At 32.5% G+C, this 57671-nt stretch carries 51 protein-coding genes (2 of these 51 cut by a window edge); 1 reads left to right on the plus strand and 50 read right to left on the minus strand.

Features of this window, described 5'->3' with window-relative positions; all coding sequences use genetic code 11:
• The 50 genes from ACNQGG_RS13850 to ACNQGG_RS14095 all read right to left on the minus strand — a co-directional run.
• On the minus strand, nt 1–248 hold the 5' portion of the coding sequence (locus ACNQGG_RS13850; protein ID WP_417964913.1) for an ERF4 family protein. It extends 91 nt beyond the left edge of the window; 248 of the gene's 339 nt are visible here — the first part of the coding sequence; its start codon is at nt 246–248; its stop codon lies off the left edge, out of view.
• A complete protein-coding gene (locus ACNQGG_RS13855; RefSeq protein WP_417964915.1) occupies nt 217–594 on the minus strand; it encodes a hypothetical protein in 378 nt (125 codons plus the stop codon). The genes ACNQGG_RS13850 and ACNQGG_RS13855 overlap by 32 nt, the downstream gene beginning before the upstream one ends.
• 48 nt (nt 595–642) lie before the next feature.
• Nucleotides 643–975 (minus strand): YtxH domain-containing protein, encoded by a 333-nt coding sequence (locus tag ACNQGG_RS13860; RefSeq protein WP_417964917.1) that lies wholly within the window; start codon nt 973–975, stop codon nt 643–645.
• 34 nt (nt 976–1009) lie between these two features.
• A complete protein-coding gene (locus ACNQGG_RS13865; RefSeq protein WP_417964919.1) occupies nt 1010–1162 on the minus strand; it encodes a lmo0937 family membrane protein in 153 nt (50 codons plus the stop codon).
• A 153-nt stretch (nt 1163–1315) separates the two neighbouring features.
• Nucleotides 1316–1954 carry a porin family protein gene (locus ACNQGG_RS13870; protein WP_417964921.1) on the minus strand — a complete coding sequence of 213 codons (639 nt, stop codon included), beginning with the start codon at nt 1952–1954 and terminating at the stop codon, nt 1316–1318.
• 219 nt (nt 1955–2173) lie between these two features.
• On the minus strand, nt 2174–2638 hold the full coding sequence (locus ACNQGG_RS13875) for a sll1863 family stress response protein (protein WP_417964923.1): 465 nt from the start codon (nt 2636–2638) through the stop codon (nt 2174–2176).
• A gap of 136 nt (nt 2639–2774) precedes the next feature.
• Nucleotides 2775–2957: a CsbD family protein gene (locus ACNQGG_RS13880; RefSeq protein ID WP_417964925.1), complete on the minus strand. Its 183-nt coding sequence runs from the start codon at nt 2955–2957 to the stop codon at nt 2775–2777.
• A 152-nt stretch (nt 2958–3109) separates the two neighbouring features.
• On the minus strand, nt 3110–3502 hold the full coding sequence (locus tag ACNQGG_RS13885; protein ID WP_417964927.1) for a low affinity iron permease family protein: 393 nt from the start codon (nt 3500–3502) through the stop codon (nt 3110–3112).
• 83 nt (nt 3503–3585) lie between these two features.
• Complete coding sequence (locus ACNQGG_RS13890) at nt 3586–3798, minus strand: hypothetical protein (protein WP_417964930.1); 213 nt, start codon at nt 3796–3798, stop codon at nt 3586–3588.
• Nucleotides 3799–3962: 164 nt separating this feature from the next.
• Nucleotides 3963–4733 (minus strand): DUF4382 domain-containing protein, encoded by a 771-nt coding sequence (locus ACNQGG_RS13895; protein WP_417964932.1) that lies wholly within the window; start codon nt 4731–4733, stop codon nt 3963–3965.
• A 190-nt stretch (nt 4734–4923) separates the two neighbouring features.
• Nucleotides 4924–5814: an MlaD family protein gene (locus ACNQGG_RS13900; RefSeq protein WP_417964933.1), complete on the minus strand. Its 891-nt coding sequence runs from the start codon at nt 5812–5814 to the stop codon at nt 4924–4926.
• A gap of 30 nt (nt 5815–5844) precedes the next feature.
• Nucleotides 5845–6621 carry an ABC transporter ATP-binding protein gene (locus tag ACNQGG_RS13905; protein WP_417964935.1) on the minus strand — a complete coding sequence of 259 codons (777 nt, stop codon included), beginning with the start codon at nt 6619–6621 and terminating at the stop codon, nt 5845–5847.
• A gap of 2 nt (nt 6622–6623) precedes the next feature.
• On the minus strand, nt 6624–7382 hold the full coding sequence (locus ACNQGG_RS13910; RefSeq protein WP_417964937.1) for an MlaE family ABC transporter permease: 759 nt from the start codon (nt 7380–7382) through the stop codon (nt 6624–6626).
• 495 nt (nt 7383–7877) lie between these two features.
• Nucleotides 7878–10565, minus strand: a complete 2688-nt coding sequence (locus ACNQGG_RS13915) for a cation-translocating P-type ATPase (protein WP_417964940.1) — start codon at nt 10563–10565, stop codon at nt 7878–7880.
• 232 nt (nt 10566–10797) lie between these two features.
• Nucleotides 10798–11016 (minus strand): hypothetical protein, encoded by a 219-nt coding sequence (locus ACNQGG_RS13920; protein ID WP_417964941.1) that lies wholly within the window; start codon nt 11014–11016, stop codon nt 10798–10800.
• Nucleotides 11017–11052: 36 nt separating this feature from the next.
• Nucleotides 11053–11436 (minus strand): hypothetical protein, encoded by a 384-nt coding sequence (locus tag ACNQGG_RS13925; protein ID WP_417964943.1) that lies wholly within the window; start codon nt 11434–11436, stop codon nt 11053–11055.
• 700 nt (nt 11437–12136) lie between these two features.
• On the minus strand, nt 12137–14518 hold the full coding sequence (locus ACNQGG_RS13930; RefSeq protein WP_417964945.1) for a glycosyltransferase: 2382 nt from the start codon (nt 14516–14518) through the stop codon (nt 12137–12139).
• Nucleotides 14519–14921: 403 nt separating this feature from the next.
• Nucleotides 14922–16295, minus strand: a complete 1374-nt coding sequence (locus ACNQGG_RS13935; protein WP_417964947.1) for an OmpA family protein — start codon at nt 16293–16295, stop codon at nt 14922–14924.
• 241 nt (nt 16296–16536) lie between these two features.
• Nucleotides 16537–16689 (minus strand): hypothetical protein, encoded by a 153-nt coding sequence (locus ACNQGG_RS13940; RefSeq protein ID WP_417964949.1) that lies wholly within the window; start codon nt 16687–16689, stop codon nt 16537–16539.
• A gap of 29 nt (nt 16690–16718) precedes the next feature.
• The gene (locus ACNQGG_RS13945) at nt 16719–17192 is read right to left on the minus strand and encodes a Dps family protein (RefSeq protein ID WP_417964951.1); all 474 of its coding nucleotides are present in this window, start codon (nt 17190–17192) and stop codon (nt 16719–16721) included.
• Nucleotides 17193–17548: 356 nt separating this feature from the next.
• A complete protein-coding gene (locus tag ACNQGG_RS13950) occupies nt 17549–18610 on the minus strand; it encodes a class I fructose-bisphosphate aldolase (RefSeq protein ID WP_417964953.1) in 1062 nt (353 codons plus the stop codon).
• A 59-nt stretch (nt 18611–18669) separates the two neighbouring features.
• Entirely contained in the window at nt 18670–19758 is a 1089-nt protein-coding gene (locus ACNQGG_RS13955; protein ID WP_417964955.1) for an alkene reductase, read from the minus strand.
• Between the two features lie 450 nt (nt 19759–20208).
• Complete coding sequence (locus ACNQGG_RS13960; RefSeq protein ID WP_417964957.1) at nt 20209–20544, minus strand: DUF892 family protein; 336 nt, start codon at nt 20542–20544, stop codon at nt 20209–20211.
• 334 nt (nt 20545–20878) lie between these two features.
• Nucleotides 20879–21871: a 2-hydroxyacid dehydrogenase gene (locus ACNQGG_RS13965; RefSeq protein WP_417964959.1), complete on the minus strand. Its 993-nt coding sequence runs from the start codon at nt 21869–21871 to the stop codon at nt 20879–20881.
• Between the two features lie 30 nt (nt 21872–21901).
• Complete coding sequence (locus tag ACNQGG_RS13970; RefSeq protein WP_417964961.1) at nt 21902–22075, minus strand: hypothetical protein; 174 nt, start codon at nt 22073–22075, stop codon at nt 21902–21904.
• Between the two features lie 363 nt (nt 22076–22438).
• Complete coding sequence (locus tag ACNQGG_RS13975; protein ID WP_416845900.1) at nt 22439–22633, minus strand: hypothetical protein; 195 nt, start codon at nt 22631–22633, stop codon at nt 22439–22441.
• Nucleotides 22634–22994: 361 nt separating this feature from the next.
• Nucleotides 22995–23828, minus strand: a complete 834-nt coding sequence (locus ACNQGG_RS13980) for an ice-binding protein (protein WP_417964964.1) — start codon at nt 23826–23828, stop codon at nt 22995–22997.
• A gap of 228 nt (nt 23829–24056) precedes the next feature.
• A complete protein-coding gene (locus tag ACNQGG_RS13985) occupies nt 24057–28238 on the minus strand; it encodes a CheR family methyltransferase (RefSeq protein ID WP_417964965.1) in 4182 nt (1393 codons plus the stop codon).
• A gap of 131 nt (nt 28239–28369) precedes the next feature.
• Nucleotides 28370–30793 (minus strand): response regulator, encoded by a 2424-nt coding sequence (locus ACNQGG_RS13990; RefSeq protein ID WP_417964967.1) that lies wholly within the window; start codon nt 30791–30793, stop codon nt 28370–28372.
• A 118-nt stretch (nt 30794–30911) separates the two neighbouring features.
• The gene (locus ACNQGG_RS13995; protein ID WP_417964969.1) at nt 30912–34832 is read right to left on the minus strand and encodes a response regulator; all 3921 of its coding nucleotides are present in this window, start codon (nt 34830–34832) and stop codon (nt 30912–30914) included.
• A gap of 5 nt (nt 34833–34837) precedes the next feature.
• Nucleotides 34838–35410, minus strand: coding sequence for a chemotaxis protein CheB (locus ACNQGG_RS14000; protein ID WP_417964971.1), 573 nt, complete (start codon nt 35408–35410; stop codon nt 34838–34840).
• A 1-nt stretch (nt 35411) separates the two neighbouring features.
• Nucleotides 35412–36236 (minus strand): CheR family methyltransferase, encoded by an 825-nt coding sequence (locus ACNQGG_RS14005; protein ID WP_417964973.1) that lies wholly within the window; start codon nt 36234–36236, stop codon nt 35412–35414.
• A gap of 91 nt (nt 36237–36327) precedes the next feature.
• Nucleotides 36328–36765: a response regulator gene (locus ACNQGG_RS14010; RefSeq protein ID WP_417964975.1), complete on the minus strand. Its 438-nt coding sequence runs from the start codon at nt 36763–36765 to the stop codon at nt 36328–36330.
• The gene (locus tag ACNQGG_RS14015) at nt 36765–36920 is read right to left on the minus strand and encodes a hypothetical protein (protein WP_417964977.1); all 156 of its coding nucleotides are present in this window, start codon (nt 36918–36920) and stop codon (nt 36765–36767) included. Before ACNQGG_RS14015 ends, ACNQGG_RS14010 begins: the two co-directional genes overlap by 1 nt.
• An 85-nt stretch (nt 36921–37005) precedes the next feature.
• Nucleotides 37006–37224 carry a hypothetical protein gene (locus ACNQGG_RS14020; protein WP_417964979.1) on the minus strand — a complete coding sequence of 73 codons (219 nt, stop codon included), beginning with the start codon at nt 37222–37224 and terminating at the stop codon, nt 37006–37008.
• A 165-nt stretch (nt 37225–37389) separates the two neighbouring features.
• Nucleotides 37390–37944, minus strand: a complete 555-nt coding sequence (locus ACNQGG_RS14025) for a helix-turn-helix domain-containing protein (RefSeq protein WP_417965009.1) — start codon at nt 37942–37944, stop codon at nt 37390–37392.
• Between the two features lie 397 nt (nt 37945–38341).
• The gene (locus tag ACNQGG_RS14030) at nt 38342–38872 is read right to left on the minus strand and encodes a hypothetical protein (RefSeq protein WP_417964981.1); all 531 of its coding nucleotides are present in this window, start codon (nt 38870–38872) and stop codon (nt 38342–38344) included.
• Nucleotides 38873–38895: 23 nt separating this feature from the next.
• The gene (locus ACNQGG_RS14035) at nt 38896–39369 is read right to left on the minus strand and encodes a hypothetical protein (protein WP_417964983.1); all 474 of its coding nucleotides are present in this window, start codon (nt 39367–39369) and stop codon (nt 38896–38898) included.
• A gap of 3 nt (nt 39370–39372) precedes the next feature.
• Nucleotides 39373–40050 carry a peptidoglycan DD-metalloendopeptidase family protein gene (locus ACNQGG_RS14040; protein ID WP_417964985.1) on the minus strand — a complete coding sequence of 226 codons (678 nt, stop codon included), beginning with the start codon at nt 40048–40050 and terminating at the stop codon, nt 39373–39375.
• Between the two features lie 100 nt (nt 40051–40150).
• Nucleotides 40151–40414 (minus strand): hypothetical protein, encoded by a 264-nt coding sequence (locus ACNQGG_RS14045; RefSeq protein ID WP_417964987.1) that lies wholly within the window; start codon nt 40412–40414, stop codon nt 40151–40153.
• Nucleotides 40415–40551: 137 nt separating this feature from the next.
• Nucleotides 40552–42960: an alpha-ketoacid dehydrogenase subunit alpha/beta gene (locus tag ACNQGG_RS14050; protein WP_417964989.1), complete on the minus strand. Its 2409-nt coding sequence runs from the start codon at nt 42958–42960 to the stop codon at nt 40552–40554.
• 185 nt (nt 42961–43145) lie between these two features.
• Nucleotides 43146–45893 (minus strand): gluzincin family metallopeptidase, encoded by a 2748-nt coding sequence (locus ACNQGG_RS14055; RefSeq protein ID WP_417965011.1) that lies wholly within the window; start codon nt 45891–45893, stop codon nt 43146–43148.
• A gap of 189 nt (nt 45894–46082) precedes the next feature.
• Nucleotides 46083–46811 (minus strand): LOG family protein, encoded by a 729-nt coding sequence (locus tag ACNQGG_RS14060; RefSeq protein ID WP_039107370.1) that lies wholly within the window; start codon nt 46809–46811, stop codon nt 46083–46085.
• Nucleotides 46812–47104: 293 nt separating this feature from the next.
• A complete protein-coding gene (locus ACNQGG_RS14065; RefSeq protein WP_417964991.1) occupies nt 47105–47545 on the minus strand; it encodes a DUF559 domain-containing protein in 441 nt (146 codons plus the stop codon).
• Nucleotides 47546–47696: 151 nt separating this feature from the next.
• Complete coding sequence (uvrA, locus tag ACNQGG_RS14070; protein WP_417964993.1) at nt 47697–50528, minus strand: excinuclease ABC subunit UvrA; 2832 nt, start codon at nt 50526–50528, stop codon at nt 47697–47699.
• A gap of 87 nt (nt 50529–50615) precedes the next feature.
• The gene (locus tag ACNQGG_RS14075; RefSeq protein WP_417964995.1) at nt 50616–52400 is read right to left on the minus strand and encodes a chloride channel protein; all 1785 of its coding nucleotides are present in this window, start codon (nt 52398–52400) and stop codon (nt 50616–50618) included.
• 42 nt (nt 52401–52442) lie between these two features.
• Nucleotides 52443–53111: a DNA alkylation repair protein gene (locus tag ACNQGG_RS14080; protein ID WP_417964997.1), complete on the minus strand. Its 669-nt coding sequence runs from the start codon at nt 53109–53111 to the stop codon at nt 52443–52445.
• Nucleotides 53112–53125: 14 nt separating this feature from the next.
• Nucleotides 53126–54811 (minus strand): gamma-glutamyltransferase, encoded by a 1686-nt coding sequence (gene ggt / locus ACNQGG_RS14085; protein WP_417964999.1) that lies wholly within the window; start codon nt 54809–54811, stop codon nt 53126–53128.
• A 14-nt stretch (nt 54812–54825) separates the two neighbouring features.
• On the minus strand, nt 54826–56511 hold the full coding sequence (gene ggt / locus ACNQGG_RS14090; protein ID WP_417965001.1) for a gamma-glutamyltransferase: 1686 nt from the start codon (nt 56509–56511) through the stop codon (nt 54826–54828).
• Nucleotides 56508–57092: an acyl carrier protein phosphodiesterase gene (locus ACNQGG_RS14095; RefSeq protein WP_417965003.1), complete on the minus strand. Its 585-nt coding sequence runs from the start codon at nt 57090–57092 to the stop codon at nt 56508–56510. The genes ggt (ACNQGG_RS14090) and ACNQGG_RS14095 overlap by 4 nt, the downstream gene beginning before the upstream one ends.
• Before the next feature lie 119 nt (nt 57093–57211).
• Here ACNQGG_RS14095 and glmM point away from each other — a divergent pair, with 119 nt between their 5' ends.
• Nucleotides 57212–57671: the beginning of a phosphoglucosamine mutase gene (gene glmM, locus ACNQGG_RS14100; RefSeq protein ID WP_417965005.1), read on the plus strand. Its footprint extends 929 nt past the window's final position; 460 of the gene's 1389 nt are visible here — the first part of the coding sequence; its start codon is at nt 57212–57214; its stop codon lies beyond the right edge, outside the window.

The raw sequence follows: 57671 nt of genomic DNA on the forward strand, positions 1-57671 counted from the left end.
GTTGATCCTACTAAAACTTTTTTCGTTAAATAACCCGTTGCCATTCCTAAAATATTATTGATTATGTTCCCTTTTAAAGTAGGAGAGGTAGTCATTTCGATAAAAGCGCTTTTGATAAGATTTAAAGGCTTTATACTTTCATAAGTTAACTCAAATTGTTCCTTCAAAGCATATAATTCTAAAGTCTGTCTGTTCTCTAAACGGATTATAGTTTCATTAAGTAAATCTGTTTGGTTTATCTTTTTCATACTTTTTTTTAAGCAGTTTAGTTATAATGAAGTTACTGATAGGAGTTTTAATCCATTGATCTTTAAAAATATATAGTATAATTGACACTACTAAATAAACACTGGCTACTATAAAAAATCCCCAATAGGGTTTTCCTATTATTTCTCCTAACCATAAGGAGAGTCCAATGTTTATTAATAGAACAAACATAACAGCAACAATAGCTACGGTTAATCTGGAAAGTAAGGAAGATAATACATCCGCTGATTTGTCTATTGCATTTAGCTTAACCAATTCGGCGCTTGTTCTTGTATAGTCTTCAGCTCTTTCAAAAAGCGTTTCTATTGATGCTGTAAAGTTGTCCATAATTTAATTTTTTAAGCGTAATTAAAATTTTAATATTCAAGTGTCTTTTTAGATGCTTGAATTTTTAATTTCATTTTTAGCATCATAAAATTTTGATTTTCCTTCAGCGATTAAATTTTCGCCTTCCTTTTTAGTATCATAAAATTTTGATTTCCCTTCCGCAATTATGTTTTCACCTTCACTCCAAATTTTTTCGTATTTTTTATTTATGGTGCCTAATAATGTATCCAATTTGTCTTTCAACTCATCAGCATAGTCATTACTTTTATCCATAATTTTTTTTCTTGTTTTATCGCCTTTATCTGGAGCTAACATAATTCCTAATATTGCACCAGCTGCAAGACCACCTAAAACTCCTAATATTACTTTATCTGTTTTCATAATTATTCTTTTAATGTTTAAATGCTTATTGTTTTTATAATCTTCTTCCTTGAATAAGTCTCAATAATATAGCTATAACTGCTATAACAAGAAGTATATGTATTATTGATCCTACACTGAATGCGAAGAATCCGATTGCCCAAAAAATGATTAAAATTACTGCGATGGTGTAAAGTAGATTGCTCATGATTTTTATTTTTAATGATTAGTTATTTAAAATTGTTTCAGTAAAGTTAAAAATAAAATAAATCATAAAATACTGTTTTATAGTTAATTATGATGTGTTAAGCGTTTTTTTTTAACTTTATATAAAAACTGTTCTGTTGTTTTTTACAATTGATTATAATGAAAAAGCAGCATAAAAACTCAAGACACTATTTTTTGCATCTGGAGAAGTAAAGTTATTTGCTGAATTATTATCTTTTCCAATTTTAGTTAATCCATAATTATAACGTACTCCAAAACTAATAGGATCAAAATCCAGACCAACACCTCCGGCAAGACCAGCATCAAATCTGTTGAAATCATCAGTGTTAATATTGTCTTCGAAGTTATAACTTCCACTATCTGATTTGTTGGTAGTTTTACCGCTAATTAAATATGCGGCATAAGGACCAGCATGAATATTGAAATTCTTTGTAACATTTACCACAAATAAAAGTGGCACTTCAATATAATCTAATTTAAATTGTGCAGTTCCACTTACTAGTGCGTTATTATAAACTAGTTCCGCTCCTTTTCCAGTATATGAAATTTCAGGTTGAAAAGAGATATTATCTGCAAGAGGTACTTTAGCATAAAGACCCACGTTAAATCCAGTTAGCACATTATTGTCATCCACATTGTCAGTGTATAAGTTAGAGAAGTTTACACCACCTTTTATACCAAATTTTGTTCCGTCTTCCTGTGCTTTAGAGCTATTAAAAGCTATAAAAGTCAAAACTAAAGAAGCGTAAATTAGTGTTTTTGATTTTTTCATTATTTATTTATTAGATTTAATTTATTGTAGATTTTATACTTTACAAAGGTGAGAATGATACAGAAGAAAAGTGTTACAATACTTTTTCTAAAACTTATATTATTCACACCTTTCTGTCATAATGTGTTTTTTATCAAGAGGTTTGTACATAAGAAAAAAAATTTTAACAAAAAAAGACGAGTTAAAAAACTCGTCTTTTTAAAATATTATACTTTAGTATTACTTTTTATTGTCAATCGTAACGTCTCTTAAAGCGTCTCCCAATTCGTTAATGTCATGGGTGTATTCGCGTTTAAAAGACTCCCAATCACTATTTCTGTCATTTTTATAGGTTTCAACTTTAACTTTGAGATCCTTATTTTTTTGTTCCAGCTCCTCCACTTTTTTTACATACATCGCATCAATTGAGTTTCCGGTTTTTTTTATTTTAGCTTTCAAATCAACGATACGCATTTCGTTTTCGTTGACTGTTGTATTTGTTTGGTCTTTGAATGCTTTCCACTCTTCCGCAGTTGCTTCTTTTCTGGCGTCTGTCAATTCCTCTTTTGCATCTTTAACATCTTCTCGAGCTGCAGCTACTTTATCTTGAGCGATTTCTTCTTTTTTAGTAGAAGTCTGACATCCTACCAATACTGTTCCTGCCACAAACGTTGTTAGAGCAAGTGTATAAATTGTTTTTTTCATTTTGTGTTATTCTGATTTGATTTTGAAGGGATAAAAAGGCTTTTCTGTAATTCAAGCTAAAACAATTTAGTTGCGTTAGCGCGTTTTAGTTGCGATAGTAAGCTAGTAATCAATTTTGTAAATAAAATGGATTACATTATAGTGCAATAATTTTAAGTAATTCCTCTTTGGTTTTACCTAATTTTATTTGAAGCTTTTCAATAATTTCTTCTTTTTTGCCTTTTGTGAAAAACAAATCATTTTCAGTCAAAGCAGCAAATTTTTCTTTTAATTTCCTTTTTTGCTCTTCCCAATTTCCTTCTGGTCCATTACCATTCATTGCTATAGTATTTAAGTAATGAAAAAATATTCATTACTTTACAAAGTTGAGAGAATTAGCGTCAAAATGACTTACAGAATTTTAGTGAAGATTTACATTATTCACTGATTGGTTTAGGGCAATAATTTTAAAATAAGCAAAAAGCTAACGGATTACGCTTCATCGTCTAATTCTTTTATTTTTTCAGCCAATTCATTGTATTCTTTTGAAAGTTCAGTAATTTCTCTTTCCGTTTTTATATCGGCGTTTAGTACTGCGTTGCTGGCTGTCTCATGGGATGAAACTAACTCATTCACCTTTAAATGCAGTGAAGCCGAGAATCGGTTAAATGATTTTTGAATAATAAATAAACTTAAAAAAGTAATACCAAAAATGATATCTCCAATGATTTGATGTACGTCCCGGGTTGTAAATAGATTGTTGATCCACCACCAAAGCACCAAACACAAAGCAACAATAAACGTAATGGGATTACCGAGTATGGCTGTTGCAGTTGAGGCAAGTTTTTCAAAAAGTTGCTCTAAATTGCTATATATCTTTGTCATGAAGAAATTATTTTAAGTTCATTTATTAAAAATAAGAATTTAAAGGGATTAAAAGTACTTTTGATAAATCAATATTATTTATTTTATGTTGTGGTGTGATTAGGAGCGTATTCCTTTAATATTGAATTTAATGATTCGTAATAATCATTTAATATTTTAATATTAATTTCAGGATTATTTGTGTCCGGAATTGTTGCTGGCATTTCTGCTAAATATTTTGATAGTTCCGGATATTCATTTCGTATTTTCAAAGTCATTTTTAGGATTGTATCGTTAAGCTCTTCTTCGGTTTCCATGATGTTTTTAGTTGATTTAATTATTTGTTTGAATACAAAAAAAATTAAACTAGAAGAAGTGTCACTCAAATAAAGGATGCTTCTAATAGTTTAATTTTTATGATTTTCTAATAAACTACTTAATTTTCATTAGAAAACCGAGAGTTCCACAAAACTGAAATCTTTTATAGAAGGATTACAGTTCCTAAATCAGTTGTGTTGCCCGTTGTCACTACAATAGTGCTTTTGGTAACTGGGGCTAGAGGCAACACAGGAGTAATAGTTACGTTATATGTCCCTGAAGGAAGCCCCATAACTAAAAATTCTCCACTTGTATTTACGTTTGTGGAATAAGATAAATTTGTAAGAGCATCAACTGCCGTAACTACAGCTAAACTACCAGCGGGAGTAATTTTACCTTTTATATTACCACTTATGGCGGCTTCTATTGTTCTAACTACAGGTTTCAATTTGTATGTTCCATTTCCTGTATTCACAATAGATTTGTTTGCATCAAAATCAAGTAAAACACTATACAATATGCCTTGTTCAAGCGTTTGATGTACTTGGAGTTTTAATCCTGATTGTTCAGCACTTGGAGTACTCAAAGGATAGGTTACATTATCTACAACGACTGTATTGTTCGTTCCTAGTATAAGTCTAATTTGTGCTACTTTAGAAATTTGTAATGTATCAGTCGCAATAAGTGTACTTACACCGTTAGAAAAATCAAGTAGGTTATAAATTCCTTTCTTTACATTCAACGTTACCGTTTGTCCAGCATCTCCAGTTACTTCTACACCAATTAAGTCAATATTTACTTTTTGATATGGGCCTGGAGCATCAGTCATTCTCACAGCATAAGGATAACTTGAGGCTGTTTCATCATTATTATTACATGAAGTCATAATAATTCCAAGTACGATAAAAGATAAAATAGTTTTCATTTTTTTCATTTTCATTTTTTTTAATGGTTAATAAATACTCTTATAGTATTAAGTAAAGATACTTTGTGTTTATAATTAATCTATTACATAACTTTAGGATTAAGTTATAGGATTCACACTTTAATAATAATCTGTATAAGTCATTTCTTATGAATCAGTTTTAATGCTAAATTCAGTAAAACTCTTTTGCCGAATAAATTTATTTTTTGACTGCAGCAGCACTATCTTCAGCCATCTTCATAGCTTTTTTTATTTCTGCTTCATCTTGATTGTCTAATTCTTCCTGTTTTTTATCTTCGGCTTTTTCCTTTTTCTTAAAATAACCTCTCAATAAAAAATTATGTTTTGCAGCTTCCGTAATTTCGGTAAATCCTTTGGTAGTTTCTTGAATGTTTTTCATTGTAGAGTCTACCATTTTACCCATTTTTTTATCTGTAACTAATTTTGATAAAGCTCCATTTCCATTATTCATTTTAGCGGTGAATGAAGAAAATTCATTGGAACTGGTTTCAAGGTTTAAGAGTGATTTTTTTATACTGTTGGCCATTTCTTTATCAGTCATTAATTTTGATAAAGTTCCATTTCCATTGTTCATGTTGTATGTAAATTGAGCAAGTTGTGCAGTAATAATACTGGCGTTATCTACACTTTTTTTAACGCTACTCATCACATCTTCCATGTCTATCGGTATTTTGGAAGCAATTACATCATTGTCTTCAACAATTTTATTAGAGGCAATTCCGGGAGAGATGGTTAATACTTTATCTCCCATTAATCCATCTGAACCAATACTTGCAGTTGCGTCTGTTTTAAGAAACTTTCGTACTTCATCTTTTATCAAAAAAACTACTACCACAGATGAATCAGTTTTTAATTGAATGTCACTTACTGTACCAATATTAATTCCTGCGAAGCGTACATTATTTCCTATTTCAAGGCCACTTACGCTTTTGAAATTAGATTTTAAATTAAATGTTGACCCAAATAAATTTTTCTGTTTTCCTACGAAGTATATTGTAGCGACAAAAAGCACTAATCCGATCATAACAAACATTCCCAATTTCCATTGGAACCCAGATTCTTTATTCATAATTTTTGATTTATTTTTTTGATTTTCTTTTTAAATAAAAAAAGAACGCACCCATTCGTCGTCACTTTTTTCTAATGTTTCATAACTGCCTTCAGCATGAATTACACCCTCTTTTAAAATTACTACTCGGTCTCCGGTATGTTTTGCGCAAGCCATATCATGAGTAATAATAATAGAACTTGTTTTGTTCTTTTTTTGGAGGTCCACTATCAATTCGCTTATTTCTCTGGAAGTAATAGTGTCTAAACCAGTAGTAGGTTCATCATATAATATTATTTCAGGTTTTAAAATAAGCGTTCTTGCAAGTCCAACTCTTTTTCGCATACCACCAGACAATTCTGAAGGCATTTTATCAATGGCTTCAGCTAAACCAACGCTTTCCAATACTTCAACAATTTGGGCTTCTAATTCTTCTTTTGATAAATCTTTTTCATGTCGTCTTAGAGTAAAGCCTAGATTTTCACGAACACTCATCGAATCATATAAAGCTGCATTTTGAAAAAGAAATCCAATTCTTATCCTGATTTCATTGAGCTCAATAGTATCTATTTGGGTTATATCAGTATCAAAGACGTTTATTTCACCCTTATCAGCACGTATTAATCCCACGATGCATTTTATGGTTATTGATTTGCCTGATCCGGACTTGCCTAACACTACTAAATTCTCCCCTCTATTCACAGACAGATTAACTCCTTTTAATACTTCGTTATTCCCAAAGGCTTTATGTAAATCCTTTATTTCAATAATTGGAGCATTTTTAGTACTGGCTTTTTCAGCATCTCTATTTATTATTTCTTGTATCATTTCTAGAAGAATAAATCAGTTATTTGTACCGCAAGCATGTCTATAATAAATATAGTAAGTGATGCAGTTACTACTGCAGAGTTTGCTGCTAAACCAACACTTTCAGTACCATTAGCAGCAGTAAATCCTTTATAGCAGCCTATCATTCCAATAAAAAAACCAAAGAAAAATGTTTTAATTGTTGCTGGTACAATATCTAAAAACGCTAACGATTCAAAAACTTGAGAAGTATAGCGGGTTAGGTTAATCTCACTATGCATATTCACGCCAATATATCCTCCTAACATCCCAATAGCATCTGCAAATATCACTAGAACAGGAACCATAAGTGTAGTGGCTAAAATTCTTGTGACTACTAGGTATTTAAAAGGATTGATAGCCGCTACTTCCATAGCATCAATTTGTTCAGTAACTTTCATTGAACCTAATTCTGCTCCAATGCCTGAGGAAACTTTTCCTGCGCAAATTAAAGCTGTAATTACTGGAGCAATCTCTCGTATTAGAGAAAGTGCAACCATACCAGGCAACCAAGATTCAGCACCAAATTTTGCTAATGTTGGCCTCGATTGAAGTGTCAATACTAATCCCATTATAAAGCCTGTAATTGCAACTAATGGTAACGATTTATATCCAATAATATAACATTGCTTAATAAACTCTCTCATTTCATACGGAGGTTTGAAAACTTCCCGGAAAAACTGTAAGGCAAACAGCGTTGCTTTGCCAATATCGTTAAATATATTTTTTAAATAAATAATCAAAATAGTGTGTTTTAAAGAAATTAATGAATTTTATGTGTTGTGAGAGTAGCTAATTTAATAGCTAAAAGGATTAAAAGGTTATTGCTTCCTTAACATTTTATTTTGTTTAAAATTTATGTTTTCAAGTTAATTCACTGCTTAGTTTTATACTCATTAGACTAAAAGAATTAAATATATTCTTAACACTTTGCAAATAAATACATCCTTTAGATTAATCCAAAACTTAAGAAAAGCATTAATTTTAGTTGCTTCTTTTGAAATTTCCCTGTTTTTTTATTAATTGAATTTTCAATTGATTTTTTTTTAATTTTAAATTGGTGATTATCAATTTTATTCATTCTAATTAAGACATAGTAAAGGTAAAAAGATAGAAAATAAAAAATGTTACATAACTTTTATAATAACTTTCAATTTTCACACATATTTAATTGGATATGAGTGGAATGATTAATAAAAAAGTTAAGATATGGGTTTATTTACAAAGCAATTGGCTGTCTAATTTTGAATTGTTAATTTACGGATGCTTTTATAAATATGAACTGTCAGGACTGGTAATATACTGGCTAATATTGCTACCATCCAAATTTCTCCGGTAATCAATGTCAAGTTCAAAACCAAACGCAGTTGAGGTACAACATAAACAAATAGTAGGAGCCCAGTACAAATAAATAGTGCCATCCACACGAATTTGTTTGTAGTGATTTCATTTATAAATAATTTTGAGTGAACTGAAGACATGTTGAAGACATGAAATAGTTGTGCAAATGCGAGCGTAATAAATGCGATATTATTTACTATTTTTTCATCAGTGGTAATCGCATATCTACAGTACCAAACGGCCACAAAAACGGCTAGCGTTATAGCAGAAGAATATAAAGCGATAATTAACCAGTTTTTATTTGAAATAATACTCTCCTTTGGGTCTCGGGGTGGGTTTTTCATTACCATGTTGTCTCCTTTGCCTAGACCAAGTGCCAATGCAGGAAATACATCGGTTATCATATTTAAGAACAATATTTGTAGTGGGAGTAAAGTGGATGCCGGAGCAAAAATACCTAAAACGGTCACAATAAATATTTCACTCAGATTACAAGAAACGAGGTAAATTACAAATCGCTGTATATTCTGGAAAATAGCCCTGCCTTGAGATACAGCTGCAGTTATAGATTTAAATGAATCATCTTTAAGTATAATACTTGCCGCCTCTTTAGCTACCTGTGTTCCTCTTATTCCCATTGCGATGCCAATATCTGCTTGTTTTAATGCAGGAGCATCGTTTACACCATCTCCTGTCATGGCCACGATATTGCCCTCTTTTTGAAAAATAGCTGCAATTTCTAATTTTTGTTTAGGTGTAGTTCTTGCAAAGATAGCGGTAGATAGAATTTTCTTTTTCCAAACTTTAGTCAGGGAATGCATATTAGATAATTCTTTACCTGTTATTACGGTTTGTTCTTCATCATCTATTAATCCTGTCTTCTTGGCTATATTTAATGCAGTCAGCGGATGATCACCGGTAATCATCACAACTTTAATTCCTGCTTCTCTGCACGATTCAATAGCAGGTTTAATGTCTAATCTTGGAGGATCCAGAAACCCAATTGTTCCTAAAAACACCAAATCATTGAGGTAGTCTTCTTTATTAATTTTAGCTTCTTCCCGATAGGCAAAAGCCAATACGCGAAGTCCTTCTGCGGCCATTTTTTCGGATGTTGCCAATACGGCATTTCTTTCCTTTTGAGTTAATTTTTTTTGGGTTGCTCCAAATTGGATTTCATTACATTTTTTTAATAAATGTTCTACAGAACCCTTTGCTGCAACAAAATAGCCTTTTTTGTTTTTATGCAAAGTTCCCATTATTTTAGTTTCAGAATTAAAGGCTGCTTCTGCTATCCTTGCATATTGCTTTTTTAATTTTTCAACATTTTCTCCAGATGCAGTTGTTAAATTAACTAACGCAATTTCAATAGGATCTCCTATGAATTTCTTTTTTCCTTTGGTAATTTTTTCGATGGCATTATTGCATAAAGAACCTACTAATTTTAATTTTTCAAAATTCTCTATACTTTTTTCAATTTGGCCATTAGTGAAATGCAATTCATTCTTTTCAATATTGACCTTGATTATTTCTTCAGGAAAACTAAAAGTATCTACATAAATTTTATTTTCAGTTAAGGTTCCTGTTTTATCAGTCAAAATTACATTAGTGCTTCCTAATGTTTCTACCGAAGAAAGTTTCTTTACAATAGCATTGCGCTTTGCCATAAGCAACATTCCATATGCCAATGCAACCGTTGATACAATAGGTAAACCTTCCGGGAATGCAGCAACGGCCAGAGCGATTGCGGTTTTAATAATCAACATCCATTCTTTACCTTGCAGTATTCCGGTGATGGCAAATACAAATGTTAAACTTAAAGTTAACCAAATAAGTTTAGTGCCCAAGCTATTCAGCTTCTTGTCTAAAGGAGTTACGGTTTCGCTTGTACTATCCACTAATGATGTAATAATTCCCAACTGGGTGTTTTCTGAAATACCTATAATTATAGCTTTCCCATTTCCATTAATCACAGAAGCCCCTTTAAAGACCATATTAAATTGGTCCCCAATAACAGTATTTTTTGGAAGTTTTTCTGTGTTTTTATCAGTTGGAAGCGACTCACCCGTCAGTGAAGATTCATCACATTGTAACTGATTTAGTTCCACAATACGGCCGTCTCCGGGAATCACATCCCCAGCTTCTAGAATCACAAGATCCCCAGGAACTAAATTTTCAGAAGGAATTTCCTCTGTTTTTCCATCTCGAATGACTTTAGAAAGTATAATATCCATTTCTAGCAATGCTTTCATAGAATTACGAGCTTGTAATTCCATTAAAAAACCTATTAAAGCATTGATAAGAATAACTATTGTAATAGCAATAGCCTCTAAATAATCTTGAAAATATAATGAAACTGTTGCTCCAAAGATTAATAAATAAACAATTGGGCTTTTGAATTGTTGTAATAATATAATCCAAATACTTTTTTGTTTTTTGACTTGATACACATTAAGTCCAAATTCATTAGAACGTTTTTCTGCTTCGGATTTACTGATTCCTTTTATCATGTCAGTTTGAAATAAATCTACTATTTCGTCAATAGTAAAAGTATAGGGATCTTTCAGTGGATATTTAATACTCATTATGATTATTGTTTAAAGGAATTGATACAACCAAGGAAGAACCTAAAATATTTCAGTCTACTATAGAAAAACTACAACTATTATTTTTTAATGAGAAAAACGTCATCCTATAGGATAATTTTAAAAACTATTATTTGCTAAAAAACTGTTGCCTTCAGTGAGAATTAACATCTAAATTTAATTTTAGTTTTTTATTTAAAAGTAATTGTACGAGAAGTAATCCTGTAAGGTATTAAGCATTTTTTTTACTCATAACAATCAAAACAACACCTCCTACAGCGATTACTATACCTATGATTGGAGACCATTGTACAGGATGGTTTACTTCCTTGTTTATTTGGATTGGACCTATGTCAACTACTTTCTCAGTTGTTACGTAATTAAAGCTGTTATAGAGCAACAAAATTATCCCTATTATAATCAATCCGATTCCTATGGTTTTTGTTTTCATTTTTTCATTATTTAAAGTGATTTTGTAAAGATGAAATTAAGCTTTAGAAAAATATTCATTTACAAAAGTATGTTGTTGCTTTTCGGTCATTTTATCGGTGTTTTTAATTTCGATTTTAACTTTTAAAAAGCGCTCATCTTCGCTCAAAAGGTCAAACAGTTCTATTTTTGCATCAGTAGGACCAAACAGAATTATTCGTTTATAATCTTTAATAACTTCACTTATTTTTTTGTAATACTCTAACAGTAGCCCTTTCTCTTTATTTTGGGTTAGATTTTCATTTTTGATTAAACTTTGATTTTTCACTTCATTTGTAAAATTTGATTCAATAGTTTTTATTTCAAAATGCATGGTTGTAAATTCTATAATATACGCAATAGAATGATCCATCCAAATACCTAATTTTTTTGATGCTTTCATAGTTGCTTTTTATGGATCTATATAATTTGGTTATCAACTAGTTATAGTTGGTGTGGTAATCTAAAGTTCGTCTATCTAAATGCTAAAAGAGTTATATAAATTTAGGTAAAAATTATATAATTTACATGTTTCTAAATTAGAAATATATTGTCTAATTCATAAAGAGTAGACAAAATTGTTAACTAAAAAATAAAATTTATGATATAAAAAAGCAATGTTATAAAGTTTGACGTATAAGCAATAATCCACTCACTAAAGGCAGTAATCGCCGTTGAAACCACTAAGGAAACCATCAGTGAAAATGCGATTACCAAAATTAATCCAAAGAAAAACAGTCTTACTTTGAGAATAGAAAAAATTCCTTCTTGTGGTTTTACTTTTACATGCCAAATTAAGTTTAATGTCTTTTGTAATTCTACAAATACACCTGCTGCACGAACAAGCTAAATTATAATGCTAACGATTGATCCCCAAATCGTAGATTTAGACGTTCCGGATTTTTGTAATATTTTATTGATTTGACTGTTGGTTCAGTACCCATAGTCAATTAAATTTGTGCAATAATCTCTTGGTTTACGTTTTTTTTTCAAAAAAATATCTAGTAATAGCGATAATGAGAACTAACAATCCCGGTATACTGAAGATTGCATAATAGGCAATAACAGCGCTTAACCTGAAAGGGTCTTTGTCAATCGATGCATTAAAAGAATGTTTGAATATTTGACTCAAATCTTTTATTTTGAATTGCATATTTTGTTGTTTTTTTCTCTTCTGTTTTTAAAGATTTTTCTAATGTTAATCGTGCCATCAAATAACTCACTGTTGACTCAGCACCTTGATTTAGATTTATATAATCTTCTTCTAATCCATCATAACATCCACCGGTACAAGGATTGTAAATAATCTGATGTAACCGGTTGTTTCCTAAAAACCAATTAAATGCAGTTTCCATTTTTTCGAAGTATTGCTCATTTTCAAAAACAGTACTAAATTTGCTTAAAGCAAGAATAGTATACGCCACATCAATAGGTTGTTCGCCGCCTATAGGACACGGATCCAATTTATTTTCTTTGTCAAGCCATCCTTTATTGGAAATTACCTGAATCCTGTTTTCTATGAAAATTTTAGAAAGAAGAAAGTCAAAAGATATTTTTGCAATTTCTTTATAAATTAATTTCCCCGTCGCTAACCAGGCGCAAAGCATCGCTTCAGGTAAAATACTGTTACCATAAGTAAGATAACTTTCAAACCAGGTCCATTCTTTTTCTGCTTCATGCTTATACATTTGTACTAACCTGTTGGCTAGTTTCTCAATTATAGAAATATTTTGTTCTGAGACTCTTTTTGTATTGTAGTAATATGTCCCTTTGATTATGAATGCCATAGCTCGCGTGGAATGAATTTCAAGCACAGTCAATAAGGCATTTTGCATTATAGCATCAGCATCTTTTGCTAACTCATCAGGTAGAATGGCGCCAATTGAATTTAAATAACCTAAAGCCCAAATTGCTCTTCCATTTGAATCTTCGAGATTTGTAGTATTATTTTGTGTCGTAAAATGGTGCTCCTCATCTACATAATTCAGAAAGTAGCCGTCCGGTTGCAAACAATATTTTATAAAATCGAAATAGATGCGGATGTATTTTAAATCTTCTTTGTCCTTTGTTAATTCATACTGTTGGCATAGGGCTACCATGGCTCTGGCATTGTCATCTAAAGTATATCCCGAATCAATATCCGGTTGATTAATCTTTGAAAATTGAATCATTCCAAAAGAAGTGGTTAGTTTTTTTATATGATCAAGATTGACTTTTGGAAGTTTATAATGCAAGCGGAAGTTTTCTTCAGCAATTGATTCGAATAACAGGGCATGCCCAATTGCTGCATTTTCCCAAGCGGTAGGAGCAATTCTATGCAATCCGTTTAAACCCATATTTTTTCTCAAGTGCGCATCAAGCAATAGCTTATTTGTTTTTTCAGCCAATTGTTTCGGATTGTCAAAATCAATAATAATTCCGACATCATTCTTCAATACTTCACAGGCATGGGGAATAGGAGTTGAAATAATTGGGCAACCACAACTAATAGCATACGAAAAGGTTCCGCTTACTGCTTGATTTGGATCTTTGGAAGTAAAAAGATAAATATCAGTGAGTTGTAAATATTCTAAAAGATCGGGTAAAGGCGAAAATTGATTTATAAAAAGAACATGTTCCTGAAGTTGTAAGTCTTCAATCTTAGCTTGAAGCATCAAACGATATTTTTCGCCTTCTTCTTTTACCACAGACGGATGAGTTTTTCCAATAATTAAAAACAGCACGTCTTTATTCTTTTTTACTATTTCAGGCAATGCTTCTAAAGTAGTTTCTATGCTTTTTCCAGAGCTTAATAATCCAAAAGTCGAAAGTATTTTTTTTCCGCTTAATTTGTATTTAATTTTTAATTCCTCTTTGTCAGAATGAGGAACTAAATGGGTTCCGTGTTGAATTATTGTGATTTTATCTATTGCAATACCATAGTCTTTAACCAATAGCTCTGCGGCAGAATTTGTCATTACTATAATGGAATGTGCTTCTCTTGCTATTTCTTGAACATTTGCTTCCAAAGACGGATTTGGTCCGGGCAATACAGTATGAAAAACTATGATAACAGGTTTTTGAAGTATTTTCAGAAACTGTCTAAAGTCGGCTTCATTATTTCTAAATAGTCCAAATTCATGTTGAATCAACACCAACTGTAAATTAACATCAGTATTAATTTTATTGGCCAAATTGATAAAACCATCCGAATGATCTGTATTGAGAATGTATTTTATAGCATTAGTATAAGCATGTTGCTCATTATTGGATTCCAAAGAACAAATTTTTATTTTAAAAGAATTCTTGAATTTATTATCCAGTGCTTTAATCAAATCTTGGGAATACGTTGCAATACCACATTCTTTCGGTGGATAAGTAGTAATAAATAAGATTTCAGGCAACACATTTTTTTTGTCTGGAAGTAATAGCTCATTCACATAAGTTTTTTTTGGAATACTTACAGATTGGATATTTTGGCGTTTAACGATGATTTTATTAATCATTATTTATAATGTTTAGCATTAGTTCTTTATTTCTGATTGATAGCCTACATGCTCATTTTCGGCGCATTCAAGAATAATACGTCATTTTATCTTGCTTTTTTGTAAAAAAAAATCTACCAAAAAATCTACCTCGAACTGGTTTTGAATAATTGCACCCAACGGATTAATACTTATTTAATAAAAAAATATTTTGATTAAAACATATTGTTCAAAATGAATATAAAGGTCGGTTTTTTATAGGATAAATTTGTTATATAAATTTTTAAATTTGTTATACTATTCACATTTTTAAGCACTTATTTTTTATCCAAACCAGATTTTTAATTATTGGCCATGAAAAAAGGGCTGTTGGTGACAACAGCCCTTAACTAACCAAAAAAAACCCAACCTAATCTTATTGTCTTTAGTAGTTCATTTTCAACTCTACTCTTCTATTTTTTGCACGACCTAAAGCAGTTTTGTTGCTTGCAATTGGTTTGCTTTCGCCATAACCTATGGCTGTCAATCTAGAGGCAGTAATACCTTTTTCCATTAAATAATTTTTAACGGTTTCCGTACGTTTTTGAGATAATTCTAAATTGAACGCATCACTACCATTACTGTCTGCATGTCCTTCGATAACCAAGTTAGAAGCTTGATATTTATTAATTAAGGTTACTAATTCGTCCAATTGAACTAGAGAAGCAACTTTTAATTTTTCACTATTATTTTCGAAGAAAATTTTACTTCCTAAATAGGTGATTCTTTGAACATCTTGTTTTGTAATTTCAGGACACCCTTTATTTTCCATAGTTCCTTTTACAGTAGGACAACGGTCATCCATATCAGCTACACCATCACCATCAGAATCAGGACAGCCATTTAAACTCAATGGACCTGCAACCTCAGGACAACGGTCTAAATCATTTGTTACTCCATCTCTATCATTATCCATTGGACAACCCGTTGCATCAACTTTGGTTCCCATTTTAGTATCTGGACATTTGTCATTAATATCAGCTACACCATCATTATCACCATCAGGACAACCGTTTAATGCAACCGTTCCTGCAACATCTGGACAGCTATCTAAATAATCAGCAACACCATCTTTGTCTTTGTCTAAAGGGCATCCATTTGCATCAACTGAAACACCTGCTGGAGTTCCAGGACAAGTATCATTACGATCCGAAACACCATCATTATCAGCATCTTTTTTGTCTCCTAAATTGAAAGTCAAACCAGCCATGTGTGATAAGTAAGCATCTTTTTTACCTGCGATAACACCATCTCTTCTGTCTTTATTTGAAAAACTGAAAGTTTCTTGTAAGTTAAGCATGATTCCAGGAGTCAACCTGAAATTCAATCCACCCCCTGCAGTAGGTAAAGCGTAATCAATTCTGTCTTGGTCAAAGTTTAAATCTTTGTCAAACAACATAGCACCAACCCCTACAAATGCATAAGGTCTAACTATAGATTCTGGCCCAGTCATGTTAAATCTTAAATTTAATGCTACCGAATTGAAATCACTCTTGAAACTTCCTGAAGGACTATTGTAACCGATTGTTCCTTTTGAAGCCAGAAAATTTAAATCAAAATAACGACCTAAATATCTCGATACTGACAAACCTCCAAAACCATAATATGCTTTATCCGTTTTGTAAAAATTATTACCAAGATCCCCTTGATATTGTGTGATACCACTATGAAGACCGATGTTCCATTTCTTGTCTTCAGTCTGTGCTTTTGAGGCTATTGTAAATGCTAAGCAAGTACAAAGTAGTAGGATTTTTTTCATTTTAATTTATTGTTTTATTAATTAATACAAAGGTGGGTACGATGGAATCGTTTAATGTTATAGAACTTTATGAATAAGTTGCATCATTCCCACATTTTTATTATTGTGTAATTATTTCTAAAAAAAAGAACTATTAAAAAACTAACTTTTATTAACCGCTCTGGGATAGAGGTTAAAAAAGGTTTTTTAATAGTTCTAATTTATATGATAAAAAAAATTAGAATTTGAATTCGCTAAACGACTAAAGCATTACGCAAGATACGTTTTCGTCAAATTTATCAAAGTCGGTTTCTGTTATTGATTTATCTTCTTCAAAAGATTTTTTTGGAGTAATTTTACCAACTTTACAATAACTATTAGAGCCTAGGTAAACTTCGTTTTCTGATTGTTCCATTTTATTCTGGGTTAATTTTTTAGTTTAAATTAGTCTAAATATCTTCTTAAAGTCCAGGACATAGTTTCATGTAATTCCATTAAACCTGTTAGGAAATCAGCAGTTCCGGCATCTTTATTTTCTTGGGCACTCAGGTCTATATCTTTTCGTAAATGAACAATAACCGTTTCATGATCGGTTAATAATTCTTTCAGCATATCCTTTTGAGCAGGATACTGATGGGGTGATTCTTTGAGGATCGTTAAATCTGAAAACTCTTTCATCGTTCCAATAGTTTTTCCGCCTAGTTTGCTGATACGTTCCGCAATTTCATCAATTGATTCCTCTAATTGTCTGTATTGGCCTTCGAACAATTTATGAAGCTCCATGAAACTTTCACCTGATACGTTCCAATGAAATTTTCTTAATTTAATATATAGAGTCATTTCATTTGCTAATATTGAAGAAAGAATCGTAATACTTTTTTTTAAATGCTCTTCTGTAATTCCAATTTGTGGTTTCATGTTTTTTAATTTTATTTAAATTAGTGTACTTTTTTAATGATTTCAATTCAAACTCATTGTTTTTTAATTATCAAAGCAGTAGGGGACAATTAAAAAGAATTTTATTTTACAAAGTTCATTTTATTTCTTCCGAAAAGTATTATAAAATTACAAAAATAAGTTACATTATTTACACTTTTTAATATGTATTACATTGATAGTTAATTGTTTAATATTTTTTTTTAATTTGTATTTCACAATTTTTTTATCTTTAAATAGGGATATTTTTAAAATAGTCAGCCTGGATTATGGCCATACTTTATAATGCTGAAACTAATCGAAAGGATGTAAATTAGGAATGTAGCAAGAAAAAGACATTAAGCTATGGAAACTTCTTTTGCCAGATAAATTTCCTGCACCGCATTGATGAGGTTTACGCCTTCACTAAAGGGACGCTGGAAAGCTTTTCTCCCCATTATCATTCCGGCTCCACCGGCACGTTTGTTTATGACGGCCGTTTTTATGGCTTCCGCCAAATCAGTTGCGCCTTTTGATTCTCCACCTGAATTAATCATACTAATGCGTCCTGAGTAACAATTCAATATTTGATAGCGACATAAATCGATTGGATGGTCGCTGGCTAATTTGGTGTACATGTCCGGATTTGTTTTGGCAAATTTTATCGAGGTAAAACCACCATTATTTGTTGGTAATTTTTGTTTGATAATGTCCGCCTGAATTGAAACCCCTAAGTAATTGGCTTGACCGGTAATATCAGCTGCCGTATTATAATCGATTCCGTCTTTTATAAACCCATCATTTCTGGAATAGCACCAAAGAATTGTAGCCATTCCCAGATTATGCGCTTCTTCAAAAGCCTTTGCGATTTCTATGATTTGCCTGTCCGATTCGGCTGAGCCAAAGTAAACTGTTGCCCCTACAGCAATTGCTCCCATATTCCAGGCATCTCGAACACTCCCAAACATAATTTGGTCGTATTTGTTGGGATAGGTCATCAGTTCGTTGTGATTCAGTTTTACCACAAACGGAATTTTATGCGCATATTTTCTGGATAACATTGCAAGGCCGCCCATAGTAGAAGCGACTGCATTGCAACCCGATTCCAATGCTAATTTTACGATATTTTCCGGGTCAAAATAAATGGGATTTGGAGAAAAGGAACTTCCTGCAGTATGTTCAATTCCTTGATCTACTGGTAAAATAGAAATATAACCCGTGCCGCCAAGTCGGCCATTATGATACAGTTGTGTCAAACTTCGAATCGTTTGTCCATTTCGATTGCTTTGCAAAAAAACACGATCTATATGTGATGGAGTAGGCAAATGAATTTGATCTTTCGAAATAGTTTTACAGACATGATCCAACAAGGAGTCTTTTTCATCACCTAATAAAGCTAACAATAGGGATATATCTTTCATTTTAACTTTTGATTTAATTTTCTAAAAAAACATCATTTTAATAGACAAATCTATTTTAATTACCCTTTATAAACTGGATAATCAATATATCCTTTCCCATCAGCTGTATAAAATAAATCCATATTAAGATCTTGAGATAAAGGCCAATTGTTTTTAAATCGTTCCACCAAATCAGGATTGTTAATAAATGGACGACCAAAAGCGATGAGGTCCGTAAGTCCGCTTTCAATTTCCGCTTCAGCACTTTCCTTGTCATAACCACCACAAAGAATCAAGGTGTTTTTGAAATTATGGCGTATCAATTTTTTAATTTCCAAAGGAACTGGAGGCGCTCCCATAGCAGAATGATCCACTAGGTGAATATAGGCTATGTCCAGTTTATTGAGTTCTTTAGATAAGTAATCGTAAGTGGCTTCTATTTCTGGGTAATGAGGCATGTCACTGGCTACTCCGTATGGTGATAGACGAATACCCGTTTTTTCTTTTCCAATGGCATTTGCAACAGCAGCCACTACTTCAATCACAAAACGGCATCGGTTTTCAATACTTCCACCATAATTATCGGTTCGGATGTTGCTTACTGGCGAAAGGAATTCTTCTAATAAATAACCATTAGCAGAATGCAATTCCACACCATCAAATCCTGCAAATAAAGCATTTTCTGAGGCAGCAGCATATTCAGTTCTGGCATGAAGAATTTCTTGTAGTGTCATTTCTTTTGGAACAATAAAATCCTGTAATCCTTTCAAGTCAGTCCACATTTGTCCAGCTGCTTTTATCTGGGAAGGAGCAAGGATATGCGCATCTTTATGCATATTAAGGGGATGACTAATTCTTCCGGAGTGCATTAACTGGACAAATATTCTTCCTCCATTTTTATGAACAGCCGTTGTTGTTTTTTTCCAGCCTGCTACTTGAAGTTCACTAAATATACCAGGAATTCGGGCATACCCAAGACCATTAGGCGAGGGTGAGGTACCTTCAGTTATGATTAATCCAGCAGTGGAACGTTGATTATAATATTCGGACATCAGCTCATTAGGAATATTGTCAATCGCCCTGCATCTTGTCATGGGGGCCATAACAATTCTATTTTTCAATGTTAATGAACCAACTTTTTTAGGTATAAATAGTTCGTATGTTTTCATGTTTGTTGTTCTTAAATTGCTATTATAAAGATAATTATATTTAACGACTTACGTGTTTAAAAAACTTTCGAAAATGTTATATTATCCATTAAATAAGCATATTGCAGTTTAAATAAGCCTTCTTTGGAGCCTCAGCATACCTCTGGTCAACAAAATTATTTTAAGCGAGATCCTTAAGCATTCAATAATAAAATTTTCTCAAAAAATTAAGTTAGATAACATTTTTTTTATGCTCTGATTAACGGTTATCAAGCTCGTGTACCAATTCGTTGGTCATAGGCGGAAGATTGGAAAACCCCTATGTTCTTGATGCCGTTTCGCCAATCTGGCAAATCAGAAAAAAGATGTTATCTAACAAAATTTAGTGATTATTGATTCCAAACCATTCCAGTTATATATGTTTCAGAGGGAATGTTTTTATTATTTAGAATAATTTATTTTCGATTTATTTTATTTTCCTGACGTGATTGACCCATACATCGCTTCGTATTTTAGCATAATATCAGCTTCGCCAATCGAAGTAAAGAAAAATTCTAAGCGTTGTATATGTTCTTGTGTAAATTGCAGATGTACTTTGAGAGCATCTACTAATTCATCTGTAGCTGCATTTTTAATCATTATGGGGATGGAAATCATCAGTGCTTTTTCAGAAAAGTAAATTTCTTTTAGTTCTTCTACAAAAATATTGCGACAATCTTGTTTTGTTTCTGATATAGTAATTTCTGAATTTCCTTTACCTTCTTGCAACTTTATTCTTTTATTAGTTTTGGTGGCTGTACTTTTCATCAGTTTATATTTAATTGTTGAATATATTTAATAATGTAAAGTTGAGGTTTAATACTTTTTAATCTCTTACATAATTTCAAGTATGACTTATAACTTTCACATGTTTACATAAAAAAGGTTGTAAAAAAAGGAATTTGATTATTTATCCTAAATAAATCGCTGTCATTCGTAAAGTTTATTCTCTGCTAATTTTATAAAAAAAACAGGAATAAACTTTTCCATTACATTATTATTTAGTTATCAAATTCCTTTTTGAACAACCTCTTTTAAATTAAAGAGGATTCTATCTTTTCTCAACAATAGTCATGTTGAGATTTTAATAATTAGTCGTAAATTATAGTTTCACCTCATTTTCTAATGGTAATCCATTTTCAAAATCGGTAAAGTTTTTCAAAGTCGTTAGAGCAATTTGGTCTAACGCTTCATTTGTGAAAAAGCCCTGATGTGGTGTAATTAAAACATTATGAAAAGCCATTAATCGTTCTATTAAATCGTCTTTAATAATACTTTCAGATAAATCTTTAAAAAACAAATTTTCTTCTTGTTCATAAACATCTATTCCTAAATAGCCTAATTGTTCATTTTTCAATGCTTCAATTGCATCTGATGTTTTAATTAATGCTCCTCTACTGGTATTGATAAGCATAGCGCCTTTTTTTATTTTAGAAAATGTTGTACGGTTAAAAAGATGTTTTGTATTTGCGTTAAGAGGGCAATGGAGCGAGATAATGTCGGAATTTTCAAATAGTTCATCTAATGTTTTATATTGAACCCCTTTTACTATTAACTCCTCGGATTCCGTAACATCATAAGCGATTACTTTGCATCCAAAACCTAGTATTATTTGGCAAAAAGCGGCACCTATTTTTCCTGTTCCAATTACACCTACCGTTTTTCCATAAAGATTAAATCCGGTAAGATTTTCCAAAGAAAAATTACTCTCTCTAACTCTATTGTAGACTTTATGTGTTTTTCTGTTCAAAGTCAAAATTAATGCTACTGCATGTTCTGCAACGGCTTGTGGAGAATAAGCAGGAACTCTCAGTATTTTAATATTCTCTTTTGCAGCGGCCTCAACGTCTACATTGTTAAAACCCGCGCAACGTAAATCAATAAGTTTAATTCCAATATGAGACAATTGATTGATTGTTTTTTTATCAATTTTATCATTTACAAATATACAAACGCCTTCAAATCCTATTGCCAAATTTGTAGTTTCAGCATTTAAAGGAGCTTCAAAATAGATGAGTTCGTGCTTACTTTCATTATTAAATTTATCAAGATATTCGCGATCATAGGGTTTAGTACTGAATACTGCAATTTTCATAGTGTCATTTTATATTTAGTCCTTTTAGTGTTACCAATTGGTTTTCCTATTTTGGAACATGAGCTGCATCAATATCAATTTATTTTGGATTTTATTATGAATGTTTTCTGAGGGAAGATAAACAGGATATCCCGTAAAACTATTTTTTGTTTTCTTTTTAAGGAGAACTAAGTTTACTTTGGGAATGTTGATTGTTTTTTTCATTTGCTTAATATTCAGTGTACTAAGTTGATGATAATTTTTGTAAAATGTATTATATAATTGTTATAAAGAGTTATATGATTTACTTTTTTTGTATTGATGTTTTTTAGTAAAACTTTAATAAATAGAAGGGAGGAATAAATGAAGTTTTAGTAATCGAATTTGACAAAGAATCAAATATTTAATAATTTCTCTCTGAATTTAAAAAAAATCAGAGAGATTTATTTAACACAAAGCCCATAAAAATAGAAGCATACTGCTTTACATGAGTTATGGAGGAATTCTTCTTAAAATTACATTTGGAAATTTTTATGAAGGTCTACTCAAATGCGTTTTTGCATTAATAGAATAATATTAGGTAGAAATTTATGATTCGTCTTTTGTTGTACGAACTAAACTAATTCCAGAAACGAAGAAAATAATACCAAGTACACCGTAAATAATTAGCGATTTAACATCTCTCATTTCACCTGATGTACCAGAAAATAATACAGCTGTGTAAATAAGACCACCTATTCCAAGAGCAGTAAGTAATGCCCCAAAGATTCTTTTTAGATTCATAATTTTTAGTTTTAGAAGTTTATTAAGTTTAATGTTAGATTTTTTTGTTTACATATAGTTTTTGAAGGTCATTTACTCTAAATACACGTTGATAATTTCAACAAGTGTTTTTTTAAAGAACTGAAATTGAGAAACTAAAGCGCAGGTATAAAGCGATTTATTGCTTAATCAAATGTAAGGTGATTGTGAATTGTAGAAGTTACATGATTTTGTAAAAGACTTACATTATTCACACATTGTCATTTTTAATGATTTATTAGGATAAAAAAAGAAGCTGTCCTAATAAAAATGCCCCCAAAAAGTTCAAACACTATTTGGGGGCAGTTCATTGGGCAGCCTCTTATAAATTAATTTTTTTAATCTATTGTGGTTGTGTAACGGCATTCATTTGTAGCGTTACTGCTGTTTGTGCTAATAACCTTCCGTTTATTGTTGCTTCAGTCTGTAAATTAATACCGGTCATTCCTAATATGTTTCCTTCAAAATGACTAGTGGTTCCACAGGTAACAGCATCTGAAACTACCCAGAAAATATTTTTGGATTGTACTCCTCCTGTTAATGTCATTCTAACAGCAGAACTCAATTTAAGAGTTCCGGCTACTTGAAAAATAAAAACATCAGTTGGATTACCAGAAATAGTTATATCAGTTGGGATATTAAGGGCACTTGTCCATTTATATAAACCAGGTGTAAGTGTTTTTCCACCAATATTTCCAGCACCTAAATTTAGAAAATCAGGATTAGTTCTCCCAGCTGCATCAGTATATGCGGTTTGCATATCACCAATAGCTGTTGTTAATCGTGTAGCATTAGTTACACTGCAAGGAAGAGGGCCTGCTGCATCAACTGTGTATATTGTTCCTACTACTTCTGTACATCTAACTAATATGGCAGCACCAGTTATTGGGCTTGAACCAATATCACCTGTGATAGTTGATTTATATACATCTGTAATTCCTGTTTTTGACAGAATTGCAAAATCTCCTGCAATACCAAGATTTACTCCATTCAATGAACCAATTTTTGGCTCTATAATATACGTTTCATTAAGGGCATTTATATGGGAAGGTGAACTATCTGATTTTCCAACTGCAGCGCTATTAGCAGTTAAATCCTCGTCCGTATCGTTATTGCAACCAGACATAAAAACTACAAGTAGTAAGGCTAGTGTAGGTAATGCATTTTTAAATTTCATAACTTTGTTTGTTTAAATAGTGACTTATTTATCACTAAACAAAGATGGACTCTTGATCTTTAAATATGTTATAAGATTACTGACATATGTTATAGCATTAACCTTTTGTTTAAAAGAAATCTATTATCTATAATCGAAAGTAGTATTTACAGGCTGTTGATTTAAAGATTTATATGGCTGTAATTTTTATAAATTCCCGAGAGTTAGATACCTCAGACACGGTTTTAGTTATACTTTTTTAGTTAACTCAATAATTTTGCTCAATAATAATTTTTCATCAATGGGTTTAGCAATATAATCATTCATCTCGACAGCTTTACATTTTTCCAAATCAACTGTTGTAACATCAGCTGTCAAAGCAATAATCGGTATGTCTAAATTCAAAGTGTTACGAATGTATTTTGTAGCTTCAAATCCATTCATTACAGGCATTTGCAGATCCATTAAAATGATATCATAGGATTTGGTTTGTAGCATTTCGATGGCAATTTTTCCATTTTCAGCAATGTCACGTTGAAACCCAAAATCATCTAGAATTGTTTTCATTAATAATTGATTAAGCGCCATATCTTCTACAACTAATACTTTTATGTCCTTTTGGGACATGTGTAATTCGTTTGAATTAGTTTCTAATTCAGCAGCTTTTTTTGTTTTCTGAAAAGGCAAAGTAAAACTAAAAGTAGATCCTTCATTAATTTTACTTTTAACACGGATACTTCCTCCTTGTGATATTACTAGCTGCTTAACAATAGTCAGTCCTAAACCTGTTCCTCCATAAAGACTGGAAGCCCCGTTAGCAGCCTGTTGAAAGTTTTCAAATATTAAATCGATATTGTCTTCTGGAATACCAATTCCGCTATCTGTAACTTCAAATTCGATAATTACTTTATCGTCATCTTCAAATAATAAATTAATATTAACCGCGATTTTTCCTTCCGAAGTAAATTTTACTGCGTTACTTACTAGATTCAAAATAATTTGGTGTAATCTAATGGTATCTCCTAAAAGGACATCAGGTATTTTTTTATCATAATTTGTGACTAATTTTAAATTTTTTTCTTGAATTTTTGTTTCAAATAATTGAAGTATTGAAGTTACGGAAACAGCCATTTTGAATGGTTTTTTTTCAAAAATCATTTTACCGGCATCCACTTTTGCTAAATCAAGTATGTCATTGATTAATGCAATTAAGGTATCACCACTCAATTTAATTGCGTTTAAATATTCTTTTTGTTTATCGGACAAATCAGTTTTTAATATCACTCTGGTAAATCCAATAATTGCATTCATAGGAGTTCGGATTTCATGACTCATATTGGACAAAAATTGTTGCTTTGCTTTCATCGCATCTTCCGCATTTTTTGTAGCTTCTTCGGCTTTATTTTTTGCTTCTTCCGCTATTAAAGTAGCCAACTCTGCAAATACTTTTGCTTCAATTAATTCTGATTCAATTCTTTTCTGATCCGTTACATCTCGGGCTACAACCACCACACCCAGAATAGTTCCTTTATCATCTTTATAAACCGATCCGTTTAATAGCACATCAGTGATTTTTCCGCTTTTATGTCTTAGTTTTAGTGGAAAATTTGTGATAAAACCTTTGGCAAATACCTCTTTATAAATAGCACGGGCTTTATCTGGTTCAGTAAAATATCCAAAGAAATCACTACCTTTTAATTTTTCACGTGACATCCCTGTTATAATTACAGCTGCCTGATTCATATCTGTAATCTTACCTTCATTATTTATCGTTGTTAAGGGATCAAGGCTTGCTTCAATAAGGCTAAGGGAATATTTTTCTTTGAGAAAATAACGAGAACGATCCGTTATGTCTTCAATAGCAAGAAGAATTAGCGGTTCACTATTTGTTTTTTGAATAATCAAATGTGCGTTAAGCAACATTATTCTTTCTCCAATTCCAGAAAAAGTGTGCGTCACTTCAAAATTTTCAAAACTGGTATTTTTGGAAAGGATGTTATTTAGAACTTCACGGAGTTTTGTAATATTCCATTGTTTATTGCCTAAATCAAATAATAATTTCCCTTCGGTTTCCTCTTTATCTACCAGGAATTTTTTATAAAAAGATTTATTGGCTGATATTACATGAAAATTTTTATTCAGAATAAGCATTGGCTCATGAATTGTAGCAATAATAGCTTCTGAATACTCATGTGATTCTATTAATAAATCATGGCGCATTTGTAATTCCTGGTTAGTAGAAATAAGCTCTTCATTAGTGGCTTCTATTTCTTCTTTTGAGGTCTCCAGTTCTTCATTTAAGGTCTGGAATTCTTCATTTGAGGAAACAATTTCCTCATTTGCTGCCTGTAATTCCTCATAAATATTTTCCTGCGTTTCAATGATAGCAATCATTTCGGCGCGTGTAGTATTCAGTTCCTCAGTCAGTTTTTTTATTTTTAAATCTTTGAGTGTTGTATTGTTTTTATTGGTAAAATCTGATTCAATAAATTTATCTGCCTGTTCCTGTGGTTTAAAAACGATAAGCATAAGGGGTTCGTCCCATTCAATTTTAAGTGGACGGACTTCAAAAGACATTAATCGTAAAACAGATTCAATTTTTATTTCAATACCCGATTTTTGTACGCATTGCTTTGTATCGATTGCTTTATTAATCGCATTACGCAGTTCAAAAGCAAATTCTGGGCGTGCCATTTTCAAAATATTAAGGCTGGCTTTACCTGATGCATGCTCAAGGTAGGAGGAAACCGGACCTCTAAACTGGAGGATTTCCATGTCTTTGTTGACTACTGCACATGCCGGCATATAACTGGAAAGAAGTGTGGAATCAATTGCATTTTCTATACTTTCTTGATTTACACTGATGCTTTTTGAAGGCACATTTATTTTTTTACTGGACATAGTTGTACGTGTAAAACGAGGTGTTAATTGAAGTATCTTTCTCACTCCCAAATTATTTTTCCGGGAATAGATTTTAAATTTATTATTGATTAGCGTGAAAAGCTGTGATGATGTCCCAATACTCTCTGCTTTACCAAGCATTAAGTAGCCTCCATCATTCAAAGCAAAATGTAGGGATGCAAAGACTTTTTTCTGGGCGGCTGAATCAAAATAAATAAGAAGATTACAGCAACTGACAAAATCCATTCTTGAAAAAGGAGGATCACGTAAAATATTGTGAGGTGCAAATATGCACATCTCCCGAAGTTCTTTCACGATACGATAATTCTCCCCTGTTTTTGTAAAAAAACGAGATAAATACTTTTTTGGAATTGATTCTACATCACTTTGAGTATATTCTCCGTTGCGAGCTTCTCTGATTGCTTCCTCGCTTAGGTCCGTTGCAAAAATCTGCACTGGTATTTTATCCGTTTTGTTATCCTGTAATTCAGCAATAATCATTGCAATAGAATAAGCTTCCTGCCCTGTAGAACAAGCTGGAACCCAAATTCTTAGGGTTTCTTCAGCGGATTTACTTTTTAGAAGCTTAGTTAGGAGATCGGTCTTTAGAAACTGAAAAGTCTCTGTTTCTCTAAAAAAACTAGTCACATTAATTAATAAGTCAGTGTAGAGAATTTCAATTTCATTGTTTTTTTTGAGTAAAAGCGTTACATATTCTTGGATTGTTTTTATTCCATATTGCTGCATTTTATGATTTATTCTCCTTTTTATGGTTGGGATTTTATAATGGCTAAAATCCACACCAGTTTCTTTGAGTAATAGTTCAAAAATGGTGTTTATATCATAGTTATTATGAGCAACAGTAATTTCTTTTGTATGCTCCTTATCTTTATTATTATTTAAAGGAACTCCATTTTTACTGAGATGTACTAATTGGGCAGCAATTTCCTCTGGAGATAAAATAAAATCAACTACACCCGAAGAAATAGCTGAATTTGGCATACTACTCGCTTGAGCAGTATCATCTTGTGCAAAGGTTATTCCACCAGCATCCTTAATTGCTTTAAGTCCAGTCATTCCATCGCTGGCATAACCTGAAAGAACTACACCAATGACATTTTTTTTATGGGTTTCGGCAAGTGAAGAAAAAAGAAGGTCAATGGTTAGATTAGGAATGTTGTTTTTAATGCGGGGAAGTAGTTGAATGTGTCCGTTAATTACTTCAATTACTTTATTTGGAGGAATCACATAAACAGTATTGGGTACCATTTTTTCCATATTATCAATTTCCTGAACTTTCATTTTTGTAATTTTAGAAAGAATGGAAGTCAGTAAACTTTTATGGTCAGGGCTTAGGTGTTGAACATAAATAAATGCCATACCAGTATCGGATGGTAATTTTTTTAATAAAAGGCTAAATGCTTCGAGTCCTCCGGCTGATGCACCGATGGCCACCACAGTAAAAGCGTTTTCTTTTTCTTCTTTTTCTGGAGTTAATTTATTCGGAGTGGATTTTTTAGCTGATTTCATAATATATTAAATGGGTATTTTTAATTTATAGTTAAAGGATTGACTATAATTTTTAATACATCCATCATTTCATGACACCTAATAGTTAGAAATGTATTATAAATATTTGTTTAAAAGTAAGAAAATATGTTTTATGAATTTTTAATTAATTGAAATTCTTCTTCTAATTCAGTACATGCCTGCAAACAAACTTCTTCAAGTTGTTGTACTAAGTCGTGTATCTCTTCATTTTTTTCTTTTGCAGTTGCAAATTCCTGAATTTTTTTTGCTAAATTCTCAAAATCGGTACTGATTCCCATTATTGAAAAAGACGGAATCATTTTATGCGCTGCTGCCGCTAATAAAGACCAATTTTGCTCCTCTAAACTTCGTTTAATTGTATCTATTAAAGGAGGGGTTTGTGCTAAATAGAGCGAAATCATTTCCATCATTAAAGCTGGATTTGATTTTGTCCTTTGATTTAAATACGCTAGATCAATACATCTAGTTTTTTTATTTGCATGTACTTCTTCTTCCAAAATTTCAGTGATTTTTGTAAGTTTAGGTTTGTTTAAGACACCAATTATTTTACTATATAATAGTCTTTCGTCAATTGGTTTAGCAAGGTAATCATTCATTCCCACTGCTTTGCATTTTGCTAAGTCAACAGTAGTTACGTCAGCCGTTAATGCAATAATAGGAATTGTGGAATTTAGAGTTTTTCTAATATATTCTGTGGCTTCAAATCCATTCATTTCCGGCATTTGCAAATCCATGAGAATTACATCATAGTCTTTTTCTTTAAGTTTTTCGATAGCTATTTTACCATTTTCGGCAATGTCACGGGAAAATCCAAAATCATCTAAAAGTGTTTTCATTAATAGTTGATTAAGGGCAATATCTTCAACCACTAATACTTTAATGTTCTTTATTTCGGATTCTAATTCTATTAATTCTTTTTCCAATTCTGTATCGGTATTTGTTTTTTGAAAAGGTAATGTGAAACTAAAGGTGGAACCCTCGTTAATAGTACTTTTTACACGAATACTACCTCCTTGTGGTTCTATTAATTGTTTTGCAATAGCGAGGCCTAGTCCAGTTCCTCCGTACAATCTTGAAGTTTCACTGGAGGCTTGTTGAAAATTTTCAAATATCGTTCCAATTTTTTCATTCGAGATACCAATTCCGGTATCAGTTACAGCAAATTTGAGAATTACTGTATCATCATCTTCATGCAATAAATCAACGCTCACCGTAATTTTTCCTTTTGAAGTAAATTTTACGGCATTACTTACCAGATTTAAAATGATTTGGTGTAAACGAACAGCATCACCCACAAGTATATTAGGGATTTTACTATCGTATTCCTTAACTAATTTTAAGTTTTTTTCCTGAATTTTTGTTTCGAATAAATGAAGCATGGCTGAAATAGAAGACTTCATTTTGAAAGGTGTTTTCTCAAATGTCATTTTACCGGAATCTACTTTTGCTAAATCGAGGATATCATTAATGAGCACAATTAATGCATCTCCACTTATTTTTATTGCGTTTAAATATTCTTTTTGTTTATTGGTCAAATCTGTTCTCAGAACCACTTTTGTAAATCCGATGATCGCATTCATCGGTGTACGAATTTCGTGACTCATATTTGATAAGAATTGCTGTTTTGTTTTTACGGCATTTTCTGCATTTATTTTTGCTTCTTGTGCAATTTCTGTAGCTAATTCAGCAAAAATTTTAGCCTCAATTAATTCAGTGGCAATTCTTTTTTGCTCCGTAACATCTCTGGCAACAATTACAACTCCTAGTACATTTTCTTTATCATCTTTATATACCGATCCATTAAATAATACATCAATCAACTTGCCTTTTTTATGTCGAAGTATTAGTGGAGAATCAGAAACAGATCCTTTCTCAAATACTTTTTGATACACTTCACGAGCCTTTTGTGGTTCAGTGAAATAATCAAAAAAATCGGTTCCAATTAATTTTTTTCGTGTTACACCGGTTACTTTTACCGATGCGTTATTCATATCTGTTATTTTCCCTTCGGGGCTAATAGCAAATAAAGGATCATGACTTGCTTCAATAAGACTAAGTGAATATTCAGAAAGTAATTTTTGGGCTGTAAGATCAGTGTTAAGTTTTTTTAGTTGTTCTGCTTGAATTAACAATTCTTGATTTTTCTTATGTAAATCTACAAAAACAGCCACTTTTGCTTTTAATATTTCAGGCGAAAGGGGTTTAATCATGTAATCAACTGCACCAGCCTGATAGCCTTTGAAAATTTGTTGAGAATTATCCATACTGGCCGTTAAAAAAATAATCGGAACATGTTTTAGTTTTTCGATTTGACGAATTAGTTCTACTGTTTCAAATCCATCCATCATCGGCATTTGCACATCTATTAATATGATGGCAAAATCTTGTTGATGCAGAAGAATTTTTAAGGCTTCATTACCGGAATTTGCTTTTACACATAAATAATTTTCGTTGGAAAGAATCACTTCTAATGCAAACAAATTTTCGGGTAAATCATCGACCAATAAAATTTTAACAGGGTTATTTATTTTCATTTTCAATTGTAAAATAGAAGTTTGAATGTTGAATATTCAATTTTTAATAACGAATGTTGCAATAGCAAAAAAATAACTGTAAAGACATTGGATATACCGCCTTCGCAATAATGTTTTATTATTTACTCAACCATACACGCATCAATGACAACAGGCGTTCCACATCAATAGGTTTAGTGATATAATCATTAGCGCCTGCATCAATACATTTTTGTTTATCGTCTTTCATAGCTTTTGCTGTAAGGGCGATTATAGGTAAGTCTCTAAATTTAATCTGCGATCGTATTCGTTTCATCGCTTCATAACCATCCATTTCGGGCATCATAATATCCATTAATACCAGATCAATATCAGCATGTTTATCAAGCATATCCAATGCATTCTTCCCGTTTTCGGATTTTATAACTTCCATTCCGCGCTCTTGCAGTATTTTAGATAATGCAAAAACATTGCGCATATCATCATCTACTAATAATATTTTTTTCGAATGAAATATAGCTTCTTTGTCATGCAAACTATTAATAATCATTTGTTTCGATTTCGGTAAATTACTTATAGTTCGGTGAAGGAAAAGAGCTGTTTCATCCAGTAATCGTTCTTCGGATTTTATCCCTTTTATGATAATACTTTCTGCATATTTATGAAGCAGATTATTCTCTTCTTTTGTAAGTTCTTTACCAGTGTAAATGATAATAGGGGGCATGTTATGGTCTTTTATATCCTCCAGTTTATGGATAAGGTCAAAACCGCTTACGTCAGGCAATCCAATGTCCAATATGATACAATCAATGTGATTCTGTTCATACAATTCTAATGCTTCTTTACCAGTTGCTGCTTCTAAACATTTTACATCGCCATTGCCAATAAGAATTTTTATTGCTTTTCTGGAATTTTCATTGTCTTCTATAATAAGCAGATTTTTTATTTTTCTATTAACAAAATTTTCAATTCGGTTAAAAGCTTCTTCCAGACCATCTTTTGATATCGGTTTCATCAGGTATTCTACCGCACCTTCTCTAATAGGTTCCAGCGAACGGTCATTTGCTGAAATAATATGAATTGGTATATGCCTTACGGAAGGATTTGATTTTAATTCATGCAACACTTGTTTTCCTTTTATTCCTGGCAAACCCATGTCGAGAATGATTGCTTGGGGCTTGTATTTTGAAGCAAGCAATAGTCCGTCTTCTCCAGTTGCTGCCGATAAACATTTGAATCCTTTTTTATTGGCTTGTTTTAACAGTATAGAAGCAAAATTTCGATCGTCTTCAATAATGAGTACTATTTTATCATCCGTGCTTATCGAATCTCTATCATCTTCTATGGTGGGATAATTTAAATAATTAGTCTGATTATTGGAACGTGGTGTATACAAAACAGGCTTCAATGGAATTGTATTGACAGGCTCCTGTTCAACATGTATTTCCAACGGAATAATAAGTGAAAAAGTTGATCCTTGATTTAGTTTACTCTTTAATTTAATTTCTGCTTTTAATAATTTTGATAGTTCCCGTGAAATAGAAAGCCCTAATCCCGTACCGCCATACTTTCTGGAAGTACCACCCTCGGCTTGCTGAAAAGCTTCAAATATGGCTGTTTGTTTATCTTCTGATATCCCAATACCTGTGTCAGTCACAGAAATATTTAAAGTGGTTTCCGTATTTGGGTCAATGCTTATGGTTACACTTCCTTTTTCGGTAAATTTTACAGCATTTGATATTAGATTTTTCAATATCTGATTCAAGCGTTGTGAATCGGTATAAATGAATTCGGGTAAAGTTGGAGCCAATTTGCAAATAAGTTTCAATCCTTTTTGTTGTGTCTGATGTTTAAAATCGCGAAGGAGATTATCTGTAAAGAATTTCAGAGATACTTTTTCAACATTTATGGACATTTTTCCTGCTTCAATTTTAGAAAGGTCTAACACTTCATTAATTAACACAAGAAGGTCATGACCGCTTTTATAAATTATTTCTGCACTTTCAACCTGAACGTCATCCAGGTTTTTCTTTCTGTTTTCTGATAAATCTTTTGATAAGATAAGCAAACTATTAAGCGGTGTTCTTAACTCATGCGACATATTTGCAAGGAATTCCGATTTATATTTGCTGCTAATTTCAAGTTGTTTTGTTTTTTGTTCAATATCATTTTTTGAAGCTTCAACTTCTTTGTTTTTCTCTTCTAGTGATTGGGTTTGCTCTTCTAATTCTTCATTAGTCATTTGCAACTCTTCCTGCTGTTGTTTGAGATTTTGCGCCTGTTGTTCTAATTCTTCATTCAGTTGTCTAAGCTCTTCCTGCTGTATTTGAAGTTCTTCTGCTTGATTCGAAAGTTCTTGGTTTGCAAAACTTAACTCTACAGCTCTTTTTTCTTTCTCGTCATTTTGATATGCCAGTTCTTTGTTGGCAATTCCTAATTCTGCTGCTCTTTTTTCTTTCTCGTCATTTTGATATGCCAGTTCTTTGTTGGCAATTCCTAATTCTGTTGCTCTTTTTTCTTTCTCATCATTTTGATAGGCAAGTTCTTTATTCGCAATTCCTAATTCTGCTGCTCTTTTTTCTTTCTCATCATTTTGATAAGCCAGTTCTTTGTTCGCAATTCCTAATTCTGTTGCTCTTTTTTCTTTCTCATCATTTTGATAAGCAAGTTCTCTATTAGCAATCCCTAATTCTGCTGCTCTTTTTTCTTTTTCTTCATTTTGATAGGCTAGTTCTTTGTTAGCAATTCCTAACTCTGCAGCCCTTTTTTCTTTTTCTTCATTTTGATAGGCTAGTTCTTTGTTAGCAATTCCTAACTCTGCGGCTCTTTTTTCTTTTTCATCATTTTGATAGGCAAGTTCTTTGTTAGCAATGACTAACTCTGCGGCTCTTTTTTCTTTCTCTTCAGCTTGTTGAACCGTATTAACGCTGATTGCTATACTATTCATGGAAACACTAATGAATTCCTTCTCTGTTTCATTGAAATCAGTAAGCTTACCGATTTCTATTACACCTATGGTTTTGCCTTCAAGCAAAAAAGGAGTAATGAGCAAATTTTTTGGTTTTGCATCTAAAACGGAAGAAGTGATGCGTATTTGATCTTCGGATATATCGGTTAAAGAAATTTGTTTTTGTCCCCAAGCGGCCTGACCAATTAATCCTTCATTTAATTTGAAATTTCCCATAATCCCTTTAACAGATGGAAAGGCAAATTTACCGCTGAGCATCAGGGTGTTTTCTTTGTCATTAAATAGGTAAACAGCTCCTATGTTTGCTTTCAGGTAAGTACATAAAAAACTAATAGTATTATTTGCCAACTGTATGATACTTTGGTCTCCTATTAATTTTTCATTAAGTTTTGAGTTGCCCGTAAGCAACCAGTTTTTATTGGCATTTTCTTTCTCGGAATTTTTAAGAGCTTTTAAATTTTCTGCAACTATAGTATATACAACGATAAGAATCATAACAATAATTAACAATAAAATAGCGAAGACAATATTGAACATGCTGGCATCGTCTTCACTTATTTGTATTCTTTCAGCAAGTAAGGTTTGTTCTGATTCCTTTGCTTTAGCAATTGTTTTTCTTATATCGTCTTGTAATTCTTTACCTTCTCCTGATGCAACAAATTCTCTGGCTTTTTCAAAATCCTTTTTTCGAAGGGCAATGCATTTGTTTAAATTATCAAAACGCAATTTGAGCTGTTTCGCAAGTTCCTCAATGTTGTTTTGCTGATTGGGATTGTCTTGGGTTAATTCCTTTAATCTATCAAGCTGCTCGATTACTTTTATAGCAGATGTAAAAGGTTTCAAAAAAGCCTCATCACCTGTAATGATATAGCCTCGTACGCCTGTTTCTGCATCAACGGAAGACATCAGTATCTGTTCAAATTGATATAATACCTTATTGGAATTATTCACCAAGGCATTTGAAGCGACAAATTTTTCACTGTTTTTAAAAGAGAAAACTGCAACTCCTAAAAGAACAAAGGCACAAGCAATAAATCCTAATACTATTTTTTTGTCAAGTGTCATTTTTATTTTATTATTTGTCAAGTTCATTCCGATCATCTTTTTTGTTGATACATTTTTATTAGCAACGCAACTATATCCTCCAATGATAAAATATAATCAGGTATAATAGCAGCAATTGCTGACTTTGGCATATATGCAGATTCTGCAGTTTTCGGATCCTGAATAATTGCTACACCCCCACATTCTTTTATTCGTTTTATGCCTTTTGTCCCGTCATGATTAGATCCTGTAAGCACAATTCCAATTAATTTAGTATTAAAGGCTTCGGCCGCTGATTCAAACAGTACATCAATTGATGGTCTTGCAAAATTTACACGTTCGTCTATGGTAAGGGAAAAGGTTTTGTCCTTTTCAATTAGCAAATGATAATTAGGCGGAGCAATATAAACTTTGCCTTTTTCAATTTTCTCTTTTTCATCCGCTTCTTTTATTTCAAGATGACTTTTTTTATTTAAAAGTTTTATCCATTGGCTATCGGAATGCGCCCCTACATGCTGCACTATGATAATAGGTATATTGAAATCTACTGGCAAGGCTGAGAATATAATTTTCAAAGCGTTCATACCACCAGAGGAGACTCCTATTACTATTGCTTCATAATACATTTTAATATTTCTTTTTAAATATTCGTTGTTTTGTGTCCAACTCAATATATTCCTTATGCAAATCGGTAAACTGTAAACTTTCTTTGGATCCCAAACATAAAACGCCTCCATTAATGAGGCTATTGTAAAAAAGTGTTTGGACTTTGTTTTGTAAATTTTTATCAAAATAAATCAGCACATTTCGGCACAATATTAAATGTACTTCAGCAAATACACTATCGGTCACCAAATTATGATTGGCCCAAACAATATTCTTTTTCAATGATTGATTCATAATAACGTTATCATAATTGGAAGTATAATAACTAGAAAAAGATTCTTTTCCTCCTGACAATTGATAATTTGTAGTGTATTCTTTTATCATTTTGTACGAGAAAATTCCATCTTTTGCACGATTCAGAGCAATTTGGTTAAAATCAGTAGCATAAATGGTGGTTCTGTCATACAAGCCTTCTTCTTGCAAAAGGATAGCCATAGAATAGGCTTCTTCCCCCGTTGCACAGCCAGCATGCCATATTTTTATAAAAGGATAGGTTTTTAAAATAGGGATAACCTTTTCGCGTAATGACTTATAAAAGACAGGGTCACGAAACATTTCGGTTACTGTTATTGATAAATCTTGTAAAAGTTCGGAAGTAAATGGTTCATCATTCAGAACCTTTGATTGCATTTGAGAAACGTCTTCAAATCCTGACAACACCATTCTATTTATAATCCTGCGTCTGATGTGGGCATGGGAATACTCTCTGAAATCATAGCCGTATTTCCGATAGATAGCTTCCAATAACAATGAAATTTCTAGATCTGATGTGTCGTTATACCGCATTTTTTATAATAAATTTGGTTTTAATTTTGACCAAATCAGGAGTGATTAATAGGACCTATTGAAATTTAAAGAACGCTATTGTGTGAATGTATTACATACGATCCATATACCAACTTAATTCTTTTTCCATTTTTTGGTATTTAAAAATGGTAGTAATTATTTTTTGAAGGCGGACAAATGCAGTTTCACTTTTTACGACATAATCAAATGCCTTATGATGCATGCAATTTACGGCTACTTCAATTTTATCCTGCGAAGATAGCATAACAACTGGAATTTGTGAATTGAATTCTTTTATTTTGTCTAAAGTTTCAAGACCATTCATGGCATTTTCTACAATACCATCAAGTTGATAGTCTAATATTACTACATCTGGATTGTGAGATAAATTTTCAATACAGAGTTCCCCAGTTGGATAGGTTTCGATTTCAAAATCCCCATTTTCCATGAATTCAATTTCTAAAGATTTTAAAAATAAGGCATCATCATCTACAAGGAAAATTTTTATTTTTGTTTCGTTTTTTATCATTATGTGTTTTTAATTATATTAATTTCTTCTTCTAATTCGTTGTAGGCTTGTAAACAAACTTCTTCAAGTTGGAGAACTATGTCGTGTATTCCTTCTAATTTTGCAAATTCCTGTATTTTTTTGTTATGTTTTTCAAACTTAGAACTAATTCTCATTATTGAAAAAGAAGGAATCATTTTATGTGCTTCGGCACCTAATAGAGACCAGTTTTAATCTGTTAAACTTTGTTTGATGTATTTATTAAAGATGGGATAGCAAAATTATTTCCATCATTAAAGCTGGATTAGATTTTGTCCTCTGATTTAAATTGACCAAATCAATACATCTTGTTTTTTTCTTTGTATTGCCTTTTTCTTCTAATTTCTCATTAAGTTTTGCGAATTTTGGTTTCTTTAAAATACCAACGATCCTACTATACAATAGCCTTTCATCGACTGGTTTTAAAAGATAATCATTCATTCCCACTGCCTTGTGTTTTACTTCTCGTGAAACTCCAGTAATTTTTATTTACACCTCATTAACATCAGTAATTACTCCTTCAGAACTAATAGTTACAAAATGACCCAAATGGGTTTCAATTAAATTTCTGTTATATTGAGTTTATTCATACGGGTATCTTACAATTTATTCAGTTATATTTCCAATTTCTTCAATTGGATTTCGTCTTTTATCTTTCAATTGCTTAAAATGAGAAGGGGAGAGTCCCGTAACTTTTTTAAACTGACTGGAGAGGTGAGCAACACTACTATAATTCATTTTCCATGCGATTTCAGTAATGTTCAATTCGCCGTAGATAATTAATTCTTTTATTCGTTCCGTTTTATGTGAAATGATAAATTGCTCAATTGTCGTTCCTTGCACTTCCGAAAATAAGTTGGATAAGTACGTATAATCATGATTTAGTTTTTCACTGAGATAATCAGAAAAATTTACTTTTATGTTTTCAGTGGAATGGTGAACCATTTCAATAATCACATTTTTTATTTTCTCAATAAGCATTGCTTTCTTATCATCCATTAATTCAAGCCCTGAATCCAATAGTGACAATTTAAGCTTTCCCCGTTGCTCCATGGAAATGTTTTCCATTATTTCTACTTCGCCCAAGTCAACAACGATGAAGTGTAGTCCAAGTTTTTTTAATTCCTCTTTTACCGCCATTTTACAGCGATTACTGACCATGTATTTGATGTATAGTTTCAAATTATTTGTTTTTAACAGATTATGTAAAAATCGGATAAATTGCATCAGAAAGACTTATATAACTTTTAAAAAAAGTTGCATAATTCACACATTGTTAATTTTAATCTATCTTTAATAATGTGCGTTCGAAAAAAAGAGTAATTAAAAGGAGGACTATTTTTTTTACAAATACACTGAGTTGCTATTTTTATTTTTTTAAATTTACGAATAAACTGTGAGAAAGAGTATTTGAGTATTTAATAAAAGTAATACCCTGTTGTGAAACAGTCTTTTTCTTGATCTATTCCCAATGAGATTGACACCCAAGGTTCACCAGAATTATTTAGGAAGAAAAGAGCTGATGAATTATTTAGACAATTAGTTTAGGTTTAAATTGCTATTGGTATAAAGCTGTTATTTCTGCCGCTGTAGTATAATTTTTTTTTGTTTTATCTGCTGCTGTCGCAAAGTATGATTTTCGATTAACAGCGGTGAAATTGCCTGTTTGACTATTAAATTTATTGGCATTCCCTTTTATATTAAAACGAATAGATTGAATATCTGTAGTTTTTATTTTATTCATTTCTAAAGGGGAAAAGGAGTAATACGATACAATTTGATTTCCGTTATTTTCCCTAATTTCTTTATCCGAACATGTAATGATGCTATAATCAGTCAAATAAACATAAACGATTCCTGCAATATTGAATGTAGGGTTTGTAGTTGCGACGGTTAATTTCAGGATTCCTCCTTTTTCTGTCTTTGCAATTTGAATAGTTGCTGCTCCTGTTAAAGCATAGTTTTCACAAATAAAATTCCAAGAATTCGTTGCTCGATAAGGTTTAGATCCTTTAAAACTCAATACTTCCTGACTTGTTGCAGAAATGGTTGCGATAAATAATAAAAAAAGCAGGACTTTTTGATTCATGAATTCAGTTCGATTACTTGAAGTTATTTGTTTTGAAATGTATCTATCCAATCCAATGATTTAATAGCCGAAACTTTGTTTTCTTGATTGATTGAAACGCGTAGTTCTTTGTTGGCTACTTTCTTTGTATACAATGCTTTATAACGAAAAATAGTAGTTTGATCAGTATTGTTTTTGTAAATTTCAACTAATTGCAGATCTTTGAATGTACCGTAATATTGTCGAAATTTGGTACACGTTTTTGTCAAACGGTCCTCAGTTGTATTTTTAATTACCGAAGTTGTTGCTTCACTTTGGTTAAAAGGTTTAAACTTGGAAGTGTTACACGTCATTAAAACTCTTTTTCCTAATTCATACGCTTTATCTTTTTGAGATGCACTGACTTCAGAAAATGTTAGTTTGATTATCTTAGCCTCTTCAGGTACAGGAGCAACAACGTTTTTAGATTTACAACCAATGAGTAAAATGATGCTTAGAATGAGAATTATCTTTTTCATAATTTATGTAATTTTTAATAATAAATTTGGATCTGGACAGTTTTCTAAATAATAATCCAAATCACTTTTACTGCAAACTCCCGGATAATCTCCAAAATTATCTCCTATGTTTTTTATAATTTGAAAATGTAAATGTGGAGAATAGTCTCCATTAATTACTGAATTGCCTAAAGTTGCTATTTGTTTCCCTTTTTTAACAACCTCCCCAATTTCAATTTCAGTAATACTTTCTAGCGAGAGATGGCCATATAAAGTATAAAAAATCTGATTTTCTATTTTGTGTTCTAAAATTAAGGTCGGACCATAATCTCCTAAGCCAGTATTGTAATTAAAACTATGAATAGTTCCATCAAGTGCTGCTAATACTGGAGTCCCAGATTTTACCCATAGATCTAATCCTATATGAATATTCCTCTCTTTTGCTGATGGATCATTAAAGACAGCACTTCTTTTGTATAAATTGCGTTCTTCATTATATCCTCCAAAGGCTACTTTTGCCTTGCTTGTTGTTAAATAATTCTCAATATATTTTTCGAAATCTATCGAATTGCTAACATCAAGTTTTAATAATTCAATATTGAGAGTGGATAAATCCAAAGGGATATAACTTTTATAATCAATGGAATAGTCAATCACTTTGACATTTTGTAGGCTTTTTAAAATGGTTTCCAAAGCGTTCATTTTCTATTGTTTTTTAATAAACATTAAAATAAATTAAAAAATGCCAACATAAAAAATTTACATTGGCATTATAACTTTTAATTAAGAGAATAATTGAATGTTACTTTTTAATCTCAATTTTGGCCTCTCCACCAGAAACATTTACACTAGTTTTAGTAGCTCCATCTTTAGTTGTAACATTTAGACCATCAGTACCAACTTTTATAGAGGTACTATCTTTTACTTCTCCAGAACCTTCCGAAGTTGAAGTTGTTGTTGGGTTTGATGTTTCCACTTGCGGAGCAATAGGATTATCATCTTTTTTCTTGCAGGAAACAATTGTTATCATTGAAAGTACTCCTAAAACCAATATTATTTTTTTCATATTATTTTTATTATAGTTATTGACTAATTAATTGATTACCAATTTAGTATTTTAATTGTTAAAAACAAACTATTAATTTGAATTCAAAAAAAATCCAAACCTAAAGATTGGGATTTCAATTTATAAATAATTAAGTTTTAATACAAACTTGGATATTTAACTGGATTTACTTCATTCATCATTCCATATACTTTTTCAAAAATATCTTCTGAAGATGGTTTAGAGAAATAGTCTCCATCCGTTCCATAAGCCGGTCGGTGCGCTTTTGCAGTTAATGTTTGCGGTTTGCTGTCTAAATAATTATAAGCATCTTGTTGTTCTATAATTTGTTGTAAAATATAGGCTGAAGCACCACCGGGAACATCTTCGTCTATTACTAAAAGACGATTTGTTTTGGCAATACTTTTTACAACATCTTGTTTGACATCAAAAGGCAATAATGATTGTAAATCTATAATCTCGCAATCAATACCTACTTCGAGTAATTCTTTGGCTGCTTGTTGTATTAATCTTAAAGTGGAACCATAAGAAACAAGTGTAATATCTGTGCCTTCTTTCAACGTTTCCACAACTCCAATTGGTGTTTTAAATTCGCCATAATTCAACGGCATTTTTTCTTTTAAACGGTATCCATTCAAGCATTCGATTACTAGAGCAGGCTCATCACATTCTAATAAGCTGTTATAAAAACCAGCTGCCTGTGTCATGTTTCTAGGAACCAAAACGTGAATTCCTCTTATCGCATTTATAATCATTCCCATAGGGGAACCAGAATGCCAGATTCCTTCCAATCGATGACCACGTGTTCTTATTATAAGTGGTGCTTTTTGCTTGCCTACGGTACGGTATCTCAATGTTGCTAAATCATCACTCATGATTTGGATAGCGTACAATAAATAATCCAAATATTGAATTTCGGCAATAGGGCGCAAACCTCTTAAAGCCATTCCAATACCTTGACCAATTATGGTTGCTTCACGAATCCCAACATCGGCAACGCGAAGTTCTCCATATTTTTCTTGCATCCCTTCTAAGCCTTGGTTTACATCACCAATGTTCCCGGCATCTTCACCAAAAATTAGTGTTTCAGGGTGTTTTGTAAAAATAGCATCAAAATTGTCACGCAAAATCATGCGTCCGTCTGTATCTTCTTTTGCATTTTCTGAATATTCAGGTAAAACCTTTTCTACTGAGAACACGTTCAAATCTGTTTCCGAAAATAAGTTGCTGCTAAATTTTTGTTGGGTTTTAGTAGTATATGAAGTGATCCAAAGAGACAATTCCTCTTTGCCCGTTTCGTTGATTATTAAACGCAGTACTTTTCGAGCAGTTACAAGAATTTCCTTTTTCAAAGGTGATTTTATACTGTTTAAATCAGTAATCAGTTTTAATATTCTTTCTTTATTGTTACTTTTTACGGCTATTTTTTGTAATAAAGAAACCAATTCTTTTTGCTCTTCAACTATAGGTTCAATGAAAGCGTTCCATGCCGCTTTTTTAGCTTCAAAAACATCTTTCTTCGCTTGTAAATCAATTGCTTCAATTTCTTCTGGAGAAGCAACATTGATAGCAATCATCCATAGTTTCATTTGACGGAGACAATCAAAATCTTTTTCCCACGCCAATCGATTCGAATCTTTATAGCGCTCATGAGATCCTGAACTGGAATGTCCTTGTGGCTGAGTCAATTCGTTGACATGAATTAAAACCGGTATGTGCTTTTCACGAGCAATAGAAGCCGCTTTTTCATAAGTAGCAACTAAGTCGGCATAATCCCAACCTTTTACTTTTAGTATTTCAAAGCCGTTGGTATTATTTTCTCGTTGGTATCCTTTTAAAATTTCAGAAATACTTTCTTTGGTTGTTTGATGTCTTGCATGAACAGAAATTCCATATTCATCATCCCAAACACTCATAACCATAGGTACTTGTAAAACCCCGGCAGCATTTATAGTCTCAAAGAATAATCCTTCAGAGGTACTTGCATTTCCTATTGTTCCCCAAGCGATTTCATTACCATCTACAGAAAAATTTGCGGCATTGGTAATTCCTGAAACTTGGCGGTATATTTTTGATGCTTGCGCTAATCCTAATAATCGAGGCATTTGTGCCGCGGTAGGAGAGATGTCAGCACTTGAATTTTTTTGTTTGGTTAAATCTTTCCAAGACCCATCTTCGTTCAAACTATGTGTAGCAAAATGCCCACCCATTTGTCTTCCTGCTGACATTGGTTCTTGTTCAATATCAGTATGTCCGTATAAACCCGCAAAAAACTGTTGTATGGTTAATTCCCCAATGGCCATCATAAAAGTTTGATCACGATAATAGCCGGAACGGAAATCTCCATTTTTGAAGGCTTTTGCCATAGCTAACTGTGGCACTTCTTTACCGTCGCCAAATATTCCAAATTTAGCCTTTCCAGTCAATACTTCTTTGCGTCCTAACAGGCTACATTCCCTGCTAATTGTGGCTATTTTATAGTCACCTAATACTTCAGTTTTGAAATCTTCAAATGTCAGGGTAGTATTGATTTTTTCTTTTATCATAATTGAAAGTATAACTTTGTGATGCAAATTTAATTAAAAACTAGCTATTTTCATAATTCCTTAAAAGAAATATAATTTAATTATTAGTAGTTAATTCGTATTTCGTAGATGTATTATTTTATTATGCGTACGTAAATAGTTGTTTTTTAGAGAATAATGCAATTGTTGTTGGTTTTTATCTTAGATTAGAACCATTTTCGATTAAAAAGATTGATTAATGTTTTTGGAGAGAATGTTACCACAAACCGTATTTTTTCGTTGTAGTTATTTTGGGCAATTTCCCATCCATTGTTGGAATAAATTGGAAAATACAATTCGAAATAGTCCGTTACCAGGTTCAGACGGATTCCACTATCATAAACGAATCTCGCATTTTGGGTTCTATTTTTAATAAGACCAATGTCTCCATATACTTCCATCCAATTCCAAATATTAAAACTTCCGTTTAAGGTCGTAATCCATTGATTGGCAAAAGGGATATTCAGTTTTGATTTAAAACCACCTTCGGCTAATATAAATTGTTGGCTATAAAAACCCTTACTTTCAGACCTGCCGTAATAGTTATAATCAAATAAATAATCAGTTGGGCGGTCTAAGGCAAAACTAAAAAAATCTGAAGCGGTTGTGTTGTATAAAAAGCTACCGGCATACAATCTTAAATTAATCTGAAGGTTGTTTTCAAATAATTTTCTGTATTCTATTTCACTCGCAATTTTACCAAATTTACCGGATAGTTGTATATCAGACATGAAACTAAAATGATTGGTAACCTCAGTTCTGGTATTAAAGTATTTAGCATCAAAAACCGAATAATTTTCAGTTGAATTATCAACAACTAAAGCACTTTTTTCTCTATTCACCAATACTTGACGAATCATTATAAGTTGTTTTCTATTGTCTCTAAAGTTTTCTTCCCGGATTCGTAATTGAACCATAGGATTTATTCTAAGATAAGCTGCATCCGGCGCATAATGAAAATAGGACCCAGATACAGAATACCTCATGTTATAAAGCGTGCTGTTTCTGTAATTTTGATTTACGGAAAAAGCTGCGGAACCAGAGAGATTATCTGTTTTTGTGGAATAAGCGGGATTGATATCAAATATAAAAGGCTTGTCTAAAATAGTTTTGTTATGAAGCCTTAATCCTGGACTCAGTCCATCATAATAATTGTAGGTTAGCGTTGGAACATAAAGGACTTGATTATAATACGGATCTTCTAAATCCTTCATAAAGACAAATTTTACAGGACGATTATTCGGAAAAAAACCTTCTAATTTTTTCCAGTTATTTCTTAAATTGTATTCCGGAACTTCATTATTGTAATTTAAAACGATTTTATCTGCATTTTTTCTTTCAATGGTAAAAGTGCTGTCTGTTTCATTGGCGTCAAGCCATTTTTTAAAAACTATTTCCCCTTTTTTTACTCCATAAACCGGAACAGGAACCGAGACATTGGTTTTGTTTTTTACTGAAAAAGTAATACTGTCTTTAGTTTTTGAGACGTCAATAAATTTATAATCAATGATTTCACGAGAACCAATTATGGTTTTAAAAAACCAGTTGATATCTTTATCAGTATTGAATTTTAGTATCCTTTCAAAATCAGTTCTTGAAACTTGTTTTTCCTTGTTTTCAACATAGAATTGACGAATGCCATTGTTTACTTCACCATGCTCAAGATAATCGTCCAGATATATAAAACTTAATCCGGCACGGTATTTACTGGCAATTTGTTCGTTGAATTTTATCAAACTATTTTTTGGATCTCCAAGTGTCTGGTCCAGGTTTTTTCTGGCCATCAGCATATAAAAATAGCTGTATTGCTCATTAAAACTTAAATTAGTTAAGTTATAGCTTTTTAATAATCGAAGTTTAGAAACACTGCCAAACATCTTTGCATCTGGATGATTTTCATCAATGTATTTCATCATGGCATACACTTGAATTCCATCATAAATCCAGTTGTCTTTTCGAGGATCTAAACGCAAACTAGTCTTTAAGTAGGAATTCAAATAGGTTTTTAAAAATTTAATCTCGAATATAAATTCATCCGAAAACGGACTTAAAAAAGAAGGCAATTGGTTTAATCCATAAAAAGGATTTCTCTCATAATCAGTTTGGGAAACTATTATTTTTTCATGTGGATATTTCCCAACAAGCTTATTTACATAATCCATCACACGATCTACAATAACTGCTTTTTGAATGGCACTTATTTTATTTTCTTTGAGATTAGTGAGTGCTTCGGTTGTATTGTTTTTAAAACTGATGAAGCTGGATTTTGGTTCTACAAAAAGGCTAAAATCAGTTCGGTTGTTTCCATACAATTTATAGTTAGAAAAATTTTCGGCTTTGTTTGGTAAACTACTATTTAAATCAGAAGTAACTTCTAAGCCTACGGGTATTTTCAAAGTAATATCAAAATTAGAAACCGCATTAGCAATATCATCTAAATTGTTGTTGCTATTTCGAATAAAATCATGGTTTTCATAACGGGCAGGAGTAAGGAACCAGTTTTTAAGATTCATTTCGGCCTTATCATTAAATCCGTATTTGGTGAATTTATCACTTGGAATTTTTGTAATATAAGTGAGATGTAAAGTAGTTTTTTGATTTGGAAGTAGTTTCTCCCTTAATTTAACTTCAATATAATCTGGATTTTTCTCTGTTTTTCCCCATGTAACGAATAATAGATTCGCATCAATAATGGTTAAATTATTTGTGCTTCCACGTTCTTCTTCTTTAGCCAAATGAAAACCTCTGTAAAATTCATCCGAAAATCGTTTGGCCAAAGGAGTGTTTTTATTAGAATACGCATTGTTCCAATCGTTCAAGACTATAGAAGTCAATGTGTCACTTGATTGGTTGAAAAAAGAGATTTCTTGCTGAATATTCAATGTTTTGTCCGCTGAATTCAACTCAACAATCATTTTGGAATGATGTTGCGCATATTGTTTTACTGAAATCAATAAAACAAGAGTATAAAAGGTAATTTTATAGAATGATTTCAACTTTTGGGGCTCAATTTATTAAAAAAATAAATATACTTAGTTATTGGATAAAAATGGAATAAAATCTGATAAAATATAAAAAAAGCTGTTGGTTAGACAGCTTTTCAATTAAAAATTTGGAGTTAAATCGTATTTTTTATAGAATTTATCTAAGACATCAACTACTTCATCTTCAGTGTCGACAATTTTAAATAAATTCATGTCTTCAGCACTTACCGTATGTTCTTTTTCTATTAAAACCGTTTTTATCCAGTCAATCAATCCTGCCCAAAAGGAAGTTCCAACTAATATTATTGGAAATTTTGCAATTTTTTTCGTCTGAATTAAAGTCATTGCTTCAAATAATTCATCCATAGTTCCAAAACCTCCTGGCATCACAACAAAACCTTGGGAATATTTTACAAACATCACTTTTCGAACAAAGAAATAATCGAAATTCAAGTTCTTATCCCCATCAATATATGGATTATAATGTTGTTCAAAGGGCAATACTATATTCAATCCCACCGAGGTTCCTCCCCCCAGATGTGCGCCTTTATTTCCCGCTTCCATAATTCCCGGACCACCGCCAGTAATGACGCCATAACCGGCTTTACTGATTTTGTAGGCAATTTTCTCGGCAAGCAAATAATATTTATCTTCCGGTTTTGTTCTTGCCGAGCCAAAAATAGTCACACACGGACCAATGCGTCCCATGCTTTCATAACCATTTACAAATTCGGCCATGATTTTAAAAATCGCCCAACTGTCATTGGTTCGTATTTCGTTCCAAGTCTTTCTTTTCAGTCTATCTTGGATTACTTTATCCTCGTCATTGTCAAAATCTTCTAATCTCATATGCTATATTTTAAATCTTATTTTTTGGAGCTATTTACTTCGTCAGTTCGCTTCGCTCGTGTCCTGCTGTCCGCTTTATCTTTTATGCCGAACACCGGCATAAAAGGATGCCGCTTCCATCAGGGCTAGGGCTCCCAAATACTAAAGTAACTCTTTTTTCAAAAACTGAGCCGTATAACTCTTCTTAATTTTTATAATTTCTTCCGGAGTTCCTTTGGCTACCATTATTCTGTCTTCTTTTCCCCTCTTTTGGAGGGGTGCCCGAAGGGCGGGGTGGTTTTATTGTCAAAATTTCAGAGATTAATTGCTTTATTTCCAAATTCTACAACAATATATTTCTCTAGCTCTATCATCACATTATTCAAATCATGTTTTACCCTTAAATCCGAAATTTTATAAACCTTTAATCCTAATGAAATGAGATAATCTTCTCTTTTTTGATCGTATTCCTCTTTGTTATCATGGCTTGAACCGTCAATTTCGATTACCAATCCTAAAGTTTTTACATAAAAATCTACAATATAATTACCTATAATTCTTTGTCTGTCAAAATCTATTTTCCAGAACATTCCTTTATGAACTTGCAACCAAAAAATGACTTCTGATAGCACACCTGCTTTACGCAATGCTCGGGATCTAGCTTTTAGTTTTATATTGTAGGGTAAGTTTTCAATAAAATTTCTATAAATAGGCTGTGTGTTTATATAAGCCGCTATTTCTCTATTGTTTTCCATACAATTAGCTTTTTATTCCACTTCTTTGGATGTGTTGTCATTTATGCTGAGGAATTTTTTGTTGAATTTACAGAAAAATGTCAATTGTAGCAAAAATGAAAGTAAATAAAAACCACCCCGCCCTTCGGGCACCCCTCCAGAGGAGGGGAATTTAAGCGAGCTCTTTTTTCAAAAACTGCGCTGTATAACTCTTCTTAATTTTTATAATTTCTTCAGGTGTTCCTTTGGCAATAAGTTGTCCGCCACCTTTTCCTCCTTCAGGACCAATATCTATAATGTAATCGGCCAGTTTAATTACGTCCATATTGTGCTCGATAATCAATATCGTATTCCCTTTATCAACCAGTTTATTGATTACTTCCATCAATACTCTGATGTCTTCAAAATGCAATCCCGTTGTCGGTTCATCCAAAATATAAAACGTGTTTCCGGTATCTTTTTTGGATAATTCACCTGCCAGTTTGATGCGTTGTGCTTCACCACCTGAAAGAGTGGTGCTTTGTTGACCCAGCGTAATATAACCCAAACCAACATCCTGAATGGTTTTTACTTTTCCATAAATCTTCGGGATCATTTCAAAAAACGGAACCGCTTCATCCACCGTCATATTCAACACATCCGAAATGGATTTTCCTTTAAATCGAATCTCCAATGTTTCTCTGTTAAAACGTTTCCCTTGACACGTTTCACATTCCACATAAACATCAGGCAGAAAGTTCATTTCAATCGTTCTCACACCAGAACCTTCGCAGGTTTCGCAACGTCCACCTTTCACATTAAAACTAAATCTTCCCGCTTTATATCCCCGAATCATACTTTCGGAAGTCATGGTAAACAGATTTCTGATTTCGGTAAAAACTTCGGTGTAGGTTGCTGGATTACTTCTTGGCGTTCTGCCAATCGGACTTTGGTCAATATCAATCACTTTATCGATATGTTCCAATCCTTCAATTTTTTTATAGGGCTGTGGTTTTTTGACGCCGTTGAAATAATACGCATTTAAAATAGGGTAAAGCGTCTCATTGATCAAAGTTGATTTTCCGCTTCCCGAAACTCCAGTCACGCAAATCATTTTGCCCAAAGGCAATTCTATAGAAACATTTTTCAGGTTGTTTCCTGTTGCTCCGGTCAGTTTTAGGAATTTTCCATTTCCCTCCCGACGTTTTGTCGGAACTTCAATTTTCATTTCGCCGTTCATATACATCGCTGTAATAGTGTGATGTTTCAGGATTTCAGCAGGTGTTCCTTTACTGATGATTTCACCACCATATTTTCCTGCTTTTGGTCCAATATCAATCACATAATCGGCACGTTCAATCATGTCTTTATCGTGTTCCACCACAATCACGGAGTTTCCAATATCCCGTAATTGTTCTAGAGAATGAATCAATTTGTCATTGTCTCTTTGGTGTAAACCAATACTTGGTTCATCCAGAATATACAAAACACCAACAAGTTGTGAACCAATTTGAGTGGCTAATCGAATGCGTTGTGCTTCACCTCCCGAAAGTGATTTGGAACTTCGGCTTAAAGCCAAATAATCCAAACCTACATTCATCAAAAAGTTCAATCGATCCTTAATCTCTTTAATTACTTCAGTGGCGATACGTTTTTGTTTATCAGATAAATGGCTGTCTAAATTATAAAACCAAGCGGTCAAATCCGAAATGTCCATATCACATAATTCAGTAATATTTTTTTCATTGATTTTAAAGAATAGCGCTTCTTTTTTCAAACGGGAACCTTCACAAACAGGACATTTTATTTCGTCCATGAATTCCTTTGCCCAACGTTTTATGGATGTTGAACCGCTTTCGTCATGCTGGTTTTTTATGAAATGTGAAATCCCTTCAAAATCAATTTTGTATTCTCGTGCAACGCCTAAATCTTTGGAGTTGATGGTGAATTTTTCTTTTCCGCCATTCAAAATCATTTCCATTGCTTCCTCCGGAATGGTTTCTACTGCATCTGTCAATTTGAAACTGTATTTTTCTCCTATGATTTCCAATTGCTTAAAAATCCAAGAGGATTTGTATTCTCCCAAAGGAGCAAAACCACCATTTTTTATAGACAATTTCGGATTTGGAATAATCTTTTTAGTATTGATTTCATTCACGGTTCCTAGACCGTTGCAATGATCACAAGCACCTTTTGGGGAATTGAAAGAAAATAAATTCGGTTCTGGATTTTGGTATGAAATTCCTGTTGTCGGACACATCAAATTTCTACTAAAAAACCGGACTTCATTAGAATCTTGATCTAAAACCATCAATACATTCTCCCCGTGATGCATCGCAGTGTTGATGCTTTCAGTCAAACGTTTTTCATTTTCCTGAGTATCATCAATCACCATTCGATCCACAACAATTTCTATATCATGTGTTTTATAACGGTCTAATTTCATTCCTAAAGTAATGTCCAGAATATCATCATTTACGCGAACTTTAAGGAAACCTTGCTTGGCAATTTGTTGGAAAAGCTCGGCATAATGTCCTTTTCGAGCGCGAATAACTGGCGCTAAAATATTAATGCGTTTTCCGGTAAAATCCTGAATAATCAAATCTTTGATTTGTTCATCATTATAACTTACCATTTTTTCGCCTGTATTGTAGCTGTATGCATCAGCACCACGAGCATACAACAAACGTAGGAAATCATAAATCTCTGTGATGGTTCCCACGGTGGAACGTGGACTTTTACTGGTTGTTTTTTGTTCAATGGCAATTACTGGTGAAAGTCCGTCAATTTTATCGACGTCGGGACGTTCTAATCCACCCAGAAATTGACGCGCATAAGCAGAAAAAGTTTCTACATAGCGGCGTTGCCCTTCGGCATAAATAGTATCGAAAGCTAACGAGGATTTTCCGGAACCCGAAAGCCCGGTAATTACGACCAGTTTTTCACGAGGAATGGAAACATCTATATTTTTAAGATTGTGAACGCGAGCGCCTTGAACTTCAATGGTATTGTCTTTGTCTAACATAATTTTTGCAAAAAAGCAAAGTTACCATTTTGATTTATTCTTTCGATAGAACACTTTAGAAGTTTATGTTAAAAGAAATATTATAATTTATTCTATCGTCATCGATTTTAGTTTGGCTCTATAGGCCTCAAGAGCGATAGATTTGGAAATAAAACCATAATATTTACCCTCTTTGATTACCGGTAGAAAAACAACTTTCGCTTTTTCAAATTTATTCATTACCGTTTCCATACTATCTTCTGGGGATATTATTTCTATAGGCGGAATCATAACTTCTTTTATCAAGGTATATTTTACGCGATATGGGTTAAAAATAATTTCTCTGATGGTATTAAAATGAACGATTCCTACTATTTTTCGGTCTTTATCAACGACAGCAAAAATAACTTGATTGGAATGTGAAATTAAATCCACTAATTTTTCTAGATTTTCATCAGGAGAAACTGTTAAATAATCCGTTTGAATAATAGCATTAGTATCTAATGTAGAGAGTACATTGGTGTCTTTATTACTGGTAAAAGCATGTCCTTTTTGGGCTAAATTTTTCACATCCATGGAATGTTTTTCAAATCGTTTAGAAATAGCAAAACTGATAGAAGCAACAATCATTAATGGAATCATCAAGTTGTATCCTCCTGTAATTTCAGCAATTAAGAATATCGCAGTCAAAGGAGCATGAAACAAACCACTTAAAATCCCGGCCATTCCAACCAAAGTAAAATTACTTACAGGTAATTTAGTAAGTCCTGTCAGATTTAAAAATTTAGAGAAAAAGAAACCAACATATGATCCTAAAAATAGGGAAGGAGCAAAATTTCCACCGTTTCCACCACTGCCTAAAGTAATTCCAGTTGCAAAAACTTTCAACATCATGGTCATGCCTACAAATACTAATAAAGCCCAACTATTGTCTCGGAAACCGCTAAACAATGTGTTTTCCAATAATTTTCCGGGATTATTTTCAGATAATGTTTTAATACTTTCATACCCTTCGCCAAACAGTGTCGGGAAAATAAAAATTAGAATTGCCAAAACAGAAGCACCAAAGAATGCTTTTTTATAAGGTGATAATTTAAGTCTTGCGAAAAAATGTTCTACTTTCTGAAAATTACGGGAATAATAAACCGAAATAAATCCGGTAAACAAACCTAAAAGAACATAGAAAATAATGTTATGATAATCAAAACTTTGTTGTTGTTTGAACGAAAGCAAAATCTCTTCATCTAATGCAATTACTGAAACTAAAGCACCTGTTGCAGCAGCAATCATAATTGGCGTAAATGCTGCAATACTAACATCAACCAACAGCACTTCGATAGCAAATAAAACTCCGGCAATTGGTGCATTAAAGGCAGCGGCAATTCCAGCGGCTACACCACAACCAATAAGTAGCGTTCGGTCTTTGTAGCTTAATTTATATTTTTGGGCATAATTCGAACCAAAAGCAGCACCGGTAATTACAATCGGGCTTTCTAAACCTGCAGAACCTCCTAACCCAACTGTCAAGGAACTTGTGACGATTTGAGCATACATTTGTTTTTTTGGAATAATACTCGCTTTTTTGGCTACAGCATATAAAATTTGCGAAGTTCCTTTTTGGATAGTTCCTCCCAAAACTCTTTTTACAACAAAAACAGTAAGCAAAATACCAATTATAGGCAAAATACTATTGATGAAACCCAATTTTAAAATTCCACTAACATAAGTAGCAAAATAAAATACCCAGTGCGCAAAAGTTTTTAAAACGATTACAGCAAAAGCGGCAGAAATACCAACCAAAATCGCTGATAAAAATATAAACTGTTTTGGCGTCAACATAGATTGCGCAAAAGCTATTATGGTTTCTAATTTCGAAATATATTTTTTGAACATGATAATTTTTAAAAGGGGTGCAAAACTACTATTATTTTAATTTCAACAAATATTTTTTAATGCTTCTTTTGTACTTAATGGTTTTAAATTATTGTTTAGAACAAAATTTTTCACTGTTTCGGGATTTGTTTTTGCATATTCCCGTAATGCCCAGCCAATTGCTTTTTGAATAAAAAATTCTTTTGAATGTGCTTGTTTAAGACATTCTGAAAATAAAAAATCAGCATTTGTTTTTTGTTTGTAATCCAATTGAAATAAAATAGCACTTCGATTCAACCACATATTCTCAGACTCTGAAAATAGTTCTATTACATTTTTAGTTTCTAATGGAAATTCCAATAAATATTCGCCCAAAATGTATTTCGAAATAGTATCCACACTATCCCACCAAGAATTGTTGACTAAAATTTTTTCAATCAGTAGAATATCATCTTTTATATAATTCCCTTTGAGTTCTTTTATCAAAATTTCAATCGCACAATAATGAAATTCCCGTTCTGGTTTTGAATATAAATCTAGTGCTATTACTCTTGCGTTTGCTGAAACCTCGTTTTTGTTTTCTTTCCAAATTTCCTTAAAAATACGTCTTCGTTCTTCCGTTTTTATTCCAAAAAAAGGAAAGTTATTCTTCATGTATTTTGCCATCGCAAAGGCATTTTCAGGATTTTTATTTGCTGTAAAATCGGTTTCTAAGGCAAGTATAAAGTTCATAAATTGCTAATTTTTTAAAATCCAACTGCTTTATCGTCTCCTCTAAAATCAGCACCACCTTCGAGTTTTTTATTTGGTAAAACCAAAATAGCATCCACTTTTCCTATTACGGGTGTTATTTTTTCATTGATAAGATATCCTTTTGATTTCAAGGTTTCAAAGGTTTTTGTATCGAATGTATTAGGTTCAAAAGTGATTAAATCCGGTAACCATTGGTGGTGAAAACGTGGTGCATTTACCGCTTCTTGCATACTCAAACGATACTCGTAAACATTTAATATCGTTTGCAATACCGATGTGATAATTGTAGAACCACCGGGAGAACCCACAACCATAAATAATTTTCCGTTTTTCTCAACAATTGTTGGCGTCATGGAACTCAACATTCTTTTTTGCGGTGCAATGCTATTGGCTTCATTTCCTACTAATCCAAACATATTCGGTTCACCTGGTTTGGCACTGAAATCATCCATTTCATTGTTGAGGAAAAAGCCCAATTCATCACAATAATATTTTGAACCATACCCGTCGTTTAATGTTGTAGTTGATGAAACCGCATTACCAAACTGATCCACAATTGAATAATGGGTAGTCTCCGTACTTTCATTATAATTTACTTTTCCTTCTTTTATATCCGATGATAAAGTGGCTTTTTCAAAACTAAAATTTGACATTCTTTGTTTCAAATAATCATCATCCATTAAGGCTTTCAAAGGGATTTTTACAAAATCTGGATCACCCAGATAATAACTTCTGTCTGCGTAAGCCCTTCTTTCGGCTTCTACAATAACTTGAATGGCTTCGGTTGAGTTATGTCCCATTTTAGCCAGGTCGAAAGGTGCAATCATTTTAAATATTTCAGCCAGACAAATTCCGCCACTGCTGGGTGGAGGCATAGAAATTACCTTTAAATCCTTGTAATCAAAAGTAAGTGGCGTTCTCCATTTGGCTTCGTATTTAGCCAAATCCTCCAAGGTGATTATCGCCCCCTTTTCCTGAAGATATTCCACTAATATTTGAGCTGTTTCTCCTTTGTAAAATTCATCTCTTCCGTTTTTTGAGATTCTTTTTAAAGTATTTGCTAACGCAGTATATTTGATAGTATCATTTTCTTTGAAAATATTAGAAAACAAAGAATTTGGACCATTTTTTTTCAATATTTCATTTTTGTAATCATTAAATCGAAGTTCTTGTTTTTTGGTAACAATGACACCTCTTTCTGCCAATGCAATTACAGGTTTTAATATTTCTTCTATTGGAAGTGAACCTAATTTTTTATGAACTGCAAAAACACCGGCAATCGTTCCAGGAACTCCAATAGCAAGTGCTGTAGTTGTACTTTTTCCTTTTATAACATTTCCTTTTTCGTCATGAAACATGTCTTTCGTGGCTGCTAATGGCGCTTTTTCGCGGTAATCCAATGAACCAATTTCGCCGTTTGCTTTTCGATACACCATAAAACCACCACCGCCAAGATTTCCTGCAAACGGGTAGGCTACCGCCAAAGCCAATTCGGTTGCAACCATAGCATCAAAAGCATTCCCTCCTTTTCTCATAATTTCAATACCTATTTTGGAAGCTTCTTCACGAGCCGAAACTACCATTGCTTTATTAGCAACAAGTCCAGTGGGTTGAACCATAACGTTTTGGGTTTTACAACCAATAGAAAAGATACTCAATAGAATAATAATTTTTTTCATTTAAATATTAAAATTTAAAAACCGACGGCTTTATTATCACCTCTTTTATCTGCACCGCCTTCCAATTTTCCATTTGGAAGAATTAAAACAGCATCTACTTCGCCAATGATTTCTTTATTTTTTTCATTGATTAGATATCCTTTTTTCTTCAAATTGGTTAATAATTCTTTATCGAATGAATTCGGTTCAAAAGTAATTTCATCTGGTAACCACTGATGATGAAAACGTGGAGCATTTACCGCTTCTTGCATACTCATATCAAATTCATACACATTCAATATCGTTTGTAAAACCGATGTGATAATGGTGGAACCTCCCGGCGTACCTACAACCATGAAAAGTTTGTTGTCTTTCTCTACAATCGTTGGCGTCATAGAACTCAACATTCTTTTCTGGGGAGCAATGCTGTTGGCTTCGCTTCCAGTCAATCCGTATAAGTTAGGAACTCCTGGTTTGGCACTGAAATCGTCCATTTGATTATTCAAAAAGAAACCCAATTCATCACAATATATTTTAGAACCATAATTATCATTTAAAGTGGTCGTTGCAGAAACAGCATTTCCTTTTGAATCTACAATAGAATAATGCGTAGTTTGGTTGCTTTCATATCCTTTGATTACTCCATGGGCAATATCCGAGGATTTTGAAGCTTTATCGAATGAAAAATCACTCATTCTTTTTTCTAAATAAGAAGGACTTAGTAATTCTTTTATAGGGAGTTTTACAAAATCTGGATCACCTAAAAAGTAATTCCTGTCGGCATAGGCTCTTCGTTCTGCTTCTGTAATTACTTGAATCGTTTTTACGCTGTTGTGTCCCATTTGTGAAATGTTGAAAGGCTCAATCATTTTCATGATTTGATTCAGACAAATTCCGCCACTGCTGGGAGGCGACATGGAAGTGATTTTTAAATTTTTATACTGAAAAGTAATTGGAGTTCTCCATTTGGCATTATAACTGTTTAAATCTTCTAATGTGGCATTTCCTCCTTTTTTAGCAAGAAAAGCAACTAATTTTTGAGCCGTTTCTCCTTTATAAAATTCGTCCCGACCGTTTATGGCAATTCGTTTTAATGTGGCTGCCAATGCTGGATATTTTATAGTATCATTTTCCTTGTATTCTTTCGAAAACAAACTATTCGGGCCATTACTTTTTAGGAAAGAAGCTCTATAATAGGCCAAGCTTTCAGCTTGAAATTTAGTGACAACAACACCTCTTTCAGCCAAGGCAATTACAGGTTTCAGAATTTCACTTATAGGTAAAGAGCCATATTTTTTGTGTACTTCAAATATTCCTGCTATGGTACCCGGAATTCCGGAAGCCAGGGCGGTTTCTCTACTTTTTCCTTCGATTACATTTCCTTTTTCGTCCAGAAACATATCTTTAGACGCTGCCAAAGGTGCTTTTTCTCTGTAATCGATTGCTCCAGTTTCGCCATTGGCTTTCCTGAAAACCATGAAACCTCCACCACCAATATTTCCTGCCTGTGGATGTGAAACCGCTAATGCCAGTTCCGTGGCAACCATTGCATCAAAAGCGTTTCCCCCTTTTTTCATGATTTCAATTCCAATTTGTGAAGCTTCTTCACGAGCTGAAACGACCATAGCTTTTGAAGTTACTAAACCAGTTGGTTCAACAGTTTTTTCATTCGATTTGCAACCTAAAACGGCAAAGGCAAGTAGAAAAAGTATTTTTTTCATAAAGTAATTATTTTAGTATTCGAAAATAGGATTAATTCTTGAAAGAAATTAGTAAACTCTTTTTCAAATTCTGGATAAAATAGAGAAAGTTCATTAGTGGCAAATCGCATTTTAGATTCGTTTTTGGTACGATGGTCCATTTGCGTCAAAATTCGATTAATTCCTTCAACGGTTTGATAACTTACTAACCAATTGTGTTCAATCATATAAGGCATTATTTCCTTGGTTCTTTCGGATAGAGTAGCAGTATTTTTTTGTAAAGATTGATAAAAGCGCGCTACATATTCTTCCAATTTTTCATCAGAATAAGTACTCCAGTTTTTAGCCAAAAAATGATCATAAAAAACATCAACAATTACACCCGCGTAATGATGGTATTTTTCATGTAACTTTTTAGTGCTACTTCTAAAAATGGGATGTGCATCGGTAAAAGTGTCAATGGCACGATGCAGAATGATTCCTTTTTGAATTTCTAAAGGATAACTTTCAAAATGTTTCCCCCGAATTCCATCGGCCATGAAATTGCCAATTTTTATTAAATCATTATCTCCGGAAAGGTATATGTGTGCTAGAAAATTCATTCGCCTAATTTAGGGATTTAAATGATGAATTTTGAATTCTAAATGACTTTTATAAACCGTCAATTATTATATTTGTGAGCAATTTAAAATTTATAATTCAAAAATTAAAATAATAATCAATGACTTTAATAAAATCAATATCGGGAATTCGTGGGACAATAGGAGGTAAAGTTGGTGATAATCTTACACCGGTTGATGCTGTTAAATTTGCTTCAGCATACGGAACTTGGTTGAAAAAATATATTGGAAAAGAAAAAATCACTGTTGTAGTAGGTCGTGACGCTCGTATTTCGGGACCAATGATTCACAATTTGGTGGTAAACACTTTAATTGGTTTAGGAATTGACGTGATTGACTTGGGTCTTTCTACAACACCAACTGTTGAAGTTGCCGTTCCGTTAGAAAAAGCCGAAGGTGGAATTATTCTTACGGCTTCGCACAATCCAAAACAATGGAATGCCTTGAAATTATTGAACGAAAAAGGAGAATTCCTGAATGGAGAAGAAGGACTTAAAATTCTTGAAATTGCTGAAGCCGAAGCTTTCGATTTCTCGGATGTGGATGATTTAGGCGTTATTA

Source organism: Flavobacterium esculini (genome assembly GCF_048284325.1).
Classification (GTDB): domain Bacteria; phylum Bacteroidota; class Bacteroidia; order Flavobacteriales; family Flavobacteriaceae; genus Flavobacterium.

Coding starts and splice junctions, on each gene's coding strand:
- ACNQGG_RS13855 (WP_417964915.1), bottom strand. CDS start 594: ATGGACAACTTTACAGCATCAATAGAAACGCTTTTTGAAAGAGCTGAA.
- ACNQGG_RS13860 (WP_417964917.1), bottom strand. CDS start 975: ATGAAAACAGATAAAGTAATATTAGGAGTTTTAGGTGGTCTTGCAGCT.
- ACNQGG_RS13865 (WP_417964919.1), bottom strand. CDS start 1,162: ATGAGCAATCTACTTTACACCATCGCAGTAATTTTAATCATTTTTTGG.
- ACNQGG_RS13870 (WP_417964921.1), bottom strand. CDS start 1,954: ATGAAAAAATCAAAAACACTAATTTACGCTTCTTTAGTTTTGACTTTT.
- ACNQGG_RS13875 (WP_417964923.1), bottom strand. CDS start 2,638: ATGAAAAAAACAATTTATACACTTGCTCTAACAACGTTTGTGGCAGGA.
- ACNQGG_RS13880 (WP_417964925.1), bottom strand. CDS start 2,957: ATGAATGGTAATGGACCAGAAGGAAATTGGGAAGAGCAAAAAAGGAAA.
- ACNQGG_RS13885 (WP_417964927.1), bottom strand. CDS start 3,502: ATGACAAAGATATATAGCAATTTAGAGCAACTTTTTGAAAAACTTGCC.
- ACNQGG_RS13890 (WP_417964930.1), bottom strand. CDS start 3,798: ATGGAAACCGAAGAAGAGCTTAACGATACAATCCTAAAAATGACTTTG.
- ACNQGG_RS13895 (WP_417964932.1), bottom strand. CDS start 4,733: ATGAAAAAAATGAAAACTATTTTATCTTTTATCGTACTTGGAATTATT.
- ACNQGG_RS13900 (WP_417964933.1), bottom strand. CDS start 5,814: ATGAATAAAGAATCTGGGTTCCAATGGAAATTGGGAATGTTTGTTATG.
- ACNQGG_RS13905 (WP_417964935.1), bottom strand. CDS start 6,621: ATGATACAAGAAATAATAAATAGAGATGCTGAAAAAGCCAGTACTAAA.
- ACNQGG_RS13915 (WP_417964940.1), bottom strand. CDS start 10,565: ATGAGTATTAAATATCCACTGAAAGATCCCTATACTTTTACTATTGAC.
- ACNQGG_RS13920 (WP_417964941.1), bottom strand. CDS start 11,016: ATGAAAACAAAAACCATAGGAATCGGATTGATTATAATAGGGATAATT.
- ACNQGG_RS13925 (WP_417964943.1), bottom strand. CDS start 11,436: ATGAAAGCATCAAAAAAATTAGGTATTTGGATGGATCATTCTATTGCG.
- ACNQGG_RS13930 (WP_417964945.1), bottom strand. CDS start 14,518: ATGATTAATAAAATCATCGTTAAACGCCAAAATATCCAATCTGTAAGT.
- ACNQGG_RS13935 (WP_417964947.1), bottom strand. CDS start 16,295: ATGAAAAAAATCCTACTACTTTGTACTTGCTTAGCATTTACAATAGCC.
- ACNQGG_RS13940 (WP_417964949.1), bottom strand. CDS start 16,689: ATGGAACAATCAGAAAACGAAGTTTACCTAGGCTCTAATAGTTATTGT.
- ACNQGG_RS13945 (WP_417964951.1), bottom strand. CDS start 17,192: ATGAAACCACAAATTGGAATTACAGAAGAGCATTTAAAAAAAAGTATT.
- ACNQGG_RS13950 (WP_417964953.1), bottom strand. CDS start 18,610: ATGAAAGATATATCCCTATTGTTAGCTTTATTAGGTGATGAAAAAGAC.
- ACNQGG_RS13955 (WP_417964955.1), bottom strand. CDS start 19,758: ATGAAAACATACGAACTATTTATACCTAAAAAAGTTGGTTCATTAACA.
- ACNQGG_RS13960 (WP_417964957.1), bottom strand. CDS start 20,544: ATGAAAAGTACAGCCACCAAAACTAATAAAAGAATAAAGTTGCAAGAA.
- ACNQGG_RS13965 (WP_417964959.1), bottom strand. CDS start 21,871: ATGAAAATTGCAGTATTCAGTACTAAACCCTATGATCGCGAATATCTT.
- ACNQGG_RS13970 (WP_417964961.1), bottom strand. CDS start 22,075: ATGAAAAAAACAATCAACATTCCCAAAGTAAACTTAGTTCTCCTTAAA.
- ACNQGG_RS13975 (WP_416845900.1), bottom strand. CDS start 22,633: ATGAATCTAAAAAGAATCTTTGGGGCATTACTTACTGCTCTTGGAATA.
- ACNQGG_RS13980 (WP_417964964.1), bottom strand. CDS start 23,828: ATGAAATTTAAAAATGCATTACCTACACTAGCCTTACTACTTGTAGTT.
- ACNQGG_RS13985 (WP_417964965.1), bottom strand. CDS start 28,238: ATGAAATCAGCTAAAAAATCCACTCCGAATAAATTAACTCCAGAAAAA.
- ACNQGG_RS13990 (WP_417964967.1), bottom strand. CDS start 30,793: ATGAAAATAAATAACCCTGTTAAAATTTTATTGGTCGATGATTTACCC.
- ACNQGG_RS13995 (WP_417964969.1), bottom strand. CDS start 34,832: ATGAACTTGACAAATAATAAAATAAAAATGACACTTGACAAAAAAATA.
- ACNQGG_RS14000 (WP_417964971.1), bottom strand. CDS start 35,410: ATGTATTATGAAGCAATAGTAATAGGAGTCTCCTCTGGTGGTATGAAC.
- ACNQGG_RS14005 (WP_417964973.1), bottom strand. CDS start 36,236: ATGCGGTATAACGACACATCAGATCTAGAAATTTCATTGTTATTGGAA.
- ACNQGG_RS14010 (WP_417964975.1), bottom strand. CDS start 36,765: ATGATAAAAAACGAAACAAAAATAAAAATTTTCCTTGTAGATGATGAT.
- ACNQGG_RS14015 (WP_417964977.1), bottom strand. CDS start 36,920: ATGAGAATTAGTTCTAAGTTTGAAAAACATAACAAAAAAATACAGGAA.
- ACNQGG_RS14020 (WP_417964979.1), bottom strand. CDS start 37,224: ATGAATGATTATCTTTTAAAACCAGTCGATGAAAGGCTATTGTATAGT.
- ACNQGG_RS14025 (WP_417965009.1), bottom strand. CDS start 37,944: ATGGTCAGTAATCGCTGTAAAATGGCGGTAAAAGAGGAATTAAAAAAA.
- ACNQGG_RS14030 (WP_417964981.1), bottom strand. CDS start 38,872: ATGAATCAAAAAGTCCTGCTTTTTTTATTATTTATCGCAACCATTTCT.
- ACNQGG_RS14035 (WP_417964983.1), bottom strand. CDS start 39,369: ATGAAAAAGATAATTCTCATTCTAAGCATCATTTTACTCATTGGTTGT.
- ACNQGG_RS14040 (WP_417964985.1), bottom strand. CDS start 40,050: ATGAACGCTTTGGAAACCATTTTAAAAAGCCTACAAAATGTCAAAGTG.
- ACNQGG_RS14045 (WP_417964987.1), bottom strand. CDS start 40,414: ATGAAAAAAATAATATTGGTTTTAGGAGTACTTTCAATGATAACAATT.
- ACNQGG_RS14050 (WP_417964989.1), bottom strand. CDS start 42,960: ATGATAAAAGAAAAAATCAATACTACCCTGACATTTGAAGATTTCAAA.
- ACNQGG_RS14055 (WP_417965011.1), bottom strand. CDS start 45,893: ATGATTGTTGAGTTGAATTCAGCGGACAAAACATTGAATATTCAGCAA.
- ACNQGG_RS14060 (WP_039107370.1), bottom strand. CDS start 46,811: ATGAGATTAGAAGATTTTGACAATGACGAGGATAAAGTAATCCAAGAT.
- ACNQGG_RS14065 (WP_417964991.1), bottom strand. CDS start 47,545: ATGGAAAACAATAGAGAAATAGCGGCTTATATAAACACACAGCCTATT.
- uvrA (WP_417964993.1), bottom strand. CDS start 50,528: ATGTTAGACAAAGACAATACCATTGAAGTTCAAGGCGCTCGCGTTCAC.
- ACNQGG_RS14075 (WP_417964995.1), bottom strand. CDS start 52,400: ATGTTCAAAAAATATATTTCGAAATTAGAAACCATAATAGCTTTTGCG.
- ACNQGG_RS14080 (WP_417964997.1), bottom strand. CDS start 53,111: ATGAACTTTATACTTGCCTTAGAAACCGATTTTACAGCAAATAAAAAT.
- ggt (WP_417964999.1), bottom strand. CDS start 54,811: ATGAAAAAAATTATTATTCTATTGAGTATCTTTTCTATTGGTTGTAAA.
- ggt (WP_417965001.1), bottom strand. CDS start 56,511: ATGAAAAAAATACTTTTTCTACTTGCCTTTGCCGTTTTAGGTTGCAAA.
- ACNQGG_RS14095 (WP_417965003.1), bottom strand. CDS start 57,092: ATGAATTTTCTAGCACACATATACCTTTCCGGAGATAATGATTTAATA.